Here is a 56,243-nt window from a genome sequence, read left to right on the forward strand (position 1 = left end):
TGATCGTCTCGAAGAACCAGACGGTCCAGAACACCCATGGCTGCCTCCCAAATGACAGCCTTGAATCTGATTTGCTTGCCCTTGGGAATCCCAAGAGTCCACACTTCCTAGGTCAGCCTGCGTTAAATCGGACTCGATTTGACGCAGATTCGGAGAACGTCGACCACACGCTCGGCGCGAATATTCCTCCCGGTTGCGCGCAGTTGTTGACGACGGCTCCGACAGACCGCGCGTCGATTTCTCGAATGTTGCCAGTGAACAATTATCGTTCGCATCGCCAGAAGCTATCAATTCGCCATCGAGTGGTAGAAATTTCCAATCTCTCGCGTAGTATTCGCGACCTGTTGCTGAATTCGATGCAAAAATACAACTTGCGCCGCGCTTCGCTCTTCGCGCTTTCAAATAATACAAGCCTTCGCGCTCTGACTCAGTCATCTTACGGCGAGAATTCTAACGTCAAACGGCAGGGGCGTGGGGCTATGGTGGGATTGAAGCAGGCTGCGGCTTGTGCTGCGTTGCTGGGGTTCGCAGCGAGCGGCGCTCAGGCGGCCGACCTCATCGGTTCGGATGGCGGCTACAAGGACGGCGTGACCGCTCCTTACTGGGTCGTCACAATTGGCGGATATGCCGCTGTCGAGCCGTCTTTCCCCGGCGCGAAGGACACGGACTTCACCTTCCGCCCGATCATCGACATCTACCGCGCGGGCGAACGGGAATGGTTGAGCCTCCCGAACGACGCCTTCAGCTTCACGCTCCATCAGACGAGCAATTTTCGTTTCGGCGTCGCGGGTAATTATATCGACGATCGCAACGTCAGCGACGACCGCCGCGCTCTCGCGAACCTTCAGGACATCGACTACACGATCCAGCTCGGTGGTTTCGCGGAATATTATCCGGTGCCGTTCATCCGCACCCGCGTCGAACTTCTTCAGGGCATCACCGGCGCGGAAGGTTTCGAAGCCAACCTCATGGCTGACTTCATCTATCGCCCGGCCGCGCAGTGGCAGTTTACGGTCGGTCCGCGCCTGAAGCTCGTTTCCGAGGACTATAACTCCGCGTTCTTCTCCACTCCTGTGGGATATGCCGACCTTGTATCCGCCTACAATGCAGGCGGCGGGCTCAACTCGGTTGGCGTCTCCGGTAGCGCGCGCTACGACGTGAACGAGCGCTGGTCGATCCGCGGTTTCGCTGAGTGGAACCGTCTTGAAGGCGACGCAGCCGACAGCCCGCTCGTCAAGCTTCGTGGCGACGAGAACCAGTGGCAGGCCGGGATCGGCGCTGCGTACAAGTTCAACTTCGCATATTAGATGAGCCTGCGTTTAATCGGACTCGATTTGACGCAGAAAAGCCGATCGACAACAGAAAGTTACAGCGTCATGCCGCGTCTGATTTGCGGCGCGACGCTGTAGCCTGTTTGCGCGTCCTTCAACCGTGGAGCGCGCTCCGGGCCCAGAAACGCCAAGCGCCAGCGCCTCCGAGCCTTGGCGTTTTTTTGGTTCGACGGTGAAAGGCGAGAAGCCCCGCCGCGCGACAGTAGATGCGCCATCCCGGGCTGCGTGTATTTCCGAGGGAAAGAGCATTTTGCCGGGTTGCCACGCCGGGCGTCGCCACAATTTCGCACCGGCAACCGTCTATTAACGTTTCTTAACAAAGCGTCGCGCATTGCGGCGCCAGCGACTGGTTTGGCTGTGCCTTTGGGCGCTCACGGCCAAACGAAGTTCGCAAGGCTTGGGGCAAGCGAAACCGGCATGCAGGTCAAAGGGCTTTTCATCGTCCTGTTCGTGAGCGCAAACGCGCCTGCTTTCGCGCAAACCGCGGCATGCGATGCGGAAGCATTCAAGGCGGTCATGGCGAAGGCCAGCACGGCAATCTCCGGCCTGCAAGAGGCGAACGCCAAGGCGGTGCAAGGAAAGCTTCAGACCCTGCGCTCACTGCACAACTGGTCCGACGAAGTCTATCCGGCGAAGGCAACGCCCTTCGTAAAGGATGAAACGACGACAGCGATCGACGCTGCCAACCGCGATCTGCTGGTCAAGGTGCAGTCTTTCGATGCCAACAAGGCCGCGTCTGAAGACGGACGCTGTGCGATGCTCGGCGAGTTCCGCCTCGCCATGGACGAGGTCGTGAAGAACACGGCGGCAAAGTGGCGGCACATGGTGGCCAAACTCGACGCAGCGACATCCTCGGTCATGCAGGCCGGAATGGGCGAATAGTTCGCGCCCATCGGACCTTTCCGGCGCAACTCCTTCGCTTTGGCGGTGCCGCTTACGGCTCGCGACGAACCCATCCAAGCGGCGTCAGGTGCTCCTGAGGGGTGAAGCGTGTCTTGTACGCCATCTTGCGCGAACCGGCGATCCAGTAGCCGAGATAGACATACGGGAGCCCTCGCGCCCGCGCGAATTCGACCTGTTCGAGGATGATGTAATTGCCGAGGCCACGCTTCGGCATGTCGGGATCGTAGAAGGAATAGACAAGCGAAATGCCGTCGCTTAACCGGTCGCAAAGCACTGCGGCGATAAGCGGGCCCTTGCTCTCGCCGTCACGCGGCTTGAGGCGATATTCCGTCAGATAGGTTTCAACCGCGCTGTCCTGGATCATCATCGAATAATCGAGCAGCGTCATGTCGGCCATGCCGCCGTCGGCGTGGCGCGTTTCGATATACGCGCGGAAAAGCGAGAATTGTTCGATCGTGGCGCGACCGGTCAGGCGCCGCGCGCGGAGATCCTCATTCGTGCGCCGGATCTTGGCGAGCGTGCGGTGGGGTTTGAACTCGTCGACGACGATGCGCACCGGCACGCAGGCCGCGCAATGGTCGCAATACGGCATGTAGGCGATATTCTGGCTGCGACGGAAGCCGCCTTTGAGCAGATTATCGATGAGGGCGAGAGGGCGATCCGCAGACAAATGGGTGAAGATCTTGCGCTCCATGCGCCCCGGCAAATAGGGGCAGGGCTGTGGCGCAGTCACGTAAAACTCGGGAAATCGTCGTTTCTGATCCAATGGATTCTGGAGGCTGGCGTGGAAGCCTCACCATTGTGCCGAAAAAAATTCGGTTAAGCCAGACGCAAAAAGGGCAGACAAGAAATTAAAGTTCGCTCCCGTACCGATGGAGTTCCGCACCGTTCGTCTTCAGCCAGATTTTCGCGCGATTATAATGCGGGACGGTGTCGCGGACGAGGCGCCAGAAACTGGGGCCGTGGTTCATTTCCCTGAGATGGGCAACCTCATGCGCGGCGACATAGTCCAAAACAAATGGCGGCGCAAAAATGAGCCGCCATGAAAAAGAGAGTGTGCCGCTGGTGGAGCAGGAGCCCCAACGCGTTGCCTGGTCACGGATCGCAAGGCGTTTGGGCGAGCAGGAAAGCGCTTTGGCGTGTTTATCCACGCAGATTGCGAGATCCTTGCGAACTTCTGCGCGCAGCCAATCGTGAAGGCGGCGCGGGGCGTGCTCGAGGTCGCCGGTTACGGAGAGCACCGGCATTCGCGGATCTACGCGAAAACAGGAGAGGTCGCGCCCGATTTCGGGACGGATAATGGAACAGGGCAACGATTGAGAGTATTCAGGCGTTTCGGTCCACACGATCTGCGTATTGCGCTTCGGTCCGGCGAAGCGAACGCGATGCATCTGGCCGCGCAGTGGAACAAGAGCACCTTCCGCGAAGGGAACGGGTTCCGGCAGGCGTTCGAGTTGCCTTTTCAGCCATTCCGCATGTCGGGCGAGGAAAGCTGTGGCGTCTTCGACACGCCCTCGATTGGGCAGCGTCAGGATCGCGGCGCGCTCGGTATGGCTGACCTTGAGAGAAAATCGCTTCGCGCGCGGCGAGCGTCGCAGTTCCACGGTGCACCCTATGTTGGGAACACGTAGAACAGGAGTTTGCTCAAGAGACATAATTGATGCTGTTAGCATGAGACTTTCGTCAATGCTGCAACGCGGTTTCAATTCTCGGCGACTCGTCAGGAACGATAGCATGGGCCTCGTGAGCAATCTGCGCTTTTTCGGACACAGATTGTATAATAAGCGGTCACCCTATCGTAAACGGATGGCGAAGACCACACACAGATGCCCCCCTGTCGCGCACTTATTATCTACCACCTTTTCGTAGCACCGGTTGCGCTTCCTGCGCGGGCCGCGTTGCATGCCTGTCACGCTTCATGCATCGAGCGGACGTTTCCCCGGAATTCGATTTAGCTGGATCAGGGCCTCAGGCCCCTTCCGTGCCGTCCGCTTCGTCCACGGCCGCGATTCGGTTGACGGCGATCACGGCCTGCGTGCGACTGTCCACGCCTAGCTTCTGCAAGATGGCCGAGACATGCGCCTTTACAGTCGCTTCCGAAACGGAGAGCTCGTAGGCGATCTGCTTGTTCAGAAGCCCCTTGCCCAGCATGGAGAGCACGCGAACCTGCTGCGGCGTGAGCGTCGCGAGCCGCGCGGCCATCTCGCCGAGTTCGTCCGGGGTTCCTTCGTCCTGCATCTCGTCGGTAAACCAGACGCCGCCATCGAGAATCGTCTTCACCGCCTGCCGGATACGATCGACAGGCAAGGACTTGGAGATGAAGCCGGAAGCGCCGAGGTTCGCGCAGCGGCGAATCATGCTCGGATTATCGGTCGCTGAAACGATAACGACCGGAATCTGCGGATGCTGGCTCCGAAGATACATGAGGCCGGTGAGCCCCGACAGCGAGGCAGCGCCCTTCTCGCCCGGCATTTTCAGGTCGAGCAGGACGAGGTCCGCGCCCGGACTGGCCGAAAGCGTATCGAGCAGCTTCTCGACCGAATCCACTTCGGTGATGCCGACGCCGTCCAGGGAAGAGCCGAGCGTCTGCTTGAGGGCATCGCGGAAAAGCGGATGATCGTCCGCAATGATGACATGATAAGCGCTCATCGCTTCGTCGCCATAATCGGGCCGCTCGCGCCGCCCGCCTTTTTCCTGGGACGCGGATCGCGCTTGGCGTGCATGCCTTGCTTGGCTCTCGGTTTCAGATAGGATGGCAAGGACCGGTTCCCGGGGTTGCACTAAAGATGTATTGAGACTGCAAAACTATGTCCGATGACGACTCTAAGCAAGCTTATTGGCGAAGTATCTCGCGGCTCAGTCTCGCGATGACGCTGACGCTCGCCGGGATCATGATTATCTTCCCTTTTTTCATCCCCGGCCTGAACTCGTATCGCTTTCTCCGTTTTCCGCTGGGCTATTTTATCCTCGCTCATGGCGCGGTGATTTTGCTCGCGATCCTGATATACGGCTTCTTTGGCGGGCAGCAGCGCGCGGACCGCGTTCACAACATGACCATCCAATTCTGACATGACGCTCAATTACAGCACGCCCGCCGTAAACCCGAAGCTCGGATCCAGTTTCGCGATCTTCGCGAGCGCGTACACCTGCCTCGTGCTGATGCTCGTGGTGCTCGAACAGCTCGGCCTTTCGACGCTGACCATCGATTACGTCATCGTCGTCGCGCCCGCGCTGTTCTACATCGCCATCGGCTTCATGACGCGAACCATCGCGGTCGACGATTTTTTCGTCGCGGGCGAACGCGTGCCGCCGCTCTACAACGCGCTCGCGCTCAATTCCATGGTGTTCGGCGGCAGCCTGCTCGCGGGCAGCATCGCCGCGTTCTTCTTCATCGGTATCGATGCCATCGCCATTCCGATAGGCCTTTTCGCGGGGCTGGTGCTCATGGCGGTGCTGTTCGTGCCCCACCTCAGGAAAGCGGGCGCGTACACGGTGCCGGGGTTCCTCCATCTGCGCTTCGGGCGAAGAGGCGTCAGGCTCGCGGCATCGGTCTTGATGATCGCGCCGTGCCTCATCGCCATCGTGGCTGAAGTCTCGCTCGGCGGGAAGCTTGTCGGCTACCTTTTGCCGCCCCCCCAGTCGCTCGGCATCGATCTGTCTCCCGCGTCCCTTTTCACAATGCTCGTGGTGGCGAGCATCGTGATTGCCGTCGTGCTGGGAGGCATGCGCGCGGCCACCTGGACGCAATGCGTGCAGTTCGTGGTGGTGCTCGGCCTGCTCGCCCCGCTCATCGTCGTTTCGGTGATGCGCACCAACCTTCCGCTGCCGCAACTCACCTATGGCAGCCAGCTTGAAGAGATCACGCAACGCGAGGCGACGAAGGGCTTCATCGCAGCGACGCGGCCGAATGCCCTGAGCGACGTTCTGCCCGCTCAGACCGCCCAGCCGGTGACACGGCCCGCCGAGCGTATGTTCAGCGCCTTGTCGCCCGTCGATTTCGTTCTCCTGATCTTCTGCCTCGCGGTTGGCGTCGCGGCGCACCCGACCTTCCTTCCGAGGCTTTCGACCACGCCCACAATTCTCGCAAGCCGCCGGATGTTCGGTTGGGTGACGATGATCGGCGCGTTCGTGGTGCTGACGATCCCGGCCTATGCCTTTTTCACGAAAGCGATGGCGGTCGAGGCCCTCATCGGCGTGCCCGTTTCAGACTTGCCTGCCTGGGCGAGAGCCTTGCAGCAGCTTGGTTTCATCACGCTGCCGGGTAACCAGTTCGAACAGCTTGGCGGAGCGCAACGCGTCACCTTCCAGCCTGATAGCCTGGCCCTCATCCTGCCGATGGCGGGCCAGCTTCCGCGCGTGTTCTTCGGGCTCGCGGCGGCCGCGCTTCTGGCGGCGGTTGCGGCCTGTGCCGCCGGGCATCTCGTGGCACTCGCCAACACCGTCAGCGACGACATCTATCACGGAACACTCAAACGCAGCGCGTCGCCCGCTCGCCGGCTCCTCGTGGCGCGGCTGTCGATGATCGTTTTCGGGATTGTCGCTTTCTTTCTGGCGATGGATCGTGTCGATCCATTGCGTTGGGCGATGGTTTCCCTTTCGCTCGCGGCGGGCACGTTCTTCGCGGTGCTCGTGCTTTCGGTGTGGTGGCGGAGGCTCTCCTCCAAGGGCGCTCTGGCGGGAATGGTGGCGGGTTTTGCCGTGACCGCGCTTTATCTGAGTGCCTCGGGCGCGCCGCTGTTCGGTATCGACACGCTCAATGCTGCTGCCATTGGCGTGCCTGCGAGTTTCATGTCGGCGGCGCTCGTGAGCCTGTTCCTCGGCGCTCCCGACGCACAGGCGCAGGAAGCGGCGGAAGACCTTCGCGTTCCCGCAGGCGAGACGCTTCAATCGCGAATGGTGCGGCTGGCGTCGCGCACGAAGCCTTCGCTTTGATGGGCGGCCCGTGGCTCGCCGGTGCTCGTCAAGCAAACGGGGCGATCATCCCGGCGTTCTTTCGCGATTCAATGAAACGCGAGAAGCCTCTACACTGTTGGCCGCAAATCAGACGCGACAAAGCGCTGTAAATTTTTGTTGTCGATCAGCCTCTCTGCGTCAATTCGAGGTCCCGTTTAACGAAGGCTGATCTAGGATGGCGGAATCGGAGGGTTTTCCTCCGGTTTCGCCCTGAGGATCGCATGCGCCAAGCCGAGTCCCCCATGCCGCCCGCGCCCGGCTCGACCGTCGGGCGGCTGCCGCTGTTCCCCGACATCCCGCCCTATCGCACCGGCTGGCTCAAGGTTTCGGACCGGCACGACATCTATTTCGAGGAATGCGGGAACCCGGCCGGAAAGCCTGCCGTCTGGGTCCACGGCGGACCGGGCGGCGGCTGCAATGCCACCATGCGGCGCTATCACGACCCGTCGAAATACCGCATCGTGCTGTTCGACCAGCGCGGCTGCGGGCGATCGACGCCGCATGCGAGCCTCGATGAAAACACGACATGGGATCTCGTCGCCGACATGGAGCGGCTGCGCGAGCATCTCGGCATCGACCGCTGGCAGCTTTGCGGCGGCTCCTGGGGTTCGACGCTCTCGCTCGCCTACGCCGAGAAGCACCCCGAGCGCGTGAGCGAGCTTGTGCTGCGCGGCATCTTTCTGCTGCGCCGCGCCGAACTCGACTGGTTCTATCAGGAGGGAACGAGCTGGCTGTTTCCAGACGCGTTCGAGGCGTATCGGGCGCCGATCCCGCCCGCCGAGCGCGGCGACATGATCGCTGCCTATCATCGGCGTTTGACCTCCAGCGATGCGGCAGAGCGTCTCACCGCCGCGCGCGCCTGGAGCATGTGGGAAGGGACGACGCTTTCGCTGTTCGCCGATGCAGCGCGGGTCAGCCAGTTCGGCAGCGAATTCTACGCCCTCGCCTTCGCGCGCATCGAGTGCCACTATTTCATGAACCGCGGCTTCTTCCGCAGCGACAATCAGCTACTGGAGGATGCGGGCCGGATCGCGCATCTGCCGGGCACGATCATTCACGGCCGTTACGACGTGGTGACGCCCCTGAAGAACGCGTGGGATCTGGCAAATGCTTGGCCGAAAGCGGAACTTCGCATCGTGCCGGATTCCGGGCATGCGGCGAGCGAACCCGGCATCGTGCATGAGATCGTGCGCGCGACGAACGCCTACGCTCCGGGGAACGGAAGCGGAGGCGAGCGCCCGACCATCGGCGGCATTGTGCGGGCTTGACCCGGTCTCGCGATTTGGTGCAAATCGTGCGCAACGCATCTGTCACGCGGTTGATACATTCCTGCTGTAGCGGCTTTCGACATGCCAAGCTATCTCATGTACATCTTCGACGTGGCCGCGGCCGCGCTCGTCACGCTGAACGGCCTCCTTCTGCTGACGGTCTTTTCCGGAAGCTTCAAGCTTTGGCCGACGCCGGCTGAACGAGGCTGGCAGCACTATACCTTCTGGCCCCTGTTTCGGGGCGGCCTCGGGCTGACGCTGCTGTTCTCGATCCTCACGGTCGGGTGGCCGGAGGGCGGCCCCGACGTTTGGCGCTTCCTCGCGGGCATGATCTGCGTGGTGATCGGCTTTGGCTTCACGATCTACGGCTATTTCGATCTCGGCATCGAAAACACCTATGGCGCGGATGAGGGGCTGGTTACGGGCGGCCTCTATCGCTACAGCCGCAATCCGCAATATGTCGCGTCGATCCTCGGCTTTTTCGGAACCGGCCTCGCGAACGGCTCGGCGCAGTCAGCGGTGCTGTGCGGGCTGGCGATCCTCGTTTACGTGATCCTGCCTTATACGGAAGAGCCCTGGCTGGAGCGCGCTTACGGCGACGTTTACGATGCCTACAAGCAGCGCACGCCTCGCTTCCTCTAAAGCCCGTTCCGATCTGATTGAATCGCAATCAGATCGGTAAAACGGTCTCTTTTCTGAAGTTTAGTCTAGAGACGGGGCGTGCGCGAAAGCTGCGTTTCGCGAACCCTCCGGCCACGCTTGCGTCATAAAGCTGAGGCTTCCTTGCCCGCATGGCAAGTTGCAGTGCGGGCGAGGCGCTTCCGTCCTCGTGGAAAGTGAAAGTCGCAGCCGGGTTCGTCGCCTGGCTCCTCGTTTTCGGTGCGTTCGTCGCCGTGACGACCTGTGCGGAAAGCGCGTGGGCGGCTGCGCAAGGTCCAATGATCCGCAGCGTCAAGGTGGTCGGCACGAACCGGATCGAACCGGAAACCGTGCAGCATCATCTCGCGCTGAGGCCCGGCGACCGCTACGACGCCGCGAAGGCCGACGACAGCATCAAGGCGCTGTTCGCGACGGGGCTGTTCCGCGACGCATCGCTCGCCATGCAGGGCGGCACGCTCGCGGTGACGGTGGCCGAAAATCCGCTCGTCTCCCGCGTTGCCTTCGAGGGCGCGAACGATGTCAAGGCCGACACGCTTTCGACCGAGGTTCAGCTCAAGGCAGGCGGCACTTTCTCGAAGGCGCGCGCGGAAACCGACGTGCAGCGCATTCTCGGCGTTTATCGCAGGCAGGGCTACTACGCGGCGCAGGTCGAAGCGAAGACCATCGACCGCGAGCGAGGCCGCGTCGACGTGGTGTTCGAGATCGCCGAAGGGCCGCAGGTCAAGGTCGTCGGCATCAACTTCATCGGCAACGCGTCCGTCTCCGACGCCGAGCTTCGCCGCGAAATCACCACGACCGAGTCCGGTCTCCTCGATTTCCTGCGCAACTCGTCGGTCTACGATCCCGACCGGCTCAATCTCGACCGCGAAATGCTGCGCCGCTTCTACGTGAAAAGCGGCTTCGCGGACATGCGCGTGCTTTCCGCCACCGCCGATATGGACGCGGAGAAGCAGGGCTTCTTCCTCACCTTCACGCTCGACGAGGGCGCGCGCTACGCGTTCGGCGCTCTCGACGTGGAGGCGACCGCGCACGGCCTCGACGCGAAGGCGCTCGCCGCCGCGATCAAGGGCAAGCCGGGCGACATTTATAACGCCGAACTCGTCGAAAAATCCGTTGAGGCGCTGACGAAGGCCGGCGCGGAGGCTGGCGCGCCGTTCGCGCAGGTGCGCCCGCGCATCGACCGCGACCCGGTGCGACGCATCATTTCCGTGGCGTTCGTCGTGGAGGATGGCACGCGCGCCTATGTCGAACGCGTCGAAATCAGCGGCAACACCGCCACGAAGGACGAGGTCATCCGCCGCGAGTTCCGCGTGGCCGAGGGCGACGCCTATAACAAGGTGATCGTCGAGCAAGGGCGCCAGCGCGTGATGCGCACGGGTTTCTTCAAGGATGTGAAGGTCGAGAGGCAGCCGGGCAGCGCGCCCGACCGTGTGGACCTCGCGCTGAAGGTGACGGAGGCCGAAACGGGCAACCTTGGCTTCGCGCTGGGCTATTCCTCGAACGACGGCATCATCGGCGAGGTGGAATATACCGAGCGCAATCTGATGGGCACGGGGCAGTATCTACAGGTGAAGCTGTCGGGCAGCCTCTCCGGCAACGGCGCGTTCAACGTGAGCTGGACCGAACCGCGCTTCCTCGACCGCAACGTGTCGTTCGGCCTCGACGCGTTCGTGAAATCGGCCGACTACAGCGAAAGCGCGGGCTACACGGTTGCGGGCTACAAGGATTTCCGCGTCGGCGGCACCACGCGTTTCGGCTTCCCGATCACCGAGGAATTCTCTACCGGCATCAACTACACGTTGATGATGGACCGCGTGTACGGCGTGGACGACGACGCCTCGCTCGCCGTGAAGCAGATCAAGGGCACGTCGGTCATTTCGTCCATCGGCTACAACATGATCTACGACACGCGCGACAACCGGAAAAAGCCGACGCGCGGCTTCTACTTCAAGGGCACGCAGGATCTCGCGGGCGTGGGCGGCGACGTGAACTACATTCGCTCCACCAGCGAGGCGCGCGCCTATTATCCCATCTCGCAGGAAATCGTGCTCGCGGGCCGCGCGCAGGCGGGCACCATCACCGGCTGGGGCGGGCAGAGCGTGCGCGTGGTCGATGCGTTCTACAAGGGCAGCGAAACCATCGCAGGCTTCAAGAGCTTCGGCCCGCGCGACGCAACGACGGGCTACGCGCTCGGCGGCACGCAATTCTATTCGGCGACGGCGGAACTGCGCTTCCCCCTGCCCTTCGTGCCGACAGACCTCGGCCTCTCCGGCGCGGTGTTCGCGAGCGCGGGCACAATGTTCGGCACCGACGCGGCCAGTTTCGCGAAGGCCTATGCGGCGGCGAACGGCACGTCGAACACGCTCGTCACCACGAATTCATCGAAGCTTCGCGCCTCCACCGGCGTCAGCCTCATCTGGGACTCGCCGCTCGGACCGCTGCGCGCGGATGTGTCGAGCGTGCTGTCGAAGGCCAACGGCGACAAGACGCAGACCTTCGGCTTCGGTTACGCGGGCTGGTGAGGTTCATCATTATTTGCAGTTACGGAAGAAGTAATTATTGTTGCGATGACGCCAACAAGCATCACTATAGAGCATACCGTTGAGAAAATCCCGAATGTGTCGAAACCGCGCAGCTCGTGCAAACCGAACAAATTGAATATGTACGCAGTCAAAACGACCATGAACCATAATACCAATAACATAGCCCCAATAGATAGTATGTTATATAAAACTTCCATCCAGCGCTCCTTTATAGCACCAAAGGCATAAAGAAGCAGAAGCATCGAAGCGATAACACCAACAAAAGAAAGAAATATAATTCCGGCATTAGCTTGGCTGCTATCAATAATGTTGAATATTGAATGATCTGCCAATAAAGCACTCCTCACAGGATAGACCGACGCCTTTGAAATATAAATTATTAGAAAAACACAAAAGGGGAGAGACAAGGCCCTTATAAATAGATTGACGTTAACACTTCTTAAACCGTCGATCACTATCGAAGAAATATTTCTACCGAAGGATATAAAGTAATACGTAACGATCACCGCAGTATTATAAATCAAACTAACAACAACTGCGATTGCATTCGCTAACAGGAGAGGAATTGCCAAAATAGCTCGAAACGTGCCCCCCTTTTTACTTTGCGCAGGAAACAGTGCACCTTTCATAAGCGATAGCGAGGCTGGACGCTTCTGGAGTATTGTTTTAACAAGAGCGTAGAAAACGACCCATAGGATCGTGATCGCAGTGGCTGCATGCCTTATATCAATGAGGTATAGTTTGAGCCCGCTTTCTTTGATTTTCGCGATCACATCGGGAATGAATAACAAACAAAACGCATAAGTCGCACCGCCCGCGATCCAGAATATCCACAAGATAGAGGATATCGTCTTGGGCAATGAACCGGACATGTCACCCCTAACATAACCGAACAAAGACATGGCAAATATTATAGAAAATATACCGAAATAACTGAACATATCGCCAGATACGAAGAAACTATAAAATACGAAAAACAGAAGTGACCCGCCAAAGGCTAGTCGATACAATTCTATATCTTCAGTTGCAACGCCAAGAGCGAACCACCAAGCAACGACCAGCACCAACAGCAAAACGGGCATAGCATCTGATTGGATCGTGATCCACTCTATCTGAAGGTCTTCCACAACAATCAAGGGTGGAAAGGCGCAATAATACACAACCAGTAAGGCAAATGCCGAGAATACCAAAAAAAACGAAAGAAATTTAGAAAAAGTGCTAATAGCTTGATTCAAGACACACCCTCCAAAGACGTGACGGAAAACGAGAAAATATGGTTAAAATTAGTTACTACATGCCTGAAGCAATGGCAACGTGTTAACGCAAACCAAGCCACGCCGAACCTCAAAGCGCCCTCTCCCGATTAAGCGCTCTTTTCGAAGTCAGAAGGTGACGAGCCACTCGACGCCCTTGTCGCCGAGATAATGCAATACTGCGATTGAATATCCATCTCGCCCATCCCCGAGCCGAACCTCGGCGGAGAATGGGGGCAGCACGGAAAGTTGACAAGTGGTTAACGCGCCCGCGCAGCTTGTGCGAAGCTTGCAGCGCGCAGCATGAAAGGCGCAAGCCGCCGTGCGCTTTTATCCGCAGCCGGTTGGCAGAACGAGGCGTTGCGCTTAATAAGGAGCATTGAACTCCGACTTTTACGGACGCCATGACGCTCGCCATCGCCGACACGAAACTCGACCTGCGCCTCTTGAAGATCGAACTCCTCGCCATCGGGCAGGAAGCGCGCAAAGCGGCGCGCGCACTCGCTCTCGCGCCAACGGAGCAGAAGAACGCGGCGCTTTTCGCTGCTGCTGCGGCGCTTCGTGCGCGCTCGGACGACATCCTGCGCACCAACGCCGAAGACCAGGCGGCGGCGCGCGCCTCTGGCCGCCCGGAAAGTTTCATCGACCGCCTGACGCTGACGCCCGCGCGCGTCGAAGCCATGGCGAAGGGCCTCGAAGACATCGCGGCGCTCGCCGATCCCGTCGGCGAGACCATCGCGGCATGGGAGCGCCCGAACGGCCTTCGCATCAGCCGCGTGCGCGTACCGCTCGGCGTGATCGGCATGATCTACGAAAGCCGCCCGAACGTCACGGCGGATGCGGGCGCGCTCGCGCTGAAGGCGGGCAATGCCGTCATCCTTCGGGGCGGCTCCGAGACCATCGCTTCCAACCGCGCGATCCATGGGTGCCTCGTCGAAGGTCTGCTTGCCGCCGGTCTTCCCGAAACGGCGATCCAGCTCGTCGGCACCACCGACCGCGCGGCCGTTGGGCTTCTCCTTGAGGGGCTCGACGGCGCGGTTGATGTGATCGTGCCGCGCGGCGGGAAAAGCCTCGTCGAGCGCGTGCAAAAGGAAGCGCGCGTGCCTGTGTTCGCGCATCTCGAAGGCATCTGCCACGTCTATGTGGACAAGGCCGCCGACGCAGAGAAGGCGCGCGCCATCGTGCTCAACGCCAAGCTGCGGCGGACGGGCGTCTGCGGCGCGACGGAAACGCTGCTGGTTGACGAAGCGGCGGCGGATCGCCTGCTTGCGCCGCTCGTCATTGCGCTTCTCGACGCCGGATGCGAAGTGCGCGGCGACGCGGCGGTTTGCGCGTTCGATGCCCGCGTCGTTCCCGCCACGGAACAGGACTGGGCGACCGAATATCTCGACGCGATCATCTCGGCTAAGGTGGTGCCGGGCGTCGCGGGAGCCATCGCGCATATCGAGCGCTACGGCTCGCACCACACCGACAGCATCGTGACCGAGGATGCCGCCACAGCCGAAACCTTCCTCGCCGAGGTCGACAGCGCCATCGTGCTGCACAATGCATCGACGCAATTCGCGGACGGCGGCGAGTTCGGCATGGGCGCGGAAATCGGCATTGCGACGGGGCGCTTCCATGCGCGCGGGCCGGTCGGCGTGGAGCAATTGACCACCTTCAAATATGTGGTGCGCGGCGACGGGCAGACGCGGCCCGCATGACCCGCTATCCGGGGGTGAGCGAGGCCGATCTGAAACCGCCGCATGCGGTGTCGGGCATGCGCATCGGCCTTCTCGGCGGTTCGTTCAACCCGCCGCACGCCGCGCATCGGCTCATCAGCCTCAACGCCCTGAAGCGGCTCGGCCTCGACCGCGTGTGGTGGATGGTGACGCCCGGCAATCCGCTGAAGGACCACCGCGAACTGGCGCCGCTTGCCGAGCGGATCGCGCATGCTCGCGAGGTCTCGCGCCATCCGAAGATCGAGGTCACGGCGTTCGAGGCGGCCATCGGCACGGCCTATACGGCGGCGGCGCTGCGCCATCTCCGGCGGCGCATGCCGCGCGTGCGGTTCGTGTGGCTGATGGGCGCAGACAACCTCGCCGGCTTCCATCACTGGAACGAGTGGGAGACGATTTTCTCGCTGGTGCCGGTGGCGGTTGAGGATCGCCCGCGCTGGCGGCATCGCGCGCTTGCCTCGCCCGCCGCGCATCGGTTCGCGCGCTCGCGGGTGCCCGAGAGTTGCGCGGCTGCGCTTCCGAACCTGACGCCGCCCGCCTGGGTTTATCTGTCCGGCCCGCTTTCGACGCTGTCGTCGACGGCGCTCCGGGCGCAGCGCGACGACCGTTGAGAGATGGTGCGGGAAGAGCGGCTAGAATAATTTTCGCCCTGGGTCTATAATAACTCTAGCATATGAAAAATTTTGCTTTCTTCGTCGATATTTTCAGCTTTTCGCGGTCGCGTAAGGTTTGCGCTAGAATTGTTGCATATACAGTCGCGCTATCGGAAAATTTGTTGCTCCTTCCGCGCTCTACACCCTTTCACCCGCGAATAAAATCTTTGATCCGAGCGAAGCGCTGTGAGATGTTCTCGCCACATCGCATCGGGCCCGAAAGACAATGCAGAACGAAATCATGCATAGACACTCCCTCCGGCACTTCTCGGCCGTAACCGCGATGTGTTCCCGCGCGTAGCGCTCCAGCGTTTTCCAAGATCTCATCCAGCTTGAAACGCCGGCTTTCCGGCGAAGGGAACTTCCATGTCCGACGCATATGTCATCGAATTGCAGGGTAACGCCGTGGGGATCATCGTGCGGCAGAAGCACGAGCCGAATGCCTTCCGGTTTTTTTCCGCGCTCCACGCCTTCAACGATCTCGAAGGCCGCGAATTTGCGAGCCCCTTCCATGCGGAAAAGGCCGCGCGCGAGTTGTGGCGCCAGCGCCCCTACATCATTCCCATGAGGAAAGGCGACAAGGCAGCCTGACGACATGCCTTTCAAGATTGCGAGCGTCGCCTGCCGGGGGCTGCGGCGCTCAAGCATGCCTACCGGCAACCACGCTGCGATTTCGGCCGCCGCAGCGTGGTCTTTTTTCGCGCCGCCTTCGGCGCGACGCACTTCCCGCCGATCAATCCCCCGGAGCGCGCAACGGCTCCAGCGCGGCCCTAAACGCAGCGGGCAGCGGCAAGGGGCTTCGCGTCTCGCGATCCACATAGACATGAATGAAGTGGCCTTCGGCGCAGGCTGCGTCTTCGCCTTCGCGGAACAGACCGATTTCATAGCGCACCGACGACGTGCCGATGCGCGCCACGCGAATGCCCGCCGTAACGGCTTGCGGAAACGTAATCGGCGCGCGATAGCGGCACGATGTTTCGACGACGAGGCCGATCACGACGCTGTTCTCGATGTCGAGCGCGCCAGCCTCGATCAGATAGCGGTTCACGGCGGTGTCGAAATAGGAGTAGTACGTCACGTTGTTGACGTGACCATAAACGTCGTTATCCATCCAGCGCGTCTGGATCGGCGCATGATGCGCATAGTCGCGGCGGCGACCCGGTTCTTTCTTGCTGGCATCGCTCACGATTTTACCTCCGCATGCACTTGTCGCACCTCTGTCCGCCGAGTTTACGATGGAAAACGTGCCCTTAGAACTGGACGAAGGCATGACCGACCGCTACCGCCGCTATGCGATCTACTGGACACCGGAGCCGGGCAGCGCATTGGAAGCGTTCGGTTCAGCCTGGTTCGGCGGCGAAAATTTCGGTCTCGAACCCGATCTTGCCGCGCGCGCGAAGCGGGCCCCAGCGCGATACGGCCTGCATGCCACACTGAAGGCGCCGTTTCGGCTTCGCGAAGGCGCAACCGCCGACGACATTGCGCGCGCGCTCGACGCGTTTTGCCGGATACGACGTGCGCCGGAAGCATCGCCGCTCGGCTTCATCCGCCATCAGCGTTACGTCGTGCTCTCGCCCGGCGGAAGGACCGCCGCCATCGATTGGCTCGCCGCCGAATGCGTGACGCATTTCGACCGCTTCCGTGCGCCCATCGGCGACGCGGACCGCGCCGCGCGCGAGATCGACACGATGACGGCGCGCGAGCGCGCACATCTCGAAGATTTCGGTTATCCTTATGTGTTGAGCGAGTTTCGCTTCCACATCTCGCTCGCGGGTCCGCTCGAAAGATGCGAAGCGCTGGCGGTGTGCCGCGCTCTGGAGCCGCAACTCGCGCCGATGCTGCTCGGGGCGTTCCGTATCGATGCGCTCACCCTTCTCGGCGAGCCCGAGGGCGGCGGGGCGTTCCAGATATTGAGCCGCCATCGGTTCATGAGCGCGGACTTGGCCCGACCTTGAGGGCAATCGCCCGGCTGCGTTTGAGCCGGGCGCGCGCGACGCCTCATTCAGGCGATGCAGCCCCTAACGCCGGGCCGCAGACCCCGCTTCGTCGTCCTGCGTTGACTTGGCGACGATGCCGTCGCCTTCGCTCGCAAGCCGACGCCAGAAGCCCGCGAGGCTTCCCACGCGCCCGTCCAAAGCAACGCGTCCCGCGTCATGCTCGGCGATGAACGACATCACGCGCGGCACAACCTCGTTGCGATAACGCGAGCCGTTGAAGATACCATAATGGCCGACGCCGGGCTGGGTGTAATGCTGCTTCATCGCTTCCGGCAGCGCTGTACACAGATGCACAGCCGCCTCGGTCTGGCCGTGGCCGGTGATGTCGTCCTTCTCGCCCTCGATCGTCATCAGCGCCACGCGCCGAATGGCCGACAGGTTCACCGCGTGGCCGCGATGACGCATCTCGCCCCTCGGCAGCAGGTGCTTTACAAAAACCCCATCGATGGTCTGGATGTAATACTCGGCGGCAAGATCCATGACCGCGAGATACTCGTCGTAGAATTCCTTGTGCTTCTCGACCGAGTCGCCGTCTCCCTTCACGAGATCGACGAACAGATCCTTGTGCGCCCTCATGTGGCGGTCGAGGTTCATCGCCATGAAGCCGGTGAGTTGCAGGAAGCCCGGATAGACGAGACGGCCCGCGCCTGCGTTCGGCCATGGCACGGACGTGATGACGGTGCGCCGGAACCAGTTCGTGCCGCGCTCCTCGGCAAGCCGGTTGACGCCCGTCGGGCTGACGCGCGTGTCGATGGGGCTGCCCTTGAGGATCACGCTTTTCGGCGCGAACGGATTGTTGCGCGCTTCCATCAGCGCGACCGCCGCCATGACAGGAACGCCCGGCTGGCAGACGCCCATCATATGCACGTCGCCCTTGAACAGCTCGATCATCTCGATGACGTAGTCGATGTAATCGTCGAGGTCGAAACCGCCCGCACGCAGGGGCACGAGCCGCGCGTCCGTCCAGTCGGTGATGTAGACGTCGGCGTGAGGCAACATCGCTTCCACGGTGCCGCGCAAGAGCGTGGCGTAATGGCCTGAAAGCGGCGCGACCATCAGCACGCGCGGCGCATCGTGTCTGGCGCCGTCCGGCATCGCCTTCTTGAAATGAATGAGGTGGCAGAACGGCTTCTTCCAGACCACCTCTTCCGCAATCGCCACGCTCTGGCCGTCGACGGTACATGAGCCCAACCTGAAGCCGGGCTTCTTGTAACGGCGCGTAGTGCGTTCGAGAAGTTCGGCAGCGGCGGCCGCATTGCGCCCCACCTCGGTGTAGGAGAGCGGGTTGAAAGGGCTTCGCATCATGAGCCGGGTGGAATTCGCTGCCATTCGTGCCGGCGACATGGCCGCATGGCCCAACTCATAGAGATGATAAAGCACCGGATTCTCCCTCGGAAATGCTTGATTGGAGGGGTAACCCGCCAACCGCGCTAAAGATCAACGCGACTAAAGTTGATTCATTAACATCCCGAGAGTACGTGCGCGGATCGCGCTCCGATATTAACTTTTAGTCGAGCCCGAGGTAGTGTCTCGCGAGGCACCGGCCGCGAGCTGCTTTTTTAGTTCCCCGACCATCATGTCCACAGGAGCATTGAACATGAAACTCGAAATAAAATCTCCGTTACGACCCATCAAATACACGAAAGCGGAATGATCGATCGTGTAATCATCACCGCTCCCAGCCTTGCGAAAATAGACACGGTAAGCCTTCGCGGCGCTTGCCACATCGGCGGCATCCCCCGTCAGACCGACGATGCGCGGATCGAAATTCTCCACGTAGCTCTTCATGACAGGCGGCGTGTCGCGGGCCGGATCGACGCTTATGAACACGGGAACGACATCGGCTGCATCGGGCCCGAGTTTGGCAAGCAAATCCGCCGCCTGCTGAAGCCCCGTCGGGCAGACATCGGGGCAATGCGTGTAGCCGAAGAAGACCAGCATCAATTTGCCGCGAAAGTCGGCGTCGGTCACGCGCTTGCCGTTCGTGTCGACGAGCGAAAAGGCACCTCCGATCAGCGGCCCGGTTCCGGTGACTCCTATATTTGAGAGAGCCAAAATTGCATACAGACCGGCCCCGGCGATGCCCAGGAAGGCGAGCGTCATTGCGATAACAGAGCTGCGTTTCATGGTGTACTCGATCGATTGAACAGGGAACGCCATTGATTTCGGCTGCGCTTGGCCTAGAAGAGTCACGGCGGCACAACTTATACCGTCGCAGACATGATCGCGCCGTTCCGATCTAACGCCGGCGGCGCCGTCGAGTAAACAGGTTCGGTCCATGGATATCCCGCGCTTTCCGGCAGACAGCCCTCGTGCACAGGCGAGCCGCCTCAGGCTTCGCACCACGATAAGGCACCGATGGTTTGCCGTGGCCGGGCAGACGGGAACGATCCTGCTGCTCTATTACGGGTTCCAGTTCCCGGTTCCGCTCGGTGCCTGCTTTGTCTTTATTCTTCTGTCGGCCACATTAAACCTGATGTTGAGCCTGGCGTTTCCGCGCTCGCAGCTCCTTTCCACCCGCTATTCGGCCGCGCTCTTGTGCTTTGACATGCTTCAGTTGACCGGCCTGTTGCTGGTCACAGGCGGCATTCAGAATCCTTTCATATTCCTTCTTATCGTGCCGGTCGCCGTTTCGGCTTCCACTCAGCGGCTTCGCGTCACGGCGTCACTGGCGGCGCTGACCGTGGTGCTTGCAACGGTCCTTGCGATATGGCATTGGCCGTTGCCCTGGGCGGGCGAGCCGCCGGTCCTTCCCCCGGATTATCAGGTCGGAGTGTGGGCTGCTGTTGTATCCTGCATCGTGTTCATGGCGGTCTATGCGTGGCGCATCGAGCAGGAAGCTCGCGAGATGGCGCAGGCTCTTTCGGCGACCGAAATGGTTCTCGCGAGGGAAACCCGCCTGACTGCGCTCGACGGGCTTGCCGCCGCCGCGGCGCATCAGCTCGGGACGCCGCTTTCGACGATCACCCTCGTCGCGAGGGAACTCGAACGCGAAATCCCGAAAGACGCCGCCATCCGCGACGATATCGAGTTGCTTCAGACCCAGGCGGCGCGATGCCGGGACATCCTGAGCCAACTGTCGCGCGCGGGCCGCGAGGAAGAGCAAGACGAAATATTCTCGCAGATGCGCCTGCGTCACCTCCTCGAAGAAGTCGTTGCGCCGCTGAGAACGCCGGAAACAGACATCATCGTGACGGTCGGCGATACATCTCCGCACGGTAAATCGGTGGCCGAGCCTATCATCCTTCGCAATCCGGGACTGATGCACAGCCTCGAAAACCTGATCGACAACGCCGCCGAATTCGCGAACACGCGCGTCATGGTGGACGCGACCTACAACGCGGAAGAGGTCAAGGTGCGCATCGGCGACGATGGCCCCGGCTTTCATCCGACGGTCATCAATCGTCTCGGCGAGCCTTACGTCACGAACCGGACCCGCGCCGAGGCGGATGACGAGGAACACGGCATGGGGCTTGGCTTCTTCATCGCAAAGACGCTGCTGGAGCGTTCGGGCGCGTCGATCAGCATCGCCAACCGCACGGCGCCCGAGACGGGCGCGATCGTTGAAATTTCCTGGCCGCGTGACAGACTTGCCGCGTCGCTGTAAGTTGCAGGAAAGATTTGGCTTGTGTCGCTTAAATTTTGTGCGTCGCATTTTTGTGGCGTATAGTGCGACACGATGTGAGATGTGACAAAAAGGTAAATGGGCAGCTCATGGCAACTCTCGCAAGTCCGGAAATCCGGACCGATAACTCTCTTCTGATCGTCGACGACGACAAGCCGTTTCTCTCGCGGCTCGCGAAAGCCATGGAGGCACGCGGCTATTCCGTACGAACGGCCGAGACTCTGGAAGCCGGCAAGCAGGCGATCCGCGAAGCCGCCCCCGCCTTCGCTGTGGTTGACATGCGGCTCGACGACGGTAACGGCCTTGAGGTTATCAAGCTTCTCAGGGAAACCCGGCCGGATTGCCGCTCACTCGTCCTGACGGGCTATGGCAACATTGCCACCGCCGTCACTGCCGTGAAGCTCGGCGCGGTCGACTATCTGTCGAAGCCGGCGGACGCCGAGGATATTCTCGCGGCGCTTACCGCATCCGGCGAGACGAAGCCGAAGCCGCCGGAGAATCCCATGTCTGCGGACCGCGTCCGCTGGGAGCATATCCAGCGCGTCTATGAGCTTTGCAATCGCAACGTCTCCGAGACGGCGCGCCGTCTGCACATGCATCGCCGCACGCTTCAGCGTATTCTTGCGAAGCGGGCACCGAAATAGTCAATCTGCGAAACGGCGAGCCGTTTCCTTAGTCCCGATCCGCCAGCGACGCATCGACCTGAGCGCGCTCGTCGCGACGCTCCCGAAAAAAGGCCCGCAGCAACGTCGCGGCCTCAGCTTCAGCAATGCCGCCGTAGATCTCCGGCGCATGATGGCATGTGACAGCCGAAAAGAAGCGCACGCCGTTTTCCACCGCGCCGCCCTTCTCGTCCCACGCGCCGAAATAAAGCCGCCTCAATCGCGCGAAAGAAATCGCGGCGGCGCACATCGTGCACGGTTCGAGCGTCACGTAGAGATCGTATCCCGGCAAGCGCTCGCTCTGGGCAGCTTCGCAGGCTTGCCGGATCGCCCGCATCTCCGCGTGACCGAAAGGATCGCGCACGGAGATGACAAGGTTGTGACCGCGCCCCGCAATCCTTCCATCGGGCGCGACGACGACCGCGCCCACCGGCGTCTCGCCCAGGGCGGCGGCGCGCTCCGCCTCAACCAGCGCTTCCTGCATGTATCTGTTCGGCTTCACGCGGCTTCAGCCCGACCCTTCATGCGAACATCTTCGGAAACAACCGTCCGGCTCTGACGCAATACGCGTCATAGGCGGCGCCGAACTGCCGCCGCATCATCGCTTCCTCTTTCGGAACGCGAATGAACCACATCAGAGCAAAAGCCGGAAGAACAAGAAATCCCGCGATCCAGTTCTGGACGAGGAGCGGCTGTGCGGCGGCGGCTCCCCAGATCGCTGCATACATCGGGTGCCGGATACGGGCGTAGATGCCGTTCGTTACGAGTTCATGTCCATCCCGCACTTCGAGGCCGGGGCTCCAGTTGCGGCCGAGATCGGCATGGGAGCGCCAGAAGAGCCAGAGCGACAGCGCCATGAGCGCTCCGCCGGCGGCGGCCGCCCAGTCAGGCAGGCTGTAATCGGCGAAAGCGAAAACACCGAGCCCGAGATAGAGAAGCGGCAGAACCATCATTGTAGCGAACATCCCCATAAGAAGGGCCACTTCGACGGCATCCTTTTGCGAAGTCGCGATGGAGTTTTTCGCATTTCGGATCGAGTAAGGCGCGCGGATCACCGTCTGAACGAAGAGGGCGACGAGCCACAGCATTGCTGGCCACCCGATTTCGCGCCAGCGGAGAACGGCAAGAACCAGCAGCACGATTCCAATAAAGGAGGTGATCGCGCCAATTCCACTCCGTATCATCGATTTTTTCTGAGCAACCATCGAAACACCCGGCGTCAATAACCGCACAAGCCCAGGCGGGGCTTTGGCGACTATATAACAATTTGTCGGACCGGTTAAGACGTATCGATGAAAATATCGATATAAAACAGTAGATTAGATCAAAAATAAGAATGGATCGCGACAAAAAAATCCCGGCGCAACGGCCGGGATTTGTCTCTGTCTATATCGCGCGATCAAGCCGCTTCGGCTGTCTCCTTCAGGTCGAGCTGATCCTGAAGGTCGCGTAGAATGTCGGCGGCCTTCGGCATGGGCAGGGCCGACACGCCCGGCGCTTCGAGCGCGAGCCGCACATCGTCGCGTTTCGCGTCGGCGCGCTCCTCGTGCTTGAACTCGATGAGCTGCGTGCGCGGCTTCAGCACTGTGCTTGCGCGCACTTCGCGACCGGCGTCCATCTCTTCGGTGTAGGCACCGGAGCGGAACAGCGTCTCGATGGATTTCGCCACGACGCGCATGGTGCGCTGCGCAAGTTCCTCGCCGATGATTTGCTGGGCCTGCGCCTCCTTGATGCGCGACACGAAGCCCGCAGCCATCATGGCCACCTCGATCTGATAGCGGAAATTATCCTCGGGCGAATATTTCACGCGGTCCCAGACATTGACGAGCAGCGTGCTCATGTCGTCCATGACGACGCCCGCGCCGAAGAAGTCGAACGACTTCGCGCCGCCCGAGTCGATCGAGCCGATGGCGAGGCTCACGCCCATGTCGGGGTGGAGCGCCGACAGCGAACCGTAAAGCTCGTCCATGGAGCGGATGACGTTGATCACGATCTGCGGATCGGTCAGCGACCGCTCTTTTTCCGCGATGAGCACGCGAACGCGCCTGATTTCGCGCTCTACGCCCTGCGCATCGGCAATGACAAGCTCGCCCTTGTCGGTGTCACGCGTAAGAAGTTCCCGCAGCTTCGGCATGACGAAGATGACATTGTAGGCGCCGACGTCGACATCCGACAGGAGCTTCCGATTCACGGACTGCTCGCCGTCGATGAGGCTCGACCAGAACGTGAGGTCGAGCAGCGGGTTAAGCCCGAAAAAGGTCATCAGGTCTTTTTCTTCGTCGCCGAACTGCTGATAGTGGCGCGTGAACTCATTATATGCGAGAAGTATGCGTTGCGTGCGGTTCACGCCATCGGCCTGCTGGCCGGTTCGAGCGACTCGCAGCAACTCACGAATCTGCGCGGCATGAAGGGCTTCCCGCAAACTGTTGACAGCCTTTATAATCCTCTCTCGCCGCATGTCTTTGTCTCCTAACCTCGCCGAATCATTTGCGGTTTTCGGAAGGTTAGCCTTTTTTATTGGTTCACATCATGCCTTCACCGAAAGATGCACGCGATCAGGACACTGCGGGAGCCGAGAGGGTCGCAAAAGTCATAGCTAGATCAGGGCTTTGCTCTCGAAGAGACGCCGAAGTTCTGATTGGGGAAAAGCGGGTTTCCGTCAACGGCTCGATCATCGAAAGCGCCGCGCTGGACGTTTCTCCCGCCGACCGAGTCGCCGTAGACGGCCATCCGCTGCCCGCGCGCGAGCCTCCGCGCCTGTGGCGTTACCACAAGCCGAAGGGCCGCGTGACGACCCACAAAGACCCCGAAGGCCGCCCGACCGTTTTCGAGGCGCTGCCCGACAACCTGCCGCGCCTCATCTCCATCGGGCGGCTCGACTTCAACACCGAAGGGCTGCTCCTCCTCACGAACGACGGCGAGCTTGCGCGCCATATGGAACTGCCGTCGACCGGCTGGGCGCGGCGCTATCGCGTACGCGCTTTCGGCGAAATCGATCAGGCCTCGCTCGACAAGCTGAAGAACGGCGTGAGAATCGCGGGCGTCAATTACGGCCCGGTCGAAGCCTCGCTCGAACGCGAGACCGGCGACAACGTCTGGATCACGCTGCTGATCCGCGAGGGCAAGAACCGCGAGGTGCGTCGCATCATGGAGCACCTCGGCCTCACCGTGAACCGGCTCATTCGCATCTCGTTCGGCCCCTTCATGCTGGGCGATCTGGAGCCGGGGCAAGTCGAGGAAGTGAAGACGAGCGTGCTTAAGGACCAGCTCGGACCGCGCCTCGCCCGCTCGCTTGGCGTGCGCCGCGAGGTTGTCCGGGAGGAAAAGCGCCTTTCGACGCCATCGCGCGGAAAGCCCACCTATCTGCGGCGCAAGGAAGCTGAATCGGAGCGGCCACGCCGCCCCTTCGAGGAGCCGCAGATGCGGCAACGGCGCGTGCTGTCCGATGACGCCTCGGAAGCGCCCATCGTGGAGCTCGTGCAGGTGCCGAAGCCGCCGCGCGCCGAGCGAGGTGAGCGGGGAGAAAAGCGAGATTTTGCGCCGCGGGATCGTGGCGAACGGAGTTTCGACAGACCGCGCGACGAGGCAGGCGGCGAACGGCGCCCGTTTGCGCGTCGTGAGGACAGCGGCGGGGAGCGTCCGGCGTTCCGCAGCCGCGCTGATGGCGACCGCGCGCCACGTGTCGCGAGAGATGGCGATAGCGGCGAGCGCAAACCCTATCCGAAGCGCCGCGAAGGCGAAGGGGAGTTCAATCCCCGCGATGCGGGCGACCGTCCGGCTTTCCGCAAACGCGAGGGCGACCGCCAGGATCGGCCTTCGCGCGCGGGCGGTGGCGAGCGTCCGCCCTTCCGGCGGCGTGATACAGAGGTCGGCGCGGAAAGCGGAGGCGATGCTCCGAAACGTGCATGGGCGCCCCGGATCGACGCTACGACAGAGGATCATTCGACGCCTCGTTTCAAGAGGCGGGAGGAAGGCGGCGAGGGCAGGCCATCGCGGCAAGGTCCGCCCCGGCAAGGCGATGCGCGCGGCGAGCGCCGCCCGTTCAACCGCGATGCACGCCCCGAGGGCCGCTTCGACCGCAAGCCGCGCGACGGCGATGCGGGCGGCGAACGTCGGCCGTTTGTGCGCCGCGAGGATGGTGCGGAGCGCCCGGCGTTCCGCAGCCGCAGCGATGGCGACCGCGCCCCGCGTTTCGCGAGGGACGGGGAAGGCGGCGAGCGCAAGAGTTCGACGGCGAGGCCAGGTTTCCGTTCGCGCGATGCGGGTGAAGGCCGGGGTGACACCAGGTCCGGCGAGGGATCGGGAGAGCGCAGAAGTTTCCGTCCGCGCGAGGGTAGTGGCGAGCGCAAAAGCTTTGGTTCGCGCGATGCGGGCGACCGCCCGGCGTTCCGCAAACGCGAGGGAGACCGCGCGGAGCGGTCTTCGCGCGGCGCGGGCGAGGATCGGCCCCGCTTTCGCAGGGCTGAAGATGGCGACGCCGCGCGCGGGCCACGACCCGACCGGGCTCCCGGCGACCGTCCGGCATACCGGAGCCGCAGCAACGATGGCGGCGCAGGCGGCGAGCGCAAGAGCTTCGACAAGCCGTTCCGCGAGCGGCGCGAAGGTTTCGGCGATCGTGCCCCGCAACGGGAGGGCGAGCGCCCGGCAGGCGGCGCGCCGTTCGAGAAGCGTGGCGGCGCGGGCGGTGCGCGGTCGTTCGGGAAGAAACCGTTTGGCGCGCGCGACGGATCGAAATCGTTCTCCGGGCGCGGCGGTAGCGGCGGCGGCGCTGGCGACAAGCCCTTCGGAGCACGGCCCGGCGGCACAGCGGCGAGGGACAGCAGCGGCGGTGAAGGCGGCGAGCGCAAATCCTTCGGCGCCCGCAAGCCGTTTGGTGCGCGCGGCGGAAAACCCGGCGGCGGCACGGGCGGCAAGCCCGGCAAATCCTTCACCCGGCGCGACGGCCCGTCGAAGCCGCGCACGGGCGGCGGTCCCCGCAAACCCCGTGGCGACAAAGCGTGAGGATCGTCGGGGGGCGATTTCGCGGGCGCGGCATTGCTGCGCCCGATGGCACGACGACGCGGCCCACTTCGGACCGCGTGCGCGAATCGCTGTTCAACATTCTGACGCACGGCACCGAGGGCCCGCCGCTTGAGGGCGCGCGCGTGCTCGACCTGTTCGCAGGCACGGGCGCGCTCGGCCTCGAAGCCCTGTCGCGCGGCGCGGCCTACTGCCTGTTCGTCGAGGACGAAGCAGCGGCTCGCGGCGCGATCCGCGAAAATATCGAGGCGCTGGGGCTGACGGGGGCGAGCAAGCTCTGGCGGCGCGATGCGACGAAACTCGGCACCGCCGCGCCGATGCAGCCCTTTCAGCTTGTGTTTGCCGATCCGCCTTACGCAAAGGGCCTCGGCGAACTCGCGCTGAACGCGGCACTCAATGGCGGTTGGCTCGCGGCGGGCGCGATCTGCGTGCTGGAAGAGCGTACCGACATGGCTGTCGCCCTCCCGGCGGCCTTCGAGCCGCTCGACGCGCGCGTTTACGGCGATACGGCGCTCCATTTCTTCCGCAAAATCTGAGCCGCTCGTCGTCGGCATCGCTCACTTCCCCTGCGAGATTGTCGCTCGACAGTCGGGTGTGGCCGCTCGGCTGGCTACATCGGATGCAAGCGGCAAGCTATTTCGCGTGTTTCGACGGCAGGAAGCCGAGGGTGATGAACGTCCACGTCGCTGTTAAGCCGCAGATCAACTGCGCCCAACCTGCGAGCGGCGTCGGGTAATTCTCGCCGCCGAGCGGTGAAATCGAGATGGCAGTCGCCGCAAAAAAGGGGATCAGGAAAACAAGCCACCACCATCCCGACATCCCGCGATCGTGGAAGCGCTTCGTGTTGATCGCGGCATGCGGAAACAGGAAGACAACCGCGGTTATCCACCCGGACCGGTCGCCAAGGAGGCGGACGAGGTTTGGCCAGGTGCCGTCGATGAAGGGCGCGTCGTCGTTCATGAACCCCGACAGCAAGAAGTTGAAGCTCGCAATTCCAAGGTGAATAAGCACGAAGGCCATCCACCATGTGCGCCGATCGATGCGGCCCTTGAAATTGAAGAAGATGAATTTCAGGGAGGACATGGGTGCTGTTCCCGTCTGGCGCGCGGTCGAAATCGGTGCGCGTCACTTTTTTGCCGCCATGGCAATCTTATTGCGGTTTGCGGAGCGTCGCTCGCGAATTTCAGGTTCAATACGCCGGTCCAGCGTTTAAGCTGCGTCACCGCAACCTATTGCGCAGGAATAGCCGTATCTTTTAGGTTTTCGGGCGAAAAACAACCGAACCTACAGAAGTCTCGGTTCATCGTATCTTACGACCATCGACAGCGACGCATATGTGTGAGTTTTTCATGTCAGGATGTCGCGGTGCGACTGATGAGCAAGCCTCATAGTGCAAGAGAATTAACCGGCCTGCTGAAGGCTCCAACGGGTATTGTCGGTTTTGACGATGTGACGTTGGGCGGCCTGCCGGCTGGCCGTCCCACGCTGATCTGTGGCGCCGCCGGGTGTGGAAAAACCCTCTTCGGCATCACCTTTCTGGTGAATGGCGCCACTTTATGCGACGAGCCGGGTGTCTTCATGACCTTCGAGGAACGCCCCGAGGACCTTGAAGCCAACTTCCGCTCTCTTGGTTACGATCTCAACGGGCTCGCCGCCGCCGGGAAGCTGATAGTCGATCACGTTCGGGTGGAACGGAGCGAAATCGAGGAGGCCGGCGAATACGATCTCGAAGGGCTTTTCGTCCGCCTCGGCTTCGCCGTCGACCGGATCGGCGCCAAACGGGTGGTGCTCGACACCATCGAGTCCCTGTTTGCCGGATTCACCGATCAGGCGATTTTGCGGGCGGAATTGCGCCGGCTCTTCGGCTGGCTGAAGGAACGCGGCCTGACCGCCGTCATCACAGGCGAGCGTGGCGAGGGCCAGCTCACGCGGCACGGCCTGGAGGAGTACGTCTCCGATTGCGTGATTCTGCTCGACAACCGCGTCGAGGACCAGATCGCGACCCGGCGTCTGCGTGTGGTCAAGTATCGCGGCTCATCGCATGGGACCAACGAGTTCCCGTTCCTGATCGACGAGGATGGCATCAGCGTTCTGCCGATCACCGCACCCAGGCGGAACCTGGCCGTATGCAATGAAATTGTCTCCTCCGGGATACCGGGGCTCGACGCGATGATCCGAAACGGCGGGTTTTATCGTGGATCGACCATCCTTGTATCCGGCGTCTCCGGCACCGGCAAGACGACCATGGCCAGCCATTTCGTCAACGCCGCTTGCCTGCGCGGCGAGCGGTGCACCTTCTTTTCGTTCGAGGAGAGCGCCGAGGAAATTTGCCGCAATGCGCGCTCGGTCGGGCTCGATTTACACGCGCACGTCGCAGCGGGCTTGTTGCGTTTCGAGTGGGCGCGACCAAGCCTCTACGGCCTGGAGATGCACCTGGCAAGGATGCAGCGCGATATCGAGACGTTCAAGCCGGCCGTGGTGGTGATCGACGCGATCTCCGCGTTCCGGGGACCGGCCGGCGATGTGCAGTCAATTCTCCTGCGCACGGTGGACCTCCTGAAGAGTTCTGGAATTACGGCGATGTTCACGAGCCTGCGAAGCGGCGCTTCGCGGGACGAGGGCACCGACCACGGCCTTTCGTCGATCATGGACTCGTGGATCAAGCTTGTTGATGTCGAAGAAAACGGTGAGCGCAATCGCATTCTTTATCTGATAAAATCCCGCGGGACCAGTCACTCGAATCAGCTTCGCGAGTTTCGGATGACCGATAGGGGAATCGAGCTGATCGATGCCTATATTGGTCCGGAGGGTGTTCTTACCGGCACCGCCCGGATTACGCAGGAGGCGCGGGACCGAGCCGCCGCCGACCAGCGCGAGCGGGAAAGCAATCGGCGCCAGCGCCAGTTCGCCCGTCGTCGGGAAGCCGTCAGGCGCCAGATCGAAGAGCTGGAGGCGGCGCTTCAAGCCGAAGAGGACGAAGAAGCCATGCTGCTGGGTGAAGACGAATTGCGCGATGCGACTCTTAAAAGCGATCAGGCCGCCCGAGCGATACGTCGGAGGGCTGCGGAATGACCTCGGATGCGGAGCGTCTCGACGAGGGTGCTCAGGAGGCCGGCGAAGATGCAGGTCACTATTACCTGCGCCTCTACGTGGCAGGGCACACGACCAAGTCGACGCTTGCGCTGAACAATCTCAAGCGCGTGTGCGAGACCCACCTCGCGGGCAGGTATGAGATCGAGGTGATCGACTTGCGCGAAAACCCGCAGCTTGCCGCAGGTGACCAGATACTGGCGATACCGACGCTGGTTCGAAGGCTCCCTCAGCCCTTGAAGCGGATAATCGGCGATTTGTCGAACACGGAAAAAGTTTTGGTAGGGCTGGACATTCGCCCGAAAGTCGCGTGCCCATGAATAGCAAGCCAGAAATCCCGGTGGCTAGATACAGACTCCGGCTCGTTATCGCCGGTAACAGCGAGCGGTCCCGCCGGGCAATCGAAAATCTCCAGCACCTTTGCGCCGAGCATCTGAGCGGCCAGGTCGACCTTGAGGTTGTCGACATCTACCAGCGCCCCGAACTCGCGGAAGAATATCAGGTCATTGCCGCGCCCACTTTGGTCAAGCTTCTGCCGCTTCCAGTACGCCGAATCATCGGAGATCTGTCTCAAGAGGACCGTGTCCTGCACGGGCTCGAAATCGTGCCGCTATAAATGATGCGAAAGCGAAACGAACCGGGTCTAAAAGGGAAAGCTGCGCTTCTGGCACGCGTTCGCGAGCTGGAAAGTGAACTCGCGGAATGCCAGGAGACGCTGGAGGCAATCAGGTCCGGCGATTTCGACGCCGTCGTAGTCAAGGACCGAAGCGGCGATCACTTCGTCTACACGCTGGAGACGGCGGACCGCCCCTATCGGTATCTGATCGAGCAGATCCAGGAGGGTGCCGTTACGCTTACGCCGGGCGGGACTGTGCTTTATTGCAATCGCCGCGTTTCGGATATGCTGGGCGTTTCTCAGGAGCGGATCATTGGTCACGAGCTGGCGCGCTTCGTCTTGCCCGCGGATGCCGCCGATTTTGGACGCCTTCTCGAAGAAGCAGAGCGCTCCGGTGCACGTGGTGAAATAGTCTTTTGTCGCTCCGACGGTAGCGAAGTCCCGGTAAATGTCTCGGCGAGCGTGCTGTTGGATGGTGACACGCCACTACTCTGCGGCGTGCTTACAGACCTGACGGAACAAAAGCAGCATCTTCGAATCGCGACGGATGCGTATTCCCGTCTTCTGGAAGAGGTCGCTGAACGCGAACGCGTCGAGGACGTGCTGCGGCAGGCTCAAAAGATGCAGGCAATAGGACAACTGACCGGCGGTATCGCCCACGATTTCAATAACATGTTGCAGGGCCTCTCCAGCAGTATCGAGCTTACGCGACGCCGAATTGCTCAAGGCCGCGCAAAGGAAACCGAGCACTATCTTGACGCCGCGGACCAAAGCATAAAGCGCGCGGCCTCGCTGACCCATCGGCTGCTGGCTTTCTCGCGACAGCAGGCGCTCGATCCAAGAGCGGTTGACATGGACGCGCTTATCAGCAATGTCGCGCCCCTGATAAGGCAGACTCTCGGCCCCGAGATCGCGCTGGAATTGCGCCTCCAGGACGGTGATCGGCCTGTGCTCTGCGACTCAAATCAGTTTGAAAACGCTTTAATCAACCTCGCAATCAACGCGCGCGACGCGATGCTGCCCGCCGGGGGTACGTTGCTGATCGAAACCAGCCACGAAAAATTGACCGCGGACGATGTGCTCGGCTGGAGCGCGCAGCCAGGTGATTATGTCCGGATCAAGGTGACCGACAGCGGAACGGGAATGCCGCCCGATGTTCGTGCGCGGGCGTTGGAGCCCTTTTTCACGACGAAGCCCGCCGGGCAGGGAACGGGTCTGGGTTTGAGTCAGGTCCATGGCTTCGTTGCGCAATCGAACGGAGTCTTGCTTTTGGAAAGCTCGCCTGGGCAGGGCACGTCCGTTCACATTTATCTCGCTCATGCGTTTCGTGCGACGCCTAGCAAGGATGTCGGCTCGGCCGCGCCCCGTTCGCCCATTGTGCGCGCCGGAAAAATTCTGGTCGTCGATGATGAACAGCGCGTGCGCCAGTTTGTGTCCGAAATGTTGAGAGAACTCGGTTGCGCGGTGGTCGAAGCTTGCGACGGCCAAACGGCCCTGAAAGCGTTACATGAGGTGGCTGGCGATCCGACTGCATATTTCGACGTCATGGTGGCTGACATCGGCCTGCCAGGTGGATTGAATGGACGCCAGGTAGCTGATGCCGCGCTGGAACTGCTGCCTGCTCTGCGAGTATTGCTGATAACCGGCTACGCGAAAGACGCGTTGGAGTCGAGGCCATTACCGCCCACCACGGAGATCCTGCACAAGCCCTTCCGGCTCGAAGTCTTGGCCGCGCGGATCAAGACGATGCTGCCGGATCACCCCGAAAAGACCTTGTAGGAATTCGAGAACTTCTCCAATCGCGGGCCTGAGGCTATTCGGATGGATCGCCCCGCCATCGGCTCGGACTTCATCCGGTGGCGGCCGCTTTGACCTGCCCCCGGCAAATCGCTACAAAGCAAGGCTGACTGCGCAGCCAAGAGCCGAGCATCCATGACCAAAGCCGTCAAAGTCCGCTTCGCGCCGAGCCCCACGGGTCGGCTTCACATCGGTAACATCCGCTCCGCCGTATTCAACTGGCTGTTCGCGCGAGCCGCGGGCGGCGTCTTCGTGCTGCGCTTCGACGACACGGATCTCGAACGCTCGAAGGAAGAATATGTCGACGGCATCCGCGAGGATCTGCGATGGCTCGGGCTGACGTGGGACGAGGAATTTCGCCAGTCGGAGCGCTTTGCCTTCTACGCGGCGACGGCGGAAAAACTGAGGCAGGCCGGGCGGCTTTATCCGGCTTATGAGACGGCGGCGGAGCTTGAGCGGCGGCGCAAGCTGCAAATGGCGCGCGGCAAGCCGCCCGTCTACGACCGCGCGGCGCTGAAGCTCACCGACGCCGAGCGCGCCGACCTTGAGGCCGCCGGGCGCAAGCCGCACTGGCGCTTCAAGCTCGACCAGCGGCCGACCGCGTGGGACGACCTCATTCGCGGGCCGCAGGAAATCGACGCGGGCACCATCTCCGATCCCGTGCTGATCCGCGAGGACGGCACGCCGCTTTACACCTTCACGAGCGTCGCGGACGACGCCGACACGGGCGTCACGCACATCATTCGCGGCGAGGATCACGTCACCAACACGGCTGTTCAGATCCAGCTTTTCGAGGCGATGGGCGCTGCCGTGCCGCGTTTCGCGCATAACAATCTGCTCATCGGCGCGCAGGGCGAGGCGCTGTCGAAGCGGCTCGGCTCGCTCTCCATCGCGGGCTTGCGCGAGGACGGGTTCGAGCCGCTGGCGGTGATGACGCATGCGGCGCTGATCGGCACGTCGGAGGCGTTGCAGCCGCAGGAGAGCCTTGCGGCGCTGGCCGCGCTGTTCGGTTTCGCGAAGATCTCGCGCGCGCCCGCCCGTTTCGATCCCGCCGAACTCGCGGGGCTCAACGCGAAGCTTCTGCACGCGACGCCGTATGAAGCAGTGGCGGAGCGGCTGGCGGCGCGCGGCATCGATGGCGGCGAGGCGTTTTGGCTCGCCGTGCGCGCGAACCTCGAAGTGTTCGCCGATGTCGATCTGTGGTGGCGCGTGGCGAAGGGCCCGGTCACGCCGGTGATCGAGGATGCGGCGCTGGTGGAGAAGGCGCTGACGCTGCTGCCGCCGGAGCCCTGGGATCAGACGACCTGGAAAAGCTGGACGGAAGCCGTGAAGCAAGAGACCGGTGCCAAGGGCCGCGCGCTGTTCCATCCGTTGCGGCTCGCCCTGACGGGGCTGGATCGCGGGCCGGAGATGAAGGACTTCTTGCCTCTCATCGGCAGGCGCGAAGCCGGCGTGCGACTGGGCCAAGGCTGAGGCTTTGCTTTGCGCCCTGTTTTCCTCTTCAAAAGGCCGGAATATTTCGTCCCGTAGGAAAACTTTCGAGCAAACTGCATGCGAGCGGTGTTTTCCTTATTCTTGCCGAACGTTGTATCGAGTGTGGGTGCTTTCCTTGACCGAACCTAACCAGTTAGCAGCTTTGCGGGAATTCTTCTCGGATATTGAAGATGATCTTCCGGAGATCGTCGCGCTCATGTACGAGCGTTTTTTCGAGGCGGTCCCCGAAGCGGCGACGCTGTTCAAAGGCAACTTTGCGGCACAGCAGATGCAGTTCACCTCGATGTTGCGCAGCACCATCGCCTTGACGCGCTCAAGCCAGCTCTGGCCCATCGATCCCGAGGCGGGGCGCGCCTCGCTTCCCGAGGTCGAATATCTCGGCTTGCGCCACGCTTGTGCGGGCGTTCAGCCCGAGCACTTCGCGGCCATGAAATGGGCTTTGGCGCGAACGCTGGCGGAAATGTATCCAAGGGATTTCGACCGGAACGTCGAGCATGCGCTGGGTTTCGTTTTCGACGTCGTGTCCATGGCGACAAAAAGGGGCGGAGTTCCCCTCGTGCGAAAGGGGATATGAGAGCGTCAGCATGGCTGGCACCGCTGACGCATTGAACTTCGGCTGAGGCGGCGCTCAATACCGAGGGGTGCTGCCAAGCGCTTCCCGCCTCTGTTGAGCGCGAGCCTTGAGACGAGCCTGCTGGCGTTTCTGCGTCGCCCGCTTGGCTGCCTGCGAGCGGTCGCGAACGGGATTGGCCCTGTTTTGCATCGCCCGCGAAAGCTGCCGTGAGCCTTGAGCTTTGTCGATGCCCTGACCCTTTTGAGCGGCGGCCAACCCGGACGCGGCGAGGAGGATGAACAGAGGAATTGCCGCGAAGACGATGATTTTCATGACTTCCCGCTTGATTGCAAATGAAGGGAGCTTCGGCAGGGATGGCCGCCGAAGCTCAATCGCTCTTGGATCAGCGCCCGCCATACTGGCCGCTGCGCTGTTCGCTGGTGCGGGCCTTGGCGCGACGGTCGCCGGACTTGCCGTATTGGCCGGTCTTGTTCTTCTCCTTGCCCGCGTAGCTCTTGCCAGACTGCATGTCGCGCTTGTCTGATTGACTGAGTTGGCCCTGATTGCGGCTTGCCGCTTCCGCGTTGAACGAAGCCGCTGTGGCGAGAAGGAACACAGCAGCGACCGCAAGCGCTAACGTTTTCATGACATTGCCTCATCGTTGTTGGAACGTTTCAGGCAGGCTAGGCGAGCGCGGATTAACTGAAGGTTACCCGATGGAACTCCAGATTAAAAATAGAATAATGAACGTTACCTGAGAATTTCAATAATAGGAACACTGGTACTTCAGAGGACGGACTCCATGTTCAAAATTGCGGTCATATCCCTGGCTTCGCTCCTTCTTGTGGACTCTCACGCAGAAGCGGCTGAAGATCAGCTTGTTCATGTGGGCTTTTGCCTTCCGAAAACGGTTCGTTACTCTCAATGCATCGAGGGGCGGGTCAATGCATGCATTCGCATTCGGCGCATGAGTTGCAAAACGAAAACCTCCTGCACACCGAGTTCGGAGAGATGCACGAGAAAGCCCCGACTGCTATGGCGATGACCCTCCGCGGCGGCGATAGCGGCCGAAAGCTATGGGCGGGAATGTATTAGGCGCGCCGCCCGCTAATCCTTGTGGGGCGCGGCAATGTGTAGGGCTCTCGCTCTACACGCCATGGACACATGACAAAAATGTAATATACCGCCGGACGCCCCATTTCCGAAGCGCACCGCCGCTTTTATCTCGTAACGTCATGAAATCGCCGCACCACTACTGGCGCCTTGCGCGGAAAGAGCTATATCTTCAGCGACTCTTTGCAGAAGGACGCCGGATTGCCGATGCATCAAGCTTCATCATATGGAACCCGCCCCTGTTCATCTCCATCTAGATCGGGCACACTGACCAAAATCAAACTCCTTGGTGCCCTGCTCATGGCTTTAGCGCTGTCTCCCCTCGATGCCGTCGCCGCCGCGAAAACGTCGACTCCCGCCCGCCTCGCCTATCACGGCACGCTCGATAACGGCCTCGAAATCGTGGTCGTCCCGGATCGCCGCGCGCCGGTGGTCACGCATATGGTGTGGTACAAGGTCGGCGCGGCGGACGAACCGCTCGGCAAGTCCGGCATCGCGCACTTCCTGGAACATCTCATGTTCAAGGGCACGGACAAGATCCCGGCGGGCGAATATTCGAAGATCGTGGCGCGCCTTGGCGGACAGGACAACGCCTTCACCGCGCAGGACATCACGGCCTACTTCCAGCGCGTCGCCAAGGAAAAGCTTCCGAAGGTGATGGAGATGGAAGCCGACCGCATGGCGAACCTCAAGCTCGCCGAGAACGATGTGCTTACCGAGCGCAAGGTCATCCTCGAAGAGCGTCGCAGCCGCGTCGACAACGATCCGTCTTCGCTCCTTCAGGAGCAGATGGTGGCTGCGCTCTACACGGCGCATCCCTACCACACGCCCATTATCGGCTGGGAAACCGAGATGGAGGGCCTCACCCGCGAAGACGCGCTCGCCCACTACAAGAAGTGGTATGCGCCGAATAACGCGATCCTCGTGGTTACGGGCGATGTGGAGCCGGAAGAAGTTGTCAGGCTCGCGAAGGAAACCTATGGCAAGATCCCGGCGAACCCGGCTGTCGGCGCTTCGCGCCAGCGCCCGGCCGAGCCTGAGCCTGTTGCCGAGAAGCGCGTTCTTCTGCGCGACGGCCGCGTCGGCAAGGCCAAGTTCGAGCGCTATTACACCGCGCCGAGCTTCAACACCGCCACCGGACGAGAAGCCGAGGCGTTGCAGTTGCTCGCGCGCATTATCGGCGCGAGCCACACGAGCCGACTCTACGGCAAGCTCGTACGGGAGGAAAAAAAGGCATCCGCGGCAAGCGCCTGGTACAGCGGGCTTGCCCTCGATAATGGCCGCTTCGGCTTCTATGCGGTGGCCGCCGGCGACAACAAGCTTGAAGACATCGAGGCGTCGATCGATGACGTGATCGATGACGTCGTTCGCAACGGCGTCACGGCGGAGGAGCTTGAACGCGCCAAGACGAGGGAAATCTCGAACCTCATCTATTCTTCAGACAGCCAGCAGAGCCTTGCGCACACCTATGGCTGGAGCCTCGCCACGGGCCGAACTGTCGACGACGTCGAGGCCCGCTCCGAGCGGCTGAAAGCGGTCAAGCGCGAGGACGTTCAGGCCGTCGCGTCGAAATACCTGAAGCGGAAGCGCTCCGTGACAGGTTATCTCATCCCCGAACCTTCACAGGTTGCGAAGGTCGATCCCCGTCCGGCTTCCGCTGGCGGCAGCACGTTGCATTGAGGAGCGGAAGACCCACATGAGATCCATGATTTCCGGCGGTCGACTGGTGATGTCGCTTGCCGCATCGGCCCTGTTTATTTCGCTCCTTTTTGGAGCCGTCCCGCCAGCGAGCGCCATGCAGATTCAAAAAGTCGTCAGCAAGAAGGGTATCGAGGCCTGGCTCGTGGAAGATCACAGCCGCCCCATACTCAGCCTCCAGTTTGCCTTCAAGGGCGGGTCGACGCAGGATCCGGACAGCAAATCCGGCGTGGCAACCTTCGTTTCCGGCATGCTCGATGAGGGATCCGGCAAGCTGGATTCCGAGAGCTTTCAGAGACGCCTCGAAGAGCTGGCCGCCAAGATGTCGTTCAGCGCGAATTACGACAACTTTTCCGGCTCGTTCCAGACGCTGACGCAAAACCGCGAGGAGGCGGTCCAGCTCCTGCGCGGGGCTGTGACCGATCCGCATTTCGACGCGGACGATGCTGACCGCATTCGCGAGCAGCTTCTCGCCAACCGGCGGCTGGAGGAAAAAGACCCCGACAAGATCAGTTCCATCGAGTGGTACAAGCTCGCGTTCGGCAGCCATCCCTATGGCCGTTCGTCCAACGGCACCGTGGAGAGCCTTCAGGCCATCACGACCGACGACCTGAAAGCGTATCGCCAGCGTATTTTCGCGCGCAATAATCTGAAAGTCGCCGCGGTCGGCGATATCGACGCCAAGCAACTCGGCGATCTGCTTGACAGCGTGTTCGGCGACCTGCCCGAAAAGGCGGACCTGAAGCCGGTGCCGGACGTAACGCTCGCGAATGTTGCCAGGCAGCGGGTTGTGACGATGCCCAATCCCCAGTCTGTGGTGCAATTCGGCTTCCAGGGCCTGAAGCGCAAGGATCCGGACTTCATCCCCGCGTTCATCCTCAATTACGTCGTCGGCGGCGGCGGCTTCTCGTCGAAGCTCATGCAGGAGGTGCGCGAGAAGCGCGGCCTCGCTTACGGCGTCTACACCTATCTCTATCCGCTCGACCATGCGGGTATCTTCGCGGGCGGCGTCGCGACCCAAAACAAGAGCGTGGCGCAGTCTCTCGACCTGATCCGCGCGGAGCTTGAGCGCGTTTCGAAGGAGGGCCTGACCGAGACTGAGCTTCGGCAGGCGAAGGACTATCTCGTCGGCTCCTACGCGCTGCGCTTCGACACCAGCGCCAAGATCGCGGCGCAACTTCTCGCGATTCAACTCGACGACCTCGGCGCCGACTACATCGACCGCCGCAATGGCGAGATCGAAGCCGTGACCGTCGACGACGTGAAGCGCGTGGCGAAGCGTTTGCTCGAACCGAAGAACCTCATCGTGACGGTTGTCGGCGAGCCGGAGGGCCTGAAGGAAGTGGGGCTTTAAGCTTCGCCCTTGTCAGAATCGAAGGCCGGGCCGTTGGTCCGGCCTTTTCGTTTCAACCCGGACGATTCTTTCGACGCCCGTCGCGCAAATGACGGCGGCGCGGCAGCGATCCCGTCGAAATACAAAGCTCTGAACAGCCCGCCGCCGGAAAAGATTGCATCGCGCGGCGTTCCTGTCCAAATCTCCGGGCATCCTTAACCAGCCGGAAGACGACGCCCCGCACATGGCCGCACCGCTTCTCACGCTTCAGAATATCGAGCTGACCTTCGGCCGCACGCCGCTTTTCGAGGGCGCGAGCCTTGCCGTGTCCGAAGGCGACCGCGTCGCCATCGTTGGGCGCAACGGCTCCGGCAAGTCGACGCTGATGAAGATCGCGGCGGGCTTGATCGAGCCGGACAGCGGCAGCCGCTTCGCGCAGCCCGGCGCGATCATGCGTTACCTGCCGCAGGAGCCCGATTTCGGCGATCACGCCACGGTGCTGTCATACGTGGAAAGCGGCCTCGGTCCGGCCGACGACCATTATCAGGCGCGGCTGCTCCTCGGCGAACTCGACCTCACCGGCGAGGAAGCCCCCGCCACGCTCTCGGGCGGCGAAGCGCGGCGCGCGGCGCTCGTCCGCATTCTCGCGGCGAACCCGGACGTGATGCTGCTGGACGAGCCGACAAACCACCTCGACATTCAGGTGATCGAGTGGCTCGAAAAGCGCCTCGCCGCGATGAAATCCGCGCTCGTCATCATCAGCCACGACAGGCGCTTCCTCACCAGTTTGACCCGCTCGACCGTGTGGGTGGATCGCGGCACGACGCGAACGCTCGACTTCGGCTTCGGCAAATTCGAGGACTGGCGCGACGAATTTCTGGCGCAGGAGGAACTCGACCGTCACAAGCTCGCGCGAAAGATCGAGCGCGAGGCCGATTGGCTGCGCTACGGCGTCACCGCGCGGCGCAAGCGCAACGTCCGCCGTCTCGGCGCGCTGCACAGCCTCCGCGACGAGTTGCGCACGGCAAGACGCTCCCCCGGTGCCGCGAGGCTGGAAGCGGCCGAGGGGGCGCAATCCGGCAAACTCGTCATCGAGGCAGAGGGCATTTCGAAGTCCTACGGCGGCGGCAAGCCCGTGGTCGAGAAATTCTCCACCCGCGTCATGCGCGGCGCGCGCCTCGGCCTCGCGGGGCCCAACGGCGCGGGCAAGACGACGCTGCTCAAGATGCTCATCGGCGCGCTCGAACCCGACGAAGGCGCGGTACGCCTCGGCACCAATCTCGAAATCGCCGCGCTGGAGCAAAATCGCGACAGCCTCAAACCCGACATGACCGTCGCCGATGCGCTGACGGGCGGCCATGGCGATCTTGTCGTCGTGAACGGCGCGGCGCGCCACGTCGCATCCTACATGCAGGACTTCCTGTTTCTGCCGGAACAGGTGCGCTCGCCGCTGAAGGTGCTTTCCGGCGGAGAGCGCGCGCGGCTGATGCTCGCGCGCGCCTTCGCGAAGCCGTCGAACCTGCTGGTGCTCGACGAACCGACGAACGACCTCGACCTCGAAACGCTCGATGTGCTGGAAGAACTGCTGAACGATTACGGCGGCACCATCATTCTCGTCAGCCACGACCGCGACTTCCTCGACCGCGTGGCAACGTCGATGATCTGCCCGGACGGCAACGGCCAGTGGATCGAATATGCGGGCGGGTATTCCGATGCGCTCGCGCAGCGCGGCGGGCGCGGTTTCGGCTCCGAGCCCGCAAAGACGAAGCCCTCGCAGGAGGCAAAGCCGAAGACGGCGGCGCCCGGCGGCGATCAGCCGAGGCCGAAGCGCAAACTCAGCTTTAACGAGAAGCACGCGCTCGAAACGCTGCCGGCGAAGATGACGGCGCTCGAAAAGCAGATCGGCACGCTTCAGGCGAAGCTCGCCGATCCGAACCTCTATGCGAAGGACCGCAAGGCGTTCGATCAGGCGACCGCCGCGCTCGCGACGGCGCAGGCCGAGTTGACCGAGGCGGAAAACCGCTGGCTCGAACTCGAAATCCTCCGCGAGGAGCTGGGGGTTTAGGCTTCGACGTACTGAATAGGCCGCGCCAATCACGCCGTTCTGAGAGGACAAAAGCCGCCGCATCACGCCCGCGCGCGCCGAATCGGTTAATCTTCAGCAAACGGAGGGCACAAATGGCGAACTTCAACACGCATCTCGCCGTGGCGGCGGTCGGCAGCGGGCTTTGCGCAACGGTCGCGTTGGCGGGCAACGCCGCGCCAAACAACTACCTCCTGACGCTGACGCTCGCTGGCACCATCGGCGGCATCCTCCCCGACATCGACCTCGAAAAGGCGATCCCCTCGCGCATCCTGTTCTCGGCGCTCGGCGTGATTGCGGCATTCATCGCCCTGTTCTCGCTGGAGAAGCATTATTCCATCGCGGAACTCTGGATTGTCTGGCTCGGCGTCTACGCGCTGGTGCGCTATGGCGTGCACTGGATCTTCCACTCCCGCACGCGCCATCGCGGCATCTTCCATTCGCTGCTGGCGGGCGGCTTCTTCATGGTGCTGACGGCCGTGATCTTTGGTCGTATTTTCGGCGAACCGGCCGCGCTCGCCTGGCTCACCGGCCTGTTCGTGCTGATCGGCTTCGTCATCCATCTCGCGCTCGACGAAATCTATTCCGTCGATATCGAGGGCGCGCAGCTCAAGAAATCCTTCGGAACGGCGCTGAAGCTGATCGACATGCGTTCATGGCGCGCTTCCGCGATGATGCTTGCGGCTTTCGTGGGCGTGGTGTTTGCAGCGCCCTCCGCAAAGGAGTTCGAGGAGATCGTGGCGCCGCCAACGGTGTTCACGTTCCTCAAGGAACGGATGCTGCCGAAGGGCAACTGGTTCGGCATCGAACTGCCGAAGTCGGTCGCGGCGACGCCCGTCAAGACAACTGGGACACCTTGATTTTGGTTATTGGACATCATTTTGCAGGCAAGCTTCTGTCTGATTGTAAAGGTGAATTGTGGGGATTGGACAACGCAGAAATTCACCCTGCCACTGCGGCAGCGGAAAAAAGTACAAGAATTGTTGTTTAGGAAGAGACAACAAGCCAAGAATACTTGGTGGGACATTCTCCGTCGCGGAGGACACACTCGTAACAGGTTTCCAGTTTGATGCTAACGGTCGGTTTCAGCTTATGAGCGGGCAAGAAGCAGTTCGCCTAGTTAAACCTACCGCAAATGAATGGAGGGAAAAGAGAAATGGCAAGCTGTCACGGGTATCTGAAATAGGCATTCCCAGCGATGATATTATCGTTGTTCCGGATTTGGCACTGGCCGACGCGGACTATATATTCGGCGTTGACACAAACCAGTTGGTGGTTGGGGGACAAAATTACAGCGTTTCTTGTCTGACTTGCGCTACATCGGCAATCGCCCCGGAGGGGTTTTTAGGTAGCATACAAAGCATAATGGCTGTCGATTTTTGCGACACAGAGTATCAGTCAGAGAGGATAGGATGGGTGTTCGCCATAGAGGCTATACTTCGCTCAGGAATTTCGATAGATCAAAAAGTCATTATATGCACTGATCACGACGTAGGATCGCACAGGGATTTAAACGACCGAAGTCAGGCTCTTATTGAAAGATACGTTCTCCCACTGAATTTTAAAATTGTATATGCGAGAGACAAAGGGATAACGATCCCGAATAAACTAATTTCAGCTTCTCACAAAGGAGCAAATAGAGTCGGTTCCTTGATAAAGAGAAATAGACCCTCTCTTCAGTATATAGTTTCATATTTACTTGGTGGGTCGGATGAAAAACCGCGACTTTGGCATTCCAATGCCTACAACGAATACTTTTCGGCTAAACCTTAAGTGTTGTTCGCCTTGAGCGCATCGGCGAGGCGCGCCGTGGCGGAACCGGGCTTCGCGGGCTGCTGCTGGCTTTCGTGGGGCGACCATCCGCACAGATAGACGATTTCGAACGTCGCGCGCACGCGGCCGTTTTCGCCCGCGAAACGCTCGGCGTAGATCGCCGCCGCGCGAAACAGCGTGTCGCGCCGCAGGAACCGGCGGGACCGGGCCGCGAGCGGGTTCGCCGCGCCCATCGCCTTCAGGTCGCGCATCAACGCGAGCGCATCCGCATAGGTCACGGTGAGTTGCTCCGCGTCGGCGACCGGCAGCGCGAAGCCCGCGCGCTGGAGAAGTCCGCCCATGTCGCGCAGGTCGGCGGTTGGGAAAACGCGCGGCGATACGCCGCCCGCCGTCTCGCTTTCCGCCAGCATGAACGCCTGACGCAGTTCGATCAGCGTGTCGCCGCCGAGCAGCGCCGCGAGGAACAGGCCATCCGGGCGAAGTGCGCGGCGGATCTGGATCAGCGCGCCGGGCAAGTCGTTCGCGAGATGGAGCGACAGCGCAGAGGTGATGAGGTCGAACGCGCCTTCCTTCAGCGGCAGCGCCTCCGCATCGGCGACGGCGGCGGGCTTCGGGCAGGCTTCGGCGAGGGGCAGCGCAAGCGCAAGCGAGACGGGGGCGAGGCCGGGGAAGCGCGCGGCGAGCGTGCGGGCCATGACGCCGTGATGCGCGCCGACATCGGCCACGCGCGAGAACTCCCGTCGAACGCCGCCGAGGCGATCCGCAAGTTCTTCCGCCGCATGCCGGATCAGAAAGTCCGTCGCGGGAAGCGTGCCGGTCGCGCGGGCCAGCGCGCGGCGAATTTGAATGCGGTCGAAAATTCCGGGGCTGGTCAACGCGTTCGTCCCGGATTAGTATCGATTTTAGACAAATTCATTCTTCCTTGCGTTGCAGATGTTCCAGCCTTTTGCCCGTTTCGCCGCCGAGGGCCTGCGCTATTCGGCGGACCTCATCCTTCCCGCCGTCTGCGTATCATGCGGCATGCCGGTCACGCGGCACAACCTTCTTTGCGCGAAATGCTGGGGCGGTCTCGTTCCGATCACCGCGCCGTATTGCGACAGGCTCGGCATCCCGCTTCCCGGCTATGAGGGCAGCGGTCCGCACCTCTCGGCGCAGGCTTTCGCCGAACCGCCCGTTTTCGACCGCGCCCGGGCGGCCTGCGTTTACGGCGGCGTCATCCGTAAACTCGTCGTGCGGTTCAAGTTCGAGGACCGGCACGAGCCACTGCCTCTGTTTCTCCGGCTGACGCGTGAGGCGGGGCGCGATCTCATGGCCGACGCGGATTTGATCGTGCCCGTGCCGCTGCACCGGTTCCGGCTCCTGCAACGCCGCTTCAACCAGTCGGCGCTGCTGGCGCAGGGGCTCGCGCGCGCGTCGGGCGTTCCTGTCTCGGTCATGGCGTTGAAGCGGACCAAGCGGACGAAGGCGCAGGTCGGCCTTCAGCACGACGCGCGGCGGAAAAACGTGGCCGACGCGTTCAGCGTAAGCGCGGGCGGGCGCCGCGCCGTGGCCGGCAAGCGCGTGCTGCTCGTCGACGATGTCATTACCACCGGAGCCACCGCCAACGCCTGCGCGGCGGCGCTTCTTGCGGCGGGTGCGCGCGCTGTGGACGTGCTTGCGGTCGCGCTTGTCTGGCACGGTGCGGCCGCTTTCCTTGACGAAGGCGGCGATGTGCTTTAGCTGACGCTCCCGGCTCTGGACCAGCAGCGCCTTCCACACCATCTGCTTGCGGTTCTGAAGAGCCAGGAAACAAAACATGCAGCCAGTGACCATCTACACCACGCCGTCCTGCCCCTATTGCCGCCGCGCGAAGGCGCTTCTTGCCCGCAAGGGCGTGGCTTTCGACGAAATCGACGTGTCGGACCGGACGAAGCGCGCCGCGATGTCCGAACTCGCGGGCGGACGCACCTCCGTTCCGCAGATCTTCATCGGATCGCGACATATTGGCGGATGTGACGACCTTCATGCCTTAGATGCGAAAGGCGAACTTGATCGTCTGCTGCAAAGCTGAACAAAATAGACAGACTAACGAAGGAGCAGGCAAGAGCATGGCCGAAAGAGATCCGTTTCGAGTGGGCCTCGTTCAGATGCGAGCGGGGAAAGACGTTCGAGATAATCTTCTGGAGGCGGAAGCGCTGATACGCGACGCGGCTCGCAAGGGCGCGCATTACATTCAGACGCCGGAAAACACGCTTCTGATGGAGGTGGACGCGTCGCACCTCATCGAAAAGATCTCTCCCGAGGCGGAAACGGAAGGCGTGGCGCACTTTGCCCACCTCGCAAAGACGCTGCGCGTGTGGCTGCATGTCGGCTCCATCGCGGTGAAGGTCGGCGAGGACAAGGCGGCGAACCGCGCGTTCCTGTTCACGCCGAACGGCGAAATCGTGCTCCGCTACGACAAGATCCACATGTTTGACGTCGATCTGCCGAGCGGCGAATCCTACCGCGAATCCGCCACCTTCATTCCCGGCACGCGGGCCTATGTGGCGCAGCTTCCGTGGGGCGCGCTCGGCGTTGCCACCTGCTACGACATCCGCTTCCCGGAGCAATTCAAGGCGCTGGCCATGGCGGGGGCGAGGTTTCTTACCGCCCCGTCGGCCTTTACCAAGGTCACGGGCGAGAAGCATTGGCATACGCTTCTTCGCGCGCGGGCTATCGAAAACGGTTGTTTCGTGTTCGCCGCCGCGCAGGGCGGACGCCATGCGAACGGGCGCACGACGTTCGGGCACAGCCTGATCATCTCGCCATGGGGTGAAATCATCGCCGAGGGCGACACCGATCCGGGCGTGATCGTCGCCGACATCGATCCGGCGGAAGTTGACCGCGTGCGCGGCCGCATCCCGGCGCTCGATCATGCGCGCGATTTCGAGGTGAGCGTTGTGGAGATGCCAAGGGGCGCGACGCTTCAGGCTGTCGGCTGACGCGCATCCCATGAACGACTGGCGCGCCTTCTTCCGGCTGCTCGAATCGCTCGGCATCGCATCCGAGACGGTGGAGCACGAAGAGGTGCATACGGCGCAGGGGCTCGCGAACCGCGATGTTTCGCGCTGGGAATTTCCGGTCAAGAATATCGTGGTCGAGGACAAGGCGAAGCAGCTTTACCTCGTCACGATGCACCTGCTCACGCCGCCGCTGGATCTGAAGACACTCGCGAAGCAACTCGGCGCGGACGGGCGCTTTTCCTTCGCTTCGCCGGAGACGATGGGCGCGGCTCTGAAGGTGCTGCCCGGCAGCGTGTCGCCTTTCGCGTTGGTGAACGATACGGAACGGCGCGTCCGCCCGGTTTTCGATGAACGCATGCGCGCGTCGAAAACGGTCAGCGCTCATCCGCTCGTCAATATCATGACGACGACGATCGCCATGGGCGAACTGATGCGCCTCATCAGCTTGAACGGACATGAACCGCTCTGGTGCGCACTTCCGCTGAAGCCCCCGCCGGAATCATGATGCCTTCGTGGAGCGGTAATGCCAACCGCAGCCTGAACGCGAAAGCCATGCCGCAGCGGTGTGCGTCACGGGGACGCGGAATATGCAAATGGCATAAAATTGCGCACAAGTGCGACTTGCCCGTTTCACAAGCAGATTTACTGTGAAAGGATGAAACTTATAATGCGTCGCGCGTGACTTTTCCGCCTATCCTGTCAACGCGCTCTTAATCCGTCGAACCAACCAAAAAAGGAGTTTGCATTCATGGCCCTTTCCCGCTGGGTAATCGGTATCGCCCTGTTTGCAATGCCAGGCCTCGTTCAGGCTGAAGAGTTGACCGGTACACTGAAAAAAATCAAGGACACCGGGACCATCACCATCGGCTATCGTGAAACGTCAATCCCGTTCTCGTATCTGGGCGCGGAAAACAAGCCCGTCGGCTTCGCGATGGACATCTGCGAAAAAGTCGTCGACGCGGTGAAGAAGGAACTGAAGGACGACAGCATCAAGACGAACTACGTTGCTGTTACATCCTCCACGCGCATCCCGCTCATCGCCAACGGCACCGTTGACCTCGTTTGCGGTTCGGCGACCAACAACGCCGAACGTCAGAAGCAGGTGTCCTACACCAACTCGCACTACCTCTCCGAAAGCAAGTACGTCACGAAGAAGGCCAGCAAAATCAACTCGATTGCCGACCTGAAGGGCAAGACGGTCGTTTCGACGGCGGGCACCACGAACATCAGGCAGCTCAACGAACGCAACCAGGCGGATAATCTCGGGCTGACGATCCTGACCGCCAAGGATCACGCCGAAGGCTTCCTGATGGTCGAGACCGATCGCGCCGTCGCCTTCGTGATGGACGACATCCTCCTCGCGGGCCTTGCCGCCAACTCGAAGGACCCGAGCCTCTACGTGGTTTCCACGGACTCGTTCTCCAAGGCGGAGCCTTACGGCATCATGATGCAGAAGGGCGATGAGCCGTTCAAGAAGGTCGTCGACTCCGCAACCGCGGAAATCTACAAGACAGAAGGCAAGGCGCTCTACACGAAGTGGTTCCAGAGCCCGATCCCGCCGAAGAATATCAACCTGAACCTCCAGCTTTCGCCCGCACTCGCGAAACAGTTCGAAGCACCGCTCGATGCGGCCGATCCTGACGCGTACAACCGTTAATCGCATCGCGAGGCGCTTCGGCGCCTCGCTTTCATTAGCAGCGCGGGGGCGAAGCCGTGGACAAGGTCGTCGACTGGTTCAGCATCTTCTGGCAGGAGTCCGCGGAGGGAACCGGCACTTATGCCTACACCCTTCTGCTCGGCCTTCAGTTGACCCTCGAAATTTCGGTGATCGCGGCGGTCGTGGCCTTCGTGATGGGGTCCATCGTCGGCGTTTGCCGCACGCTGCCCTCACCGCTCGCGCGGCGTCTGAGCGGCGGCTATGTCGAGTTCTTCCGCAATATCCCGCTGCTCGTCCAGTTGTTCCTCTGGTACTTCGTGCTGCCCGAGCTTCTGCCGCGCGACATCGGCATGTGGCTGAAGCAGGTTCCCTACTCGAATTTCTACACGGCGGCATTCGGGCTTGGCTTGTTCACGTCCGCACGCGTGGCGGTGCAGCTTTCGGCGGCGATCACGTCCATGCCGCGCGGCCAGAAGCTGGCGGCAACGGCGCTCGGCCTCACGACGCGGCAGAGCTACACCAGCGTGCTGCTGCCCATGGCTTACCGTATCGTGTTTCCACCGCTGACGTCGGAGCTTCTCAATCTCATCAAGAACTCGTCCGTCGCGCTGACCATCGGCGTGGCGGAGCTGACGCAAAGCGCGCGCAACATGGACAGCTACACGTTCCAGACATTTCAGGCTTTCACGGCGGCAACGCTGATCTACCTCGCGCTTAATATCCTGGTGACAATGGTCATGCGGCGGATCGAGCACGGCGTCGCCGTTCCCGGCATGCTCGTGGCGAAGTGAGGTAGCGATGTTCTCGAACTTCGACTTTCAGGTCATCATCGACGCGCTGCCCTACCTGTTCCTTGAGGGCATGGTCTTCACGCTGAAGCTGACGCTTCTCGCGGCGCTCTTCGGCACCATCCTGGGCACGATCCTAGCGCTCATGCGCCTGTCGGGTGTATGGCCGCTGCCTCAGATCGCAGGCACCTATGTGAACTTCGTGCGTTCACTGCCGCTGCTGCTCGTGATCTTCTGGTTCTTCTTCCTCGTGCCGTTCATCGCGCAGAAGATCGTGGGCTCGCCGCGACCGATCCCCATCGATCCATTCCTCACCGCGCTGATCACCTTCAGCCTGTTCGAAGCGGCCTACTTCTCGGAGATCATGCGCGCGGGCATCCAGTCCCTGCCGAAAGGTCAGGTCGCGGCGGGCTATGCGCTCGGCCTGAGCTATCCGCAGGTGATGCGGCGCATCGTGCTGCCGCAGGCCTTCCGCAACATGCTGCCGGTTCTGCTGACGCAGACCATCGTATTGTTTCAGGATACCTCCCTCGTCTATGTGCTGTCGCTGAATGACTTCCTCGGCATCGCGGGCAAGATCGGCCAGCGCGACGGGCGCCTCACGGAGATGTATCTTTTCGTGGCGCTCGTCTATTTCCTCATTTCCTTCGCGGCCTCGCAGGCGGTTCGACGCTTGCAGGTGCATACGGCAATCATTCGGTAGGGCTTTCCTCATGAACACGGCAGCGACAACGCCGAATTCGGCCGCGAAACAGTCCTCCGGCGTGCCTGTCATTGAGATGATCGGCGTCAGCAAATGGTACACGCCGGAATTTCAGGTGCTCGATTCCTGCTCGACATCGGTACAGAAGGGCGAGGTGGTCGTTGTTTGCGGGCCGTCCGGCTCCGGCAAATCCACGCTCATCAAATGCGTGAACGCGCTTGAACCGTTTCAGCAGGGCGACATCTTCGTCGAGGGCGTGAAGGTGAACGACCGCGCGACGGATCTGCCGAAACTTCGCTCACGCATCGGCATGGTGTTCCAGAACTTCGAGCTTTTCCCGCATCTCACCATCATGGAGAACCTCACGCTCGCGCAGCGCAAGGTGCTGAAGCGCGGCAAGGACGAAGCCGACGCGAAGGCGCGGAAACTGCTCCAGCGCGTCGGTCTTTCCGATCAGGCGCCGAAATATCCCGGCCAGCTTTCGGGCGGGCAGCAGCAGCGCGTTGCCATCGCCCGCGCGCTCGCCATGGACCCGGTTGCCATGCTTTTCGACGAGCCGACATCCGCGCTCGACCCGGAGATGGTGAGCGAAGTGCTCGACGTGATGGTGGAGCTTGCGCGCGAGGGCATGACGATGATGGTCGTCACGCATGAAATGGGATTTGCGCGTAAAGTTGCGGATCGCGTTATCTTCATGGATTTGGGCGCTATCGTCGAAGACGTGCCCACGGAAGATTTTTTCGGCAGTCCGCGCTCCGAGCGCGCGCAACTCTTCCTCTCCAAAATCCTTTCACATTGAAACGGTAGAAGTTACAGGCGTTAACTTGGTCATCAGCGGCTAACGCCTGCCGGGCTCGCTACTTCTTCTTTGCTGGCCGCTGCGAAAGAGCTGAACCCGCCGCGGTTTTTGTCTTCTTGCTTGCGTCGTCCTTGCCCAGCACTTTTCCCGCTGCGGATGCGGCCTTTTCACTGGTTTCGCCCGACGTTTTTTCCTTGCTCGACTTTGCCATGAGATCCTCGCTTCCCGAAGCCGCGCTCAATGCGCTTGCATTGGAACACAACGCCCGGCGGGAAGAGTCGTTCACGGATTTCGGTCGGGAGATGCCTCAAATTTGCTTTGCGGGATCGATGCGGCGTCACCACGTCCCGGCTCGAAGCTGTCGCCTCCTTCGTTTCCCCGGTTGACACCGCGCCTCGCGGGGTGGACACCGAAGCCGGTCTTGAAAAAGCGCGCAAAATCCGTGCAAGGTGTTGGCGCGCCGGTTCGGCGAAACAGGTAGAGTGATGACATCCATTTCCACGGCCGCGACGGCTAGGCCCGCGAAGATCGCCTATCAGGGCGAACCCGGCGCGAATTCGCATATTGCCTGCATCAATTACGACGCGTCGCTCGAACCGTTCCCCTGCGCCACATTCGAGGAAGCGCTGCTCGCGGTGAAGCATCGCGCGGTTCGCTATGCGCTGATCCCGGTGGAGAATTCGGTCGCGGGCCGCGTCGCGGACGTGCATTACCTCCTGCCTAATTCCGGCGTGCATATCGTCGGCGAGCATTTCGAGCGCATCTATCACCAGCTCATGGCGCTGCCCGGCGTGGATTTGTCCGCGCTGAAGACGGTTCACAGCCACACACAAGCGCTCGGCCAGTGCCGCACCGCGATCCGGAAGCTCGGCCTGCGCCCCGTTCCCGAGGCCGACACGGCCGGGTCGGCGCGCATGGTTGCCGAAGACGGCGATCCGACAAAGGCGGCCATCGCCTCGAAGCTCGCCGCCGATATTTACGGGCTGCGCATCCTGAAGAGCGATATCGAGGACGCCGCGCACAATACGACGCGCTTCCTTGCGCTCGCCGATGAAGCGGTGATGCCCGCGTCCGGCAACGGCCCGACGCTGACCACGTTCATTTTCCGCGTCCGCAATGTGCCGGCGGCGCTCTACAAGGCGCTCGGCGGCTTCGCCACGAACGGCGTGAACATGACGAAGCTCGAGTCCTATCAGCCGGAAGGCAGTTTCAGCGCAACCATGTTTTATGCCGACGTCGAAGGCCACCCGGAAGATCGCCCGCTCAAGCTTTCGCTTGAGGAACTGGCGTTCTATTCGACAGAGGTCGTTGTGCTCGGCACCTATCCCGCGAGCCCGTTTCGCGAGACGTTGAGAAGGGCGCCGGTGGACGACGAACCGCGCAGGCTCGCGCGGTAGGCGTCGCGACGGCTTGCGTGGCCGGGAATGATGGGCGCCGACTTAAGCGCCAAGCTCCGCGAGAAACGCATCGTGCGTCAGCGGACGCGAGAACATCGCGAAGTCTCGCGTCGTGGCGACGCGCTGTTCTTCCTCGCTCAGCGCCGCCGTGCAATCGGTCAGCGTGACGACGCGAAACCCGCGCTCATAGGCCGAACGCATGGTGCTTTCCACGCAGCAATTGGTGAGGAAGCCAGCAAGCACGACGTCCGTCACGCCGCGCTGGCGCAACACGAAATCGAGGTTTGTGCTGGCGAAGCAATCGAGGCCGCGCTTTCCTTCGATGACGATATCGCCCGGTTGCGGCGTCAGTTCCTCGATGATCTCCGCGCCCCATGTGCCTTTCCGAAACGCCTTCGCCCCTACGACGCCCGCGAGGATGCCGTAAGGGTTCGCAGGAATTTCGGGATATCCTTCCGCGAAGCTGATAGCGGCGTGCATGACGGTTACGCCGTGGCGTCGCGCCTCTTCGACGGTCGCGAGCGTATTGGCGAGCATGTTTGTGCTCTCCATCACTTCCTTGACGCCCTCATGATGTGCGCCGCCCGGTTTCACGAAATCGTTCTGGTATTCGATAAGCACAAGCGCTGTGGTTTTCGGGTCCATGCTGATCCTCCCTCATTATTCGCAAATGCTGTTCTTCGAGAATGACCGGGAGATGACAAATGGACAAGTCTATGCTCGCTGCCGGAGAGGCGCGCGCGTGCACCGGCGCTCGCATCGGGCCGCTAAGTGCTTGCTGGGTAAACTTATCCGCGTTCGGACTCGATTTCGCCCTGGACCGATCGAGGTCGATCAACTTTCCGAAATGACGGGGCAGCCCCCTGCCGCACGCTCTCCCCACTGCGAGAAAGGCCGCTTGCAGAGGCTCGCGTTCGAATAGCGAGGGTCGCCGCTGATTTCCGCGCCGATCCAGAGAGGCAGCGGGAAACCGTGGTCCTCGTGCGGAAGTTCGATTTCGGCCACGACGAGACCTTCGTTCTCGCCCTGAAACACGTCGATTTCCCATGTGAGACCGTGCCACGGCAGCAGATGGCGGCGCTTTTCAATGATCGAGCCCTCGCGAAGCTCCATGAGCGCGACCGCGTGATCGGGCGGGATGTCGTATTCGAACTCCAGGCGGCGGATGCCCACGCCCGCCGATTTCATCGTCAGCGTCGCGCGACCGTCTCGCGTCCGGATGCGCAGCGACATCTTCCCGGTGTTAGCGAGGTAGGCTTGACGGATCATGGAGCCGCCGTCGGCATACGCCCGCCAGCTATCGTTCGCCACCAGAAATTTCCGTTCGATTTCGAAGGGCATCAGAGTTTTCCGGCAAGGGCCACGCATCGGAGCAAAGGCTCCGTTCAAGGTAGTTGTACGCGCCCCGGCTGAAAAACTCGCTAAACGAACGGGTGAACAGGCTCCGCCGTATGCTTGGTGGAGATGTCGCCCTTGTCGTTTTCTTCCGTGAGGTGAACCTCGTAGCCCCAAAGGTTTGCGAGGTGCTGAAGCACGCGCTCGGCGTCCTCCTCCTCCAGCATGACGCCGTCGATCACGCTGTGGCGCAGGACGAGGCGGCGGTCGCCTTCAAGGTCCACGTCCACGATCTGGATGTCGGGGTCGTGGCGCGACACGTCGTAATGCCGCGCGAGCGCCCGGCGAACGCGCATATAACCGCGCTCGTCGTGGATGGCGTCGACAGACAGATCCTTTTCGCGGGCGTCGTCCGTCACCAGGAACAGGCCCATCTTGCGGATCACGGCGGGGCTGAGAAACTGCGAGACGAAGCTTTCGTCGCGGTAGTTCGCCCAGATATCCTTGAGCGTCTCGACCGGGTCGCCGTTGCCCGCCATATCCGGGAACCAGGCGCGGTCTTCCGCCGTCGGGTTCACGCACATGCGCTCGATGTCCTTCATCATGGTGAAGCCGAGCGCATAGGGATTGAGGCCGTAATAGCGGCGGTCGTCGAAGTCCGGCTGCGCCACGACATTCGTGTGCGAATGCAGGAATTCGAGATACGAGCCTTCCGTGATGCGACCGCGATCGTAGAGCCGCTGCATGATCTCGTAATGGGTGTAGGTGGCGCAGCCCTCGTTCATCATTTTCGTCTGGCGCTGCGGATAGAAATATTGCGCGATGAGGCGGACGATGCGGATGACCTCACGCTGCCATGGCCGGAGACGCGGCGAGGTCTTTTCGAGGAAGTAGAGGACATTTTCCTCGGGCAACCCCAGAAGCGCGCGGCGACGGTCTCGTTCCGTCGTGCGTTTCTTGGCCTTCTTGCCCTGCCCTTCCGGCACGGTGCGCCAGAGATCGTTGAACAGCCGCTCGCCATGCTCGCGCCGCTCGTGCTCGCGCTTCTGCTCGGAGCGAAGGTCCATCTGCCGCTTGCCGGGATAGCGGTGAATGCCCTGATTTTGCAGGGCATGGGCCGCGTCGAGCACGCGCTCAACCTCGGCCTGACCGTACTTTTCTTCGCAATCCGCGATGAAATTCTTCGCGAAGGCCAGATAATCGAGGATGCCGTCCGCGTCGGTCCACTGCTTGAAGACGTAATTGTTCTTGAAGAAGTGATTATGCCCGTAGGCCGCGTGAGCGAGCACCAGCGTCTGCATGGTCGCGGTGTTTTCTTCGAGGAGATACACGACGCACGGGTTCGAGTTGATGACGATTTCGTAGGCGAGGCCCTGCCAGCCCTTGCGATAAAGCGTTTCGTTGCGCACGAACTGCTTGCCGAAGGACCAGTGTCGATAGAATAGCGGCATGCCGGTTGAGGCGTAGGCGTCCAGCATCTGCTCGGTCGTTATCACCTCGATGCGCGGCCGATAGATGTCGAGCTTCAACTCGTCACCGATCTCCGCCACACCGTCATAGATGCGCGAGAGGGTGTCGAAATCCCAGTTGGCATCCTTGAACAGAAGCGGGTCGTCTCTGCCTGCCGTCGCCGTCGTCATCAGACCCCCGAGGTTGCTGCGTTGCTCTTCCGTTCGAACAACTCCCGGAAGACAGGATAGATGTCGCGGCGGTCGCGAACTTTTCGCATCGCCATAGGCAGTTTCGGCGAGAGGATCATGTCATAGGCGCGCCAGAGCGTGCTGGGCGGCTCCACCGAACGGCGGCGCTCCTCCGGCTCGCGGCCAACCTCGATGTAGGCGTAATACTGGCAGAGCGGCAGGATCGACGTCTTCAGCAGCGAGACAGTCTTTTCGTTGTCGATCGGCAGGTTGTCGCCGTCCGAAGCCTGCGCGGCGTAAATATTCCAGACGCCGGGCGGGTAGCGGTCATGCATGACCTTGATCATTTCTTCGAGAGCGGTCGAAACCACGGTGCCGCCCGTCTCGCGGCTGTGGAAGAACGTGTCCTCGTCCACTTCCTTCGCCTCATGCGTGTGGCGGATGAACACCACCTCGACATAGCGATAACGGCGGCTGAGGAACAGGTAGAGAAGGCTGTAGAAGCGCTTCGCCAGATCCTTCAGATGTTCGTCCATGGAGCCGGACACGTCCATCAGGCAGAACATGACCGCCTGCGCCACGGGTTTCGGCTCCATCTCGAAGCGGCGATAGCGCACGTCGACCGGATCGATGAACGGGATGGCGATAGACCGCTTCGCCTGCTTCTTCAATGCTTCGCGGATTTCGAGGATTTTGTCCTCGTGGCCGCCTTCCTCTTCGAGCGCCTTGAGCTGCGCTTCGAGGTCGGCGATCTCTTCCACCTTCGGACGCCGGAGCGCGATGCGGCGGGCGAGGCTCTTGCGCATGGTCTGCTGGATCGACAGCGACGACGGCGGACCGGACGAGCGGTAGCCCGCGCGGCGCGGCTGCTCCTTGCCCTCGCCCATGACCTGACGCTTGGCAAGGTCGGGAAGTTCGAGGTCTTCGAGGAAGAGGTCGATGAACTCCTCGTCGGAAAGCGCGAAGCGAAACTCGTCTTCGCCGTTTCCGTCCGCGCTCGCGCCGCCCTTGCCGCCACCCGAGGGCGGCCGCTCTATGGCGTCGCCCTCGATGTAGCTCTTGTTGCCGGGCAGAAGATACTCGCGCGTCCCGCCCTTGCTGCTTCGGCGCAGAGACGGCTCATGAACGCCATCCACGGGCACGACAATCTCGCCGCCCTTGCCCGTGTCCGTGATCTTGCGGTCTTTGGATGCTTCCCGCACCGCGTGCCGGACAAGCGCCCGAGCCCGGCGGATGAACCGCTGCCTGTTGCCTAGACTCTTGCCGCTCGCATCGCGACGCCGATCAATGATGTACACGTTTCGTTGCCTAGCCCGCCTGTCTAACTCGCATGTACCATTCCACAAGCCTGCGAACCTGACGCTCTGTGTAGCCTCGCGTCACCATCCGCTCGACGAATTCGCTGTGCTTCTTCTCCGTTTCGCCGTCCTTCTTCGAACCGAAGCTGATCACAGGTAGCAGGTCTTCCACCTGGCTGAACATCCGCCGCTCGATGACTTCCCGAATTTTCTCGTAGCTCGTCCAACTCGGGTTCTTGCCGCCGCGCTGCGCTCTTGCCCTCAGTGTAAACTTGACGACCTCGTTGCGAAAGTCCTTCGGGTTCGCGATACCGGCCGGCTTCTCGATCTTCGAAAGCTCCTGATTGAGAAGCTCGCGATTCAGGAGTTGCCCGGTGTCGGCGTCCTTGAAGTCCTGATCCTCGATCCACGCATCGGCATAGGCGACGTACCTGTCGAACAGGTTCTGGCCGTAGTCGTGATAGGATTCGAGGTAGGCTTTCTGGATCTCGTTCCCGATGAACTCAGCATAACGGGGACCGAGTTCCGTCTTTATGAACTCGATATACGCGCTTTCGATGTCGTCGGGGTATTGCTCCCGGCGGATAGCCTGTTCCAGCACATACATGAGATGCACCGGGTCGGCGCCCACTTCCTGCGTGTCGTGGTTGTAGGTGGCCGACAGCGTCTTGAACGCGAAGCGCGTCGAGATGCCGTCCATCCCTTCATCCACGCCCGCATGATCGCGGTATTCCTGCATGGTGCGGGCCTTCGGATCGACCTCTTTCAGGCTTTCGCCGTCATAGACCCGCATCTTGGCGTAAAGGCTCGAATTCTCGTGAGGCTTGAGGCGCGACAGCACCGAGAAGCGCGCCAACATTCCGAGCGTGCCTGGAGCGCACGGAGCGTTCGCCAGCTCCGATGTGCGGATGAGCTTGTCGTAGATCTGCTCTTCCTCTTGAACGCGCAGGCAGTACGGAACCTTGATCACATAGATACGGTCGATGAAGGCTTCGTTCGTCTTGTTGTTCTTGAAGCTGCGCCACTCGGCTTCGTTCGAGTGGGCCATGATGATGCCGTTGTACGGGATCGACCCGATATTCTCGGAGCCGACATAGTTACCGTCCTGCGTCGCGGTCAGGAGCGGATGCAGCATCTTGATCGGCGCCTTGAACATCTCGACGAATTCGAGCACGCCCTGGTTCGCGCGGTTCAGGCCGCCGGAGTAGGAGTAGGCGTCCGGATCGTTCTGAGCGAGCAGTTCGAGGCGGCGGATGTCCACCTTGCCGACGAGCGAGGAAACGTCCTGATTGTTCTCGTCGCCCGGCTCCGTCTTGGCAATTGCGATCTGGCGCAGCCGTGACGGAGATATCTTCGCGACCTTGAACTTCGTGATGTCGCCGCCGAATTCATCGAGCCGCTTCAGACACCACGGGCTCATGAGGCCCGTGAGACGGCGCTTGGGGATGCCGTAGTCCTCTTCGATGCGGTCGCCCATCGTCTCGCGGTCGAACAGGCAGAGCGGGCTTTC

55 protein-coding genes and 1 pseudogene (1 of these 56 running past the window's edge) are annotated in these 56,243 nt (G+C 61.6%); 36 read left to right on the forward strand and 20 right to left on the reverse strand.

Going from position 1 to position 56,243, the window contains the following annotated elements; genetic code table 11:
- The first annotated feature begins 479 nt into the window (after positions 1–479).
- Both KKP04_RS12000 and KKP04_RS12005 read left to right on the forward strand, forming a co-directional pair.
- A complete protein-coding gene (locus KKP04_RS12000; protein ID WP_215031528.1) occupies positions 480–1,307 on the forward strand; it encodes a MipA/OmpV family protein in 828 nt (275 codons plus the stop codon).
- 174 nt (positions 1,308–1,481) lie between these two features.
- A complete protein-coding gene (locus tag KKP04_RS12005; protein WP_215031531.1) occupies positions 1,482–2,213 on the forward strand; it encodes a hypothetical protein in 732 nt (243 codons plus the stop codon).
- Between the two features lie 52 nt (positions 2,214–2,265).
- Here the strand turns inward: KKP04_RS12005 and KKP04_RS12010 are convergent, their stop codons facing one another.
- The 3 genes from KKP04_RS12010 to KKP04_RS12020 form a co-directional block, all read right to left on the reverse strand.
- Positions 2,266–3,000: an arginyltransferase gene (locus KKP04_RS12010; RefSeq protein ID WP_215031534.1), complete on the reverse strand. Its 735-nt coding sequence runs from the start codon at positions 2,998–3,000 to the stop codon at positions 2,266–2,268.
- 85 nt (positions 3,001–3,085) lie between these two features.
- Positions 3,086–3,970, reverse strand: coding sequence for a M48 family metallopeptidase (locus tag KKP04_RS12015; RefSeq protein ID WP_251134078.1), 885 nt, complete (start codon positions 3,968–3,970; stop codon positions 3,086–3,088).
- Between the two features lie 232 nt (positions 3,971–4,202).
- On the reverse strand, positions 4,203–4,883 hold the full coding sequence (locus KKP04_RS12020; RefSeq protein WP_215031537.1) for a response regulator transcription factor: 681 nt from the start codon (positions 4,881–4,883) through the stop codon (positions 4,203–4,205).
- Between the two features lie 158 nt (positions 4,884–5,041).
- Between KKP04_RS12020 and KKP04_RS12025 the strand changes: the two genes are divergently transcribed.
- From KKP04_RS12025 to bamA, 5 genes are all read left to right on the forward strand, one after another.
- A complete protein-coding gene (locus KKP04_RS12025) occupies positions 5,042–5,302 on the forward strand; it encodes a DUF4212 domain-containing protein (RefSeq protein WP_215031539.1) in 261 nt (86 codons plus the stop codon).
- Between the two features lies 1 nt (position 5,303).
- Complete coding sequence (locus tag KKP04_RS12030) at positions 5,304–7,166, forward strand: hypothetical protein (RefSeq protein ID WP_215031541.1); 1,863 nt, start codon at positions 5,304–5,306, stop codon at positions 7,164–7,166.
- Positions 7,167–7,408: 242 nt separating this feature from the next.
- Positions 7,409–8,455 (forward strand): prolyl aminopeptidase, encoded by a 1,047-nt coding sequence (pip, locus tag KKP04_RS12035; RefSeq protein WP_251134080.1) that lies wholly within the window; start codon positions 7,409–7,411, stop codon positions 8,453–8,455.
- Between the two features lie 81 nt (positions 8,456–8,536).
- Positions 8,537–9,097 (forward strand): isoprenylcysteine carboxylmethyltransferase family protein, encoded by a 561-nt coding sequence (locus KKP04_RS12040; protein ID WP_215031543.1) that lies wholly within the window; start codon positions 8,537–8,539, stop codon positions 9,095–9,097.
- Positions 9,098–9,246: 149 nt separating this feature from the next.
- Positions 9,247–11,637 carry an outer membrane protein assembly factor BamA gene (gene bamA, locus KKP04_RS12045; RefSeq protein WP_251134082.1) on the forward strand — a complete coding sequence of 797 codons (2,391 nt, stop codon included), beginning with the start codon at positions 9,247–9,249 and terminating at the stop codon, positions 11,635–11,637.
- On the opposite strand, the gene KKP04_RS12050 is transcribed toward bamA, so the two are convergent.
- Positions 11,622–12,893, reverse strand: coding sequence for a hypothetical protein (locus KKP04_RS12050; RefSeq protein WP_215031545.1), 1,272 nt, complete (start codon positions 12,891–12,893; stop codon positions 11,622–11,624). The two genes, bamA and KKP04_RS12050, sit on opposite strands and share 16 nt — an antisense overlap.
- A 422-nt stretch (positions 12,894–13,315) precedes the next feature.
- Between KKP04_RS12050 and KKP04_RS12055 the strand changes: the two genes are divergently transcribed.
- The 3 genes from KKP04_RS12055 (at position 13,316) to KKP04_RS12065 (ending at position 15,873) form a co-directional block, all read left to right on the forward strand.
- Positions 13,316–14,614, forward strand: a complete 1,299-nt coding sequence (locus tag KKP04_RS12055) for a glutamate-5-semialdehyde dehydrogenase (RefSeq protein ID WP_215031547.1) — start codon at positions 13,316–13,318, stop codon at positions 14,612–14,614.
- Positions 14,611–15,240: a nicotinate-nucleotide adenylyltransferase gene (locus KKP04_RS12060; RefSeq protein WP_215031549.1), complete on the forward strand. Its 630-nt coding sequence runs from the start codon at positions 14,611–14,613 to the stop codon at positions 15,238–15,240. Before KKP04_RS12055 ends, KKP04_RS12060 begins: the two co-directional genes overlap by 4 nt.
- A gap of 408 nt (positions 15,241–15,648) precedes the next feature.
- Positions 15,649–15,873 (forward strand): hypothetical protein, encoded by a 225-nt coding sequence (locus KKP04_RS12065; RefSeq protein ID WP_215031551.1) that lies wholly within the window; start codon positions 15,649–15,651, stop codon positions 15,871–15,873.
- A gap of 142 nt (positions 15,874–16,015) precedes the next feature.
- Here the strand turns inward: KKP04_RS12065 and KKP04_RS12070 are convergent, their stop codons facing one another.
- The gene (locus KKP04_RS12070) at positions 16,016–16,468 is read right to left on the reverse strand and encodes an acyl-CoA thioesterase (RefSeq protein WP_371818784.1); all 453 of its coding nucleotides are present in this window, start codon (positions 16,466–16,468) and stop codon (positions 16,016–16,018) included.
- A 58-nt stretch (positions 16,469–16,526) separates the two neighbouring features.
- Between KKP04_RS12070 and KKP04_RS12075 the strand changes: the two genes are divergently transcribed.
- Entirely contained in the window at positions 16,527–17,237 is a 711-nt protein-coding gene (locus KKP04_RS12075) for a DUF1045 domain-containing protein (RefSeq protein ID WP_215031557.1), read from the forward strand.
- A 63-nt stretch (positions 17,238–17,300) separates the two neighbouring features.
- On the opposite strand, the gene KKP04_RS12080 is transcribed toward KKP04_RS12075, so the two are convergent.
- Both KKP04_RS12080 and KKP04_RS12085 read right to left on the reverse strand, forming a co-directional pair.
- The gene (locus KKP04_RS12080; protein WP_371818785.1) at positions 17,301–18,659 is read right to left on the reverse strand and encodes a polyhydroxyalkanoate depolymerase; all 1,359 of its coding nucleotides are present in this window, start codon (positions 18,657–18,659) and stop codon (positions 17,301–17,303) included.
- 120 nt (positions 18,660–18,779) lie between these two features.
- Entirely contained in the window at positions 18,780–19,406 is a 627-nt protein-coding gene (locus KKP04_RS12085; protein ID WP_215031560.1) for an SCO family protein, read from the reverse strand.
- A 151-nt stretch (positions 19,407–19,557) separates the two neighbouring features.
- Here KKP04_RS12085 and KKP04_RS12090 point away from each other — a divergent pair, with 151 nt between their 5' ends.
- Both KKP04_RS12090 and KKP04_RS12095 read left to right on the forward strand, forming a co-directional pair.
- Positions 19,558–20,886 carry an ActS/PrrB/RegB family redox-sensitive histidine kinase gene (locus KKP04_RS12090; RefSeq protein WP_215031563.1) on the forward strand — a complete coding sequence of 443 codons (1,329 nt, stop codon included), beginning with the start codon at positions 19,558–19,560 and terminating at the stop codon, positions 20,884–20,886.
- A 107-nt stretch (positions 20,887–20,993) separates the two neighbouring features.
- Complete coding sequence (locus tag KKP04_RS12095) at positions 20,994–21,548, forward strand: ActR/PrrA/RegA family redox response regulator transcription factor (protein ID WP_215031566.1); 555 nt, start codon at positions 20,994–20,996, stop codon at positions 21,546–21,548.
- A gap of 28 nt (positions 21,549–21,576) precedes the next feature.
- Here KKP04_RS12095 and KKP04_RS12100 read toward each other — a convergent pair whose 3' ends face one another.
- From KKP04_RS12100 to KKP04_RS12110, 3 genes are all read right to left on the reverse strand, one after another.
- On the reverse strand, positions 21,577–22,050 hold the full coding sequence (locus tag KKP04_RS12100; RefSeq protein WP_215031744.1) for a nucleoside deaminase: 474 nt from the start codon (positions 22,048–22,050) through the stop codon (positions 21,577–21,579).
- Positions 22,051–22,087: 37 nt separating this feature from the next.
- Positions 22,088–22,750, reverse strand: a complete 663-nt coding sequence (locus tag KKP04_RS12105) for a protein-S-isoprenylcysteine O-methyltransferase (protein ID WP_215031569.1) — start codon at positions 22,748–22,750, stop codon at positions 22,088–22,090.
- Between the two features lie 215 nt (positions 22,751–22,965).
- A complete protein-coding gene (locus KKP04_RS12110) occupies positions 22,966–24,024 on the reverse strand; it encodes a hypothetical protein (RefSeq protein ID WP_215031572.1) in 1,059 nt (352 codons plus the stop codon).
- Between the two features lie 71 nt (positions 24,025–24,095).
- On the opposite strand from KKP04_RS12110, the gene KKP04_RS12115 reads away from it, so the two are divergent.
- Positions 24,096–26,567 (forward strand): pseudouridine synthase, encoded by a 2,472-nt coding sequence (locus KKP04_RS12115; protein ID WP_215031575.1) that lies wholly within the window; start codon positions 24,096–24,098, stop codon positions 26,565–26,567.
- Entirely contained in the window at positions 26,564–27,121 is a 558-nt protein-coding gene (gene rsmD / locus KKP04_RS12120; RefSeq protein WP_215031578.1) for a 16S rRNA (guanine(966)-N(2))-methyltransferase RsmD, read from the forward strand. The genes KKP04_RS12115 and rsmD overlap by 4 nt, the downstream gene beginning before the upstream one ends.
- 97 nt (positions 27,122–27,218) lie before the next feature.
- Here the strand turns inward: rsmD and KKP04_RS12125 are convergent, their stop codons facing one another.
- Complete coding sequence (locus tag KKP04_RS12125) at positions 27,219–27,668, reverse strand: DUF805 domain-containing protein (RefSeq protein WP_215031581.1); 450 nt, start codon at positions 27,666–27,668, stop codon at positions 27,219–27,221.
- 291 nt (positions 27,669–27,959) lie between these two features.
- On the opposite strand from KKP04_RS12125, the gene kaiC reads away from it, so the two are divergent.
- The 6 genes from kaiC to KKP04_RS12155 all read left to right on the forward strand — a co-directional run bounded on the left by kaiC (position 27,960) and on the right by KKP04_RS12155 (position 34,156).
- Complete coding sequence (gene kaiC, locus KKP04_RS12130) at positions 27,960–29,657, forward strand: circadian clock protein KaiC (protein WP_215031584.1); 1,698 nt, start codon at positions 27,960–27,962, stop codon at positions 29,655–29,657.
- Positions 29,654–29,995 (forward strand): circadian clock KaiB family protein, encoded by a 342-nt coding sequence (locus KKP04_RS12135; RefSeq protein WP_215031587.1) that lies wholly within the window; start codon positions 29,654–29,656, stop codon positions 29,993–29,995. The genes kaiC and KKP04_RS12135 overlap by 4 nt, the downstream gene beginning before the upstream one ends.
- Before the next feature lie 20 nt (positions 29,996–30,015).
- A complete protein-coding gene (locus KKP04_RS12140; RefSeq protein WP_371818786.1) occupies positions 30,016–30,291 on the forward strand; it encodes a circadian clock KaiB family protein in 276 nt (91 codons plus the stop codon).
- A complete protein-coding gene (locus KKP04_RS12145; protein ID WP_215031593.1) occupies positions 30,292–32,070 on the forward strand; it encodes an ATP-binding protein in 1,779 nt (592 codons plus the stop codon).
- A gap of 153 nt (positions 32,071–32,223) precedes the next feature.
- Positions 32,224–33,561, forward strand: coding sequence for a glutamate--tRNA ligase (gltX, locus tag KKP04_RS12150; protein WP_215031596.1), 1,338 nt, complete (start codon positions 32,224–32,226; stop codon positions 33,559–33,561).
- 4 nt (positions 33,562–33,565) lie between these two features.
- Positions 33,566–34,156 (forward strand): globin domain-containing protein, encoded by a 591-nt coding sequence (locus KKP04_RS12155; RefSeq protein ID WP_215031599.1) that lies wholly within the window; start codon positions 33,566–33,568, stop codon positions 34,154–34,156.
- Positions 34,157–34,210: 54 nt separating this feature from the next.
- Here the strand turns inward: KKP04_RS12155 and KKP04_RS12160 are convergent, their stop codons facing one another.
- Together KKP04_RS12160 and KKP04_RS12165 are read right to left on the reverse strand one after the other, a co-directional pair.
- Positions 34,211–34,468 (reverse strand): hypothetical protein, encoded by a 258-nt coding sequence (locus tag KKP04_RS12160; protein ID WP_215031602.1) that lies wholly within the window; start codon positions 34,466–34,468, stop codon positions 34,211–34,213.
- Between the two features lie 70 nt (positions 34,469–34,538).
- Entirely contained in the window at positions 34,539–34,781 is a 243-nt protein-coding gene (locus tag KKP04_RS12165; protein ID WP_215031605.1) for a hypothetical protein, read from the reverse strand.
- A gap of 767 nt (positions 34,782–35,548) precedes the next feature.
- Here KKP04_RS12165 and KKP04_RS12170 point away from each other — a divergent pair.
- The 6 genes and pseudogenes from KKP04_RS12170 (at position 35,549) to KKP04_RS12190 (ending at position 42,135) form a co-directional block, all read left to right on the forward strand.
- Positions 35,549–36,928, forward strand: coding sequence for a pitrilysin family protein (locus tag KKP04_RS12170; RefSeq protein ID WP_251134083.1), 1,380 nt, complete (start codon positions 35,549–35,551; stop codon positions 36,926–36,928).
- 16 nt (positions 36,929–36,944) lie between these two features.
- Positions 36,945–38,300 carry a pitrilysin family protein gene (locus tag KKP04_RS12175; protein WP_215031611.1) on the forward strand — a complete coding sequence of 452 codons (1,356 nt, stop codon included), beginning with the start codon at positions 36,945–36,947 and terminating at the stop codon, positions 38,298–38,300.
- 223 nt (positions 38,301–38,523) lie between these two features.
- Entirely contained in the window at positions 38,524–40,344 is a 1,821-nt protein-coding gene (locus KKP04_RS12180; protein WP_215031614.1) for an ABC-F family ATP-binding cassette domain-containing protein, read from the forward strand.
- A 113-nt stretch (positions 40,345–40,457) separates the two neighbouring features.
- Positions 40,458–41,222 (forward strand): metal-dependent hydrolase, encoded by a 765-nt coding sequence (locus tag KKP04_RS12185; protein ID WP_215031617.1) that lies wholly within the window; start codon positions 40,458–40,460, stop codon positions 41,220–41,222.
- A 58-nt stretch (positions 41,223–41,280) separates the two neighbouring features.
- A pseudogene (locus KKP04_RS15960) lies at positions 41,281–41,352 on the forward strand (SEC-C metal-binding domain-containing protein); the annotation flags it as partial.
- A gap of 102 nt (positions 41,353–41,454) precedes the next feature.
- On the forward strand, positions 41,455–42,135 hold the full coding sequence (locus tag KKP04_RS12190) for a hypothetical protein (RefSeq protein ID WP_251134084.1): 681 nt from the start codon (positions 41,455–41,457) through the stop codon (positions 42,133–42,135).
- Here the strand turns inward: KKP04_RS12190 and KKP04_RS12195 are convergent.
- Entirely contained in the window at positions 42,132–43,010 is an 879-nt protein-coding gene (locus KKP04_RS12195) for a methyltransferase domain-containing protein (protein WP_215031623.1), read from the reverse strand. The two genes, KKP04_RS12190 and KKP04_RS12195, sit on opposite strands and share 4 nt — an antisense overlap.
- A gap of 58 nt (positions 43,011–43,068) precedes the next feature.
- Here KKP04_RS12195 and KKP04_RS12200 point away from each other — a divergent pair, with 58 nt between their 5' ends.
- The 8 genes from KKP04_RS12200 (at position 43,069) to KKP04_RS12235 (ending at position 49,063) form a co-directional block, all read left to right on the forward strand.
- Positions 43,069–43,854, forward strand: coding sequence for a ComF family protein (locus tag KKP04_RS12200; RefSeq protein ID WP_215031626.1), 786 nt, complete (start codon positions 43,069–43,071; stop codon positions 43,852–43,854).
- 76 nt (positions 43,855–43,930) lie between these two features.
- Positions 43,931–44,185 (forward strand): glutaredoxin 3, encoded by a 255-nt coding sequence (gene grxC, locus KKP04_RS12205; RefSeq protein ID WP_215031628.1) that lies wholly within the window; start codon positions 43,931–43,933, stop codon positions 44,183–44,185.
- A 37-nt stretch (positions 44,186–44,222) separates the two neighbouring features.
- Positions 44,223–45,095: a carbon-nitrogen hydrolase family protein gene (locus tag KKP04_RS12210; protein WP_215031630.1), complete on the forward strand. Its 873-nt coding sequence runs from the start codon at positions 44,223–44,225 to the stop codon at positions 45,093–45,095.
- Between the two features lie 10 nt (positions 45,096–45,105).
- Positions 45,106–45,621, forward strand: coding sequence for a prolyl-tRNA synthetase associated domain-containing protein (locus tag KKP04_RS12215; RefSeq protein ID WP_215031632.1), 516 nt, complete (start codon positions 45,106–45,108; stop codon positions 45,619–45,621).
- A 243-nt stretch (positions 45,622–45,864) separates the two neighbouring features.
- The gene (locus KKP04_RS12220; protein ID WP_215031634.1) at positions 45,865–46,773 is read left to right on the forward strand and encodes an amino acid ABC transporter substrate-binding protein; all 909 of its coding nucleotides are present in this window, start codon (positions 45,865–45,867) and stop codon (positions 46,771–46,773) included.
- 56 nt (positions 46,774–46,829) lie between these two features.
- Complete coding sequence (locus KKP04_RS12225; protein WP_215031636.1) at positions 46,830–47,564, forward strand: amino acid ABC transporter permease; 735 nt, start codon at positions 46,830–46,832, stop codon at positions 47,562–47,564.
- Between the two features lie 7 nt (positions 47,565–47,571).
- Positions 47,572–48,264 carry an amino acid ABC transporter permease gene (locus tag KKP04_RS12230; RefSeq protein ID WP_215031638.1) on the forward strand — a complete coding sequence of 231 codons (693 nt, stop codon included), beginning with the start codon at positions 47,572–47,574 and terminating at the stop codon, positions 48,262–48,264.
- A 10-nt stretch (positions 48,265–48,274) separates the two neighbouring features.
- A complete protein-coding gene (locus KKP04_RS12235) occupies positions 48,275–49,063 on the forward strand; it encodes an amino acid ABC transporter ATP-binding protein (RefSeq protein WP_215031641.1) in 789 nt (262 codons plus the stop codon).
- Between the two features lie 58 nt (positions 49,064–49,121).
- Here KKP04_RS12235 and KKP04_RS12240 read toward each other — a convergent pair whose 3' ends face one another.
- Positions 49,122–49,274: a hypothetical protein gene (locus KKP04_RS12240; protein ID WP_215031644.1), complete on the reverse strand. Its 153-nt coding sequence runs from the start codon at positions 49,272–49,274 to the stop codon at positions 49,122–49,124.
- A 274-nt stretch (positions 49,275–49,548) separates the two neighbouring features.
- Here KKP04_RS12240 and KKP04_RS12245 point away from each other — a divergent pair, with 274 nt between their 5' ends.
- Complete coding sequence (locus KKP04_RS12245) at positions 49,549–50,460, forward strand: prephenate dehydratase (RefSeq protein ID WP_215031646.1); 912 nt, start codon at positions 49,549–49,551, stop codon at positions 50,458–50,460.
- A gap of 42 nt (positions 50,461–50,502) precedes the next feature.
- Here the strand turns inward: KKP04_RS12245 and KKP04_RS12250 are convergent, their stop codons facing one another.
- From KKP04_RS12250 to KKP04_RS12270, 5 genes are all read right to left on the reverse strand, one after another.
- The gene (locus KKP04_RS12250) at positions 50,503–51,105 is read right to left on the reverse strand and encodes an isochorismatase family cysteine hydrolase (RefSeq protein WP_215031648.1); all 603 of its coding nucleotides are present in this window, start codon (positions 51,103–51,105) and stop codon (positions 50,503–50,505) included.
- A 189-nt stretch (positions 51,106–51,294) separates the two neighbouring features.
- The gene (locus tag KKP04_RS12255; protein ID WP_215031650.1) at positions 51,295–51,801 is read right to left on the reverse strand and encodes a CYTH domain-containing protein; all 507 of its coding nucleotides are present in this window, start codon (positions 51,799–51,801) and stop codon (positions 51,295–51,297) included.
- Positions 51,802–51,881: 80 nt separating this feature from the next.
- On the reverse strand, positions 51,882–53,435 hold the full coding sequence (locus tag KKP04_RS12260) for a SpoVR family protein (RefSeq protein ID WP_215031652.1): 1,554 nt from the start codon (positions 53,433–53,435) through the stop codon (positions 51,882–51,884).
- Positions 53,435–54,733: a YeaH/YhbH family protein gene (locus tag KKP04_RS12265; RefSeq protein ID WP_215031654.1), complete on the reverse strand. Its 1,299-nt coding sequence runs from the start codon at positions 54,731–54,733 to the stop codon at positions 53,435–53,437. Before KKP04_RS12265 ends, KKP04_RS12260 begins: the two co-directional genes overlap by 1 nt.
- A gap of 10 nt (positions 54,734–54,743) precedes the next feature.
- On the reverse strand, positions 54,744–56,243 hold the 3' portion of the coding sequence (locus KKP04_RS12270) for a PrkA family serine protein kinase (RefSeq protein ID WP_215031656.1). It continues 441 nt past the right edge of the window; only the last 1,500 of its 1,941 coding nucleotides appear in the window; its start codon lies beyond the right edge, outside the window; its stop codon occupies positions 54,744–54,746.

This window comes from Rhodomicrobium sp. Az07 (assembly GCF_018619475.1).
Classification (GTDB): Bacteria; Pseudomonadota; Alphaproteobacteria; order Rhizobiales; family Rhodomicrobiaceae; genus Rhodomicrobium.

What these genes read in the sequence shown, in the direction of transcription:
- KKP04_RS12135 (WP_215031587.1), top strand. Translation starts at nt 29,654, where the DNA reads ATGACCTCGGATGCGGAGCGTCTCGACGAGGGTGCTCAGGAGGCCGGC.
- KKP04_RS12000 (WP_215031528.1), top strand. Translation starts at nt 480, where the DNA reads ATGGTGGGATTGAAGCAGGCTGCGGCTTGTGCTGCGTTGCTGGGGTTC.
- KKP04_RS12245 (WP_215031646.1), top strand. Translation starts at nt 49,549, where the DNA reads ATGACATCCATTTCCACGGCCGCGACGGCTAGGCCCGCGAAGATCGCC.
- KKP04_RS12095 (WP_215031566.1), top strand. Translation starts at nt 20,994, where the DNA reads ATGGCAACTCTCGCAAGTCCGGAAATCCGGACCGATAACTCTCTTCTG.
- KKP04_RS12040 (WP_215031543.1), top strand. Translation starts at nt 8,537, where the DNA reads ATGCCAAGCTATCTCATGTACATCTTCGACGTGGCCGCGGCCGCGCTC.
- KKP04_RS12115 (WP_215031575.1), top strand. Translation starts at nt 24,096, where the DNA reads ATGCCTTCACCGAAAGATGCACGCGATCAGGACACTGCGGGAGCCGAG.
- KKP04_RS12215 (WP_215031632.1), top strand. Translation starts at nt 45,106, where the DNA reads ATGAACGACTGGCGCGCCTTCTTCCGGCTGCTCGAATCGCTCGGCATC.
- KKP04_RS12230 (WP_215031638.1), top strand. Translation starts at nt 47,572, where the DNA reads ATGTTCTCGAACTTCGACTTTCAGGTCATCATCGACGCGCTGCCCTAC.
- KKP04_RS12105 (WP_215031569.1), bottom strand. Translation starts at nt 22,750, where the DNA reads ATGATACGGAGTGGAATTGGCGCGATCACCTCCTTTATTGGAATCGTG.
- KKP04_RS12165 (WP_215031605.1), bottom strand. Translation starts at nt 34,781, where the DNA reads ATGAAAACGTTAGCGCTTGCGGTCGCTGCTGTGTTCCTTCTCGCCACA.
- gltX (WP_215031596.1), top strand. Translation starts at nt 32,224, where the DNA reads ATGACCAAAGCCGTCAAAGTCCGCTTCGCGCCGAGCCCCACGGGTCGG.
- KKP04_RS12180 (WP_215031614.1), top strand. Translation starts at nt 38,524, where the DNA reads ATGGCCGCACCGCTTCTCACGCTTCAGAATATCGAGCTGACCTTCGGC.
- KKP04_RS12085 (WP_215031560.1), bottom strand. Translation starts at nt 19,406, where the DNA reads ATGAAACGCAGCTCTGTTATCGCAATGACGCTCGCCTTCCTGGGCATC.
- KKP04_RS12255 (WP_215031650.1), bottom strand. Translation starts at nt 51,801, where the DNA reads ATGCCCTTCGAAATCGAACGGAAATTTCTGGTGGCGAACGATAGCTGG.
- KKP04_RS12260 (WP_215031652.1), bottom strand. Translation starts at nt 53,435, where the DNA reads ATGACGACGGCGACGGCAGGCAGAGACGACCCGCTTCTGTTCAAGGAT.
- KKP04_RS12145 (WP_215031593.1), top strand. Translation starts at nt 30,292, where the DNA reads ATGATGCGAAAGCGAAACGAACCGGGTCTAAAAGGGAAAGCTGCGCTT.
- pip (WP_251134080.1), top strand. Translation starts at nt 7,409, where the DNA reads ATGCGCCAAGCCGAGTCCCCCATGCCGCCCGCGCCCGGCTCGACCGTC.
- KKP04_RS12200 (WP_215031626.1), top strand. Translation starts at nt 43,069, where the DNA reads ATGTTCCAGCCTTTTGCCCGTTTCGCCGCCGAGGGCCTGCGCTATTCG.
- KKP04_RS12125 (WP_215031581.1), bottom strand. Translation starts at nt 27,668, where the DNA reads ATGTCCTCCCTGAAATTCATCTTCTTCAATTTCAAGGGCCGCATCGAT.
- KKP04_RS12055 (WP_215031547.1), top strand. Translation starts at nt 13,316, where the DNA reads ATGACGCTCGCCATCGCCGACACGAAACTCGACCTGCGCCTCTTGAAG.
- KKP04_RS12020 (WP_215031537.1), bottom strand. Translation starts at nt 4,883, where the DNA reads ATGAGCGCTTATCATGTCATCATTGCGGACGATCATCCGCTTTTCCGC.
- KKP04_RS12220 (WP_215031634.1), top strand. Translation starts at nt 45,865, where the DNA reads ATGGCCCTTTCCCGCTGGGTAATCGGTATCGCCCTGTTTGCAATGCCA.
- KKP04_RS12160 (WP_215031602.1), bottom strand. Translation starts at nt 34,468, where the DNA reads ATGAAAATCATCGTCTTCGCGGCAATTCCTCTGTTCATCCTCCTCGCC.
- KKP04_RS12030 (WP_215031541.1), top strand. Translation starts at nt 5,304, where the DNA reads ATGACGCTCAATTACAGCACGCCCGCCGTAAACCCGAAGCTCGGATCC.
- KKP04_RS12235 (WP_215031641.1), top strand. Translation starts at nt 48,275, where the DNA reads ATGAACACGGCAGCGACAACGCCGAATTCGGCCGCGAAACAGTCCTCC.
- kaiC (WP_215031584.1), top strand. Translation starts at nt 27,960, where the DNA reads ATGAGCAAGCCTCATAGTGCAAGAGAATTAACCGGCCTGCTGAAGGCT.
- KKP04_RS12185 (WP_215031617.1), top strand. Translation starts at nt 40,458, where the DNA reads ATGGCGAACTTCAACACGCATCTCGCCGTGGCGGCGGTCGGCAGCGGG.
- KKP04_RS12090 (WP_215031563.1), top strand. Translation starts at nt 19,558, where the DNA reads ATGGATATCCCGCGCTTTCCGGCAGACAGCCCTCGTGCACAGGCGAGC.
- KKP04_RS12175 (WP_215031611.1), top strand. Translation starts at nt 36,945, where the DNA reads ATGAGATCCATGATTTCCGGCGGTCGACTGGTGATGTCGCTTGCCGCA.
- KKP04_RS12015 (WP_251134078.1), bottom strand. Translation starts at nt 3,970, where the DNA reads ATGCTATCGTTCCTGACGAGTCGCCGAGAATTGAAACCGCGTTGCAGC.
- KKP04_RS12060 (WP_215031549.1), top strand. Translation starts at nt 14,611, where the DNA reads ATGACCCGCTATCCGGGGGTGAGCGAGGCCGATCTGAAACCGCCGCAT.
- grxC (WP_215031628.1), top strand. Translation starts at nt 43,931, where the DNA reads ATGCAGCCAGTGACCATCTACACCACGCCGTCCTGCCCCTATTGCCGC.
- KKP04_RS12190 (WP_251134084.1), top strand. Translation starts at nt 41,455, where the DNA reads ATGAGCGGGCAAGAAGCAGTTCGCCTAGTTAAACCTACCGCAAATGAA.
- KKP04_RS12210 (WP_215031630.1), top strand. Translation starts at nt 44,223, where the DNA reads ATGGCCGAAAGAGATCCGTTTCGAGTGGGCCTCGTTCAGATGCGAGCG.
- KKP04_RS12025 (WP_215031539.1), top strand. Translation starts at nt 5,042, where the DNA reads ATGTCCGATGACGACTCTAAGCAAGCTTATTGGCGAAGTATCTCGCGG.
- KKP04_RS12250 (WP_215031648.1), bottom strand. Translation starts at nt 51,105, where the DNA reads ATGGACCCGAAAACCACAGCGCTTGTGCTTATCGAATACCAGAACGAT.
- KKP04_RS12110 (WP_215031572.1), bottom strand. Translation starts at nt 24,024, where the DNA reads ATGCGGCGAGAGAGGATTATAAAGGCTGTCAACAGTTTGCGGGAAGCC.
- KKP04_RS12240 (WP_215031644.1), bottom strand. Translation starts at nt 49,274, where the DNA reads ATGGCAAAGTCGAGCAAGGAAAAAACGTCGGGCGAAACCAGTGAAAAG.
- bamA (WP_251134082.1), top strand. Translation starts at nt 9,247, where the DNA reads ATGGCAAGTTGCAGTGCGGGCGAGGCGCTTCCGTCCTCGTGGAAAGTG.
- KKP04_RS12170 (WP_251134083.1), top strand. Translation starts at nt 35,549, where the DNA reads ATGGCTTTAGCGCTGTCTCCCCTCGATGCCGTCGCCGCCGCGAAAACG.
- KKP04_RS12100 (WP_215031744.1), bottom strand. Translation starts at nt 22,050, where the DNA reads ATGCAGGAAGCGCTGGTTGAGGCGGAGCGCGCCGCCGCCCTGGGCGAG.
- KKP04_RS12065 (WP_215031551.1), top strand. Translation starts at nt 15,649, where the DNA reads ATGTCCGACGCATATGTCATCGAATTGCAGGGTAACGCCGTGGGGATC.